This window comes from Paraburkholderia sp. Clong3 (genome assembly GCF_050436485.1).
GTDB classification, from domain to species: Bacteria; Pseudomonadota; Gammaproteobacteria; order Burkholderiales; family Burkholderiaceae; genus Paraburkholderia; species Paraburkholderia tuberum.
The window spans coordinates 2298261-2355931 of the sequence record NZ_JBNDMH010000002.1 but is presented as its reverse complement, the minus strand read 5'-3'; the positions used below and the strand labels follow the sequence as shown (position 1 = coordinate 2355931).

General features: G+C 63.4%; 49 protein-coding genes (2 of these 49 cut by a window edge). 36 read left to right on the top strand and 13 right to left on the bottom strand.

The window, feature by feature from the left end; translation table 11 throughout:
* A protein-coding gene (locus OKW30_RS15050) for a dihydroorotase (protein ID WP_184065096.1) crosses the window boundary here: on the top strand, positions 1–872 show its 3' portion. Its footprint begins 409 nt before the window's first position; only the last 872 of its 1281 coding nucleotides appear in the window; its start codon lies beyond the left edge, outside the window; it ends in the stop codon at positions 870–872.
* Between the two features lie 38 nt (positions 873–910).
* Complete coding sequence (locus tag OKW30_RS15045; protein WP_429347013.1) at positions 911–1768, top strand: lysophospholipid acyltransferase family protein; 858 nt, start codon at positions 911–913, stop codon at positions 1766–1768.
* A gap of 35 nt (positions 1769–1803) precedes the next feature.
* Here the strand turns inward: OKW30_RS15045 and OKW30_RS15040 are convergent, their stop codons facing one another.
* Complete coding sequence (locus tag OKW30_RS15040) at positions 1804–2676, bottom strand: symmetrical bis(5'-nucleosyl)-tetraphosphatase (protein ID WP_429347012.1); 873 nt, start codon at positions 2674–2676, stop codon at positions 1804–1806.
* Positions 2677–2905: 229 nt separating this feature from the next.
* On the opposite strand from OKW30_RS15040, the gene OKW30_RS15035 reads away from it, so the two are divergent.
* The 19 genes from OKW30_RS15035 to OKW30_RS14945 all read left to right on the top strand — a co-directional run bounded on the left by OKW30_RS15035 (position 2906) and on the right by OKW30_RS14945 (position 24804).
* Complete coding sequence (locus OKW30_RS15035) at positions 2906–3817, top strand: GDP-mannose 4,6-dehydratase (protein WP_187628505.1); 912 nt, start codon at positions 2906–2908, stop codon at positions 3815–3817.
* Positions 3818–4220: 403 nt separating this feature from the next.
* Positions 4221–5282 carry a dTDP-glucose 4,6-dehydratase gene (gene rfbB / locus OKW30_RS15030; RefSeq protein WP_184065108.1) on the top strand — a complete coding sequence of 354 codons (1062 nt, stop codon included), beginning with the start codon at positions 4221–4223 and terminating at the stop codon, positions 5280–5282.
* Between the two features lie 10 nt (positions 5283–5292).
* Complete coding sequence (gene rfbA / locus OKW30_RS15025; protein WP_184065112.1) at positions 5293–6186, top strand: glucose-1-phosphate thymidylyltransferase RfbA; 894 nt, start codon at positions 5293–5295, stop codon at positions 6184–6186.
* Entirely contained in the window at positions 6171–6722 is a 552-nt protein-coding gene (rfbC, locus tag OKW30_RS15020) for a dTDP-4-dehydrorhamnose 3,5-epimerase (RefSeq protein ID WP_184065114.1), read from the top strand. The genes rfbA and rfbC overlap by 16 nt, the downstream gene beginning before the upstream one ends.
* Positions 6723–6731: 9 nt before the next feature.
* Positions 6732–7658, top strand: a complete 927-nt coding sequence (rfbD, locus tag OKW30_RS15015) for a dTDP-4-dehydrorhamnose reductase (protein WP_429347011.1) — start codon at positions 6732–6734, stop codon at positions 7656–7658.
* 287 nt (positions 7659–7945) lie between these two features.
* Positions 7946–9361, top strand: coding sequence for a mannose-1-phosphate guanylyltransferase/mannose-6-phosphate isomerase (locus tag OKW30_RS15010; RefSeq protein WP_429347010.1), 1416 nt, complete (start codon positions 7946–7948; stop codon positions 9359–9361).
* A 1-nt stretch (position 9362) separates the two neighbouring features.
* Positions 9363–10181, top strand: a complete 819-nt coding sequence (locus OKW30_RS15005; RefSeq protein ID WP_184065123.1) for an ABC transporter permease — start codon at positions 9363–9365, stop codon at positions 10179–10181.
* A 4-nt stretch (positions 10182–10185) separates the two neighbouring features.
* The gene (locus tag OKW30_RS15000) at positions 10186–10962 is read left to right on the top strand and encodes an ABC transporter ATP-binding protein (RefSeq protein WP_184065126.1); all 777 of its coding nucleotides are present in this window, start codon (positions 10186–10188) and stop codon (positions 10960–10962) included.
* Positions 10963–11106: 144 nt separating this feature from the next.
* On the top strand, positions 11107–12489 hold the full coding sequence (locus OKW30_RS14995) for a phenylacetate--CoA ligase family protein (protein WP_429347009.1): 1383 nt from the start codon (positions 11107–11109) through the stop codon (positions 12487–12489).
* Positions 12486–14063 (top strand): polysaccharide deacetylase, encoded by a 1578-nt coding sequence (locus tag OKW30_RS14990; RefSeq protein WP_429347008.1) that lies wholly within the window; start codon positions 12486–12488, stop codon positions 14061–14063. Before OKW30_RS14995 ends, OKW30_RS14990 begins: the two co-directional genes overlap by 4 nt.
* Positions 14060–15181, top strand: coding sequence for a non-hydrolyzing UDP-N-acetylglucosamine 2-epimerase (gene wecB / locus OKW30_RS14985; RefSeq protein ID WP_429347007.1), 1122 nt, complete (start codon positions 14060–14062; stop codon positions 15179–15181). The genes OKW30_RS14990 and wecB overlap by 4 nt, the downstream gene beginning before the upstream one ends.
* Positions 15174–16427: a glycosyltransferase gene (locus OKW30_RS14980; RefSeq protein WP_429347006.1), complete on the top strand. Its 1254-nt coding sequence runs from the start codon at positions 15174–15176 to the stop codon at positions 16425–16427. Before wecB ends, OKW30_RS14980 begins: the two co-directional genes overlap by 8 nt.
* Complete coding sequence (locus OKW30_RS14975) at positions 16424–17557, top strand: glycosyltransferase (protein WP_429347005.1); 1134 nt, start codon at positions 16424–16426, stop codon at positions 17555–17557. Before OKW30_RS14980 ends, OKW30_RS14975 begins: the two co-directional genes overlap by 4 nt.
* 381 nt (positions 17558–17938) lie before the next feature.
* Positions 17939–19363, top strand: a complete 1425-nt coding sequence (locus tag OKW30_RS14970) for a UbiA family prenyltransferase (protein WP_184065141.1) — start codon at positions 17939–17941, stop codon at positions 19361–19363.
* 2 nt (positions 19364–19365) lie between these two features.
* On the top strand, positions 19366–20682 hold the full coding sequence (locus tag OKW30_RS14965) for an FAD-binding oxidoreductase (RefSeq protein WP_429347004.1): 1317 nt from the start codon (positions 19366–19368) through the stop codon (positions 20680–20682).
* The gene (locus tag OKW30_RS14960) at positions 20679–21419 is read left to right on the top strand and encodes an SDR family oxidoreductase (protein ID WP_429347003.1); all 741 of its coding nucleotides are present in this window, start codon (positions 20679–20681) and stop codon (positions 21417–21419) included. The genes OKW30_RS14965 and OKW30_RS14960 overlap by 4 nt, the downstream gene beginning before the upstream one ends.
* A 133-nt stretch (positions 21420–21552) precedes the next feature.
* The gene (locus tag OKW30_RS14955) at positions 21553–21951 is read left to right on the top strand and encodes a GtrA family protein (protein WP_184065146.1); all 399 of its coding nucleotides are present in this window, start codon (positions 21553–21555) and stop codon (positions 21949–21951) included.
* A 71-nt stretch (positions 21952–22022) separates the two neighbouring features.
* Complete coding sequence (locus OKW30_RS14950; RefSeq protein ID WP_429347002.1) at positions 22023–23489, top strand: hypothetical protein; 1467 nt, start codon at positions 22023–22025, stop codon at positions 23487–23489.
* A 127-nt stretch (positions 23490–23616) separates the two neighbouring features.
* Entirely contained in the window at positions 23617–24804 is a 1188-nt protein-coding gene (locus OKW30_RS14945) for a hypothetical protein (RefSeq protein WP_429347001.1), read from the top strand.
* Positions 24805–24832: 28 nt separating this feature from the next.
* Here the strand turns inward: OKW30_RS14945 and OKW30_RS14940 are convergent, their stop codons facing one another.
* The 3 genes from OKW30_RS14940 to OKW30_RS14930 form a co-directional block, all read right to left on the bottom strand.
* Positions 24833–25993: a methyltransferase domain-containing protein gene (locus OKW30_RS14940; protein WP_429347000.1), complete on the bottom strand. Its 1161-nt coding sequence runs from the start codon at positions 25991–25993 to the stop codon at positions 24833–24835.
* Positions 25994–26070: 77 nt separating this feature from the next.
* Positions 26071–27144, bottom strand: coding sequence for a zinc-dependent alcohol dehydrogenase (locus OKW30_RS14935; RefSeq protein WP_429346999.1), 1074 nt, complete (start codon positions 27142–27144; stop codon positions 26071–26073).
* Between the two features lie 42 nt (positions 27145–27186).
* Positions 27187–28143: a class I SAM-dependent methyltransferase gene (locus OKW30_RS14930; protein WP_184065161.1), complete on the bottom strand. Its 957-nt coding sequence runs from the start codon at positions 28141–28143 to the stop codon at positions 27187–27189.
* A 514-nt stretch (positions 28144–28657) separates the two neighbouring features.
* On the opposite strand from OKW30_RS14930, the gene OKW30_RS14925 reads away from it, so the two are divergent.
* The 4 genes from OKW30_RS14925 to OKW30_RS14910 are packed head-to-tail and all read left to right on the top strand — an operon-like array spanning position 28658 to position 32205.
* The gene (locus OKW30_RS14925; RefSeq protein WP_184065725.1) at positions 28658–29647 is read left to right on the top strand and encodes a glycosyltransferase family 4 protein; all 990 of its coding nucleotides are present in this window, start codon (positions 28658–28660) and stop codon (positions 29645–29647) included.
* Between the two features lie 49 nt (positions 29648–29696).
* The gene (locus OKW30_RS14920; RefSeq protein ID WP_260336292.1) at positions 29697–30698 is read left to right on the top strand and encodes a glycosyltransferase; all 1002 of its coding nucleotides are present in this window, start codon (positions 29697–29699) and stop codon (positions 30696–30698) included.
* 14 nt (positions 30699–30712) lie between these two features.
* Positions 30713–31303 carry a histidine phosphatase family protein gene (locus tag OKW30_RS14915; protein WP_184065167.1) on the top strand — a complete coding sequence of 197 codons (591 nt, stop codon included), beginning with the start codon at positions 30713–30715 and terminating at the stop codon, positions 31301–31303.
* Entirely contained in the window at positions 31300–32205 is a 906-nt protein-coding gene (locus OKW30_RS14910) for a hypothetical protein (RefSeq protein ID WP_184065170.1), read from the top strand. Before OKW30_RS14915 ends, OKW30_RS14910 begins: the two co-directional genes overlap by 4 nt.
* A 65-nt stretch (positions 32206–32270) precedes the next feature.
* Here the strand turns inward: OKW30_RS14910 and OKW30_RS14905 are convergent, their stop codons facing one another.
* Genes OKW30_RS14905 through OKW30_RS14890 form a run of 4 tightly spaced genes read right to left on the bottom strand, consistent with a single transcriptional unit; the run spans position 32271 to position 39778 of the window.
* On the bottom strand, positions 32271–33389 hold the full coding sequence (locus tag OKW30_RS14905; RefSeq protein WP_184065173.1) for a glycosyltransferase: 1119 nt from the start codon (positions 33387–33389) through the stop codon (positions 32271–32273).
* Positions 33386–36622, bottom strand: coding sequence for a glycosyltransferase family 4 protein (locus OKW30_RS14900; RefSeq protein WP_429346998.1), 3237 nt, complete (start codon positions 36620–36622; stop codon positions 33386–33388). The genes OKW30_RS14905 and OKW30_RS14900 overlap by 4 nt, the downstream gene beginning before the upstream one ends.
* Positions 36615–38810: a glycosyltransferase gene (locus OKW30_RS14895; protein WP_429346997.1), complete on the bottom strand. Its 2196-nt coding sequence runs from the start codon at positions 38808–38810 to the stop codon at positions 36615–36617. The genes OKW30_RS14900 and OKW30_RS14895 overlap by 8 nt, the downstream gene beginning before the upstream one ends.
* Positions 38807–39778 carry a glycosyltransferase gene (locus tag OKW30_RS14890; protein ID WP_184065182.1) on the bottom strand — a complete coding sequence of 324 codons (972 nt, stop codon included), beginning with the start codon at positions 39776–39778 and terminating at the stop codon, positions 38807–38809. Before OKW30_RS14890 ends, OKW30_RS14895 begins: the two co-directional genes overlap by 4 nt.
* A 520-nt stretch (positions 39779–40298) precedes the next feature.
* Between OKW30_RS14890 and OKW30_RS14885 the strand changes: the two genes are divergently transcribed.
* The 7 genes from OKW30_RS14885 to OKW30_RS14855 all read left to right on the top strand — a co-directional run bounded on the left by OKW30_RS14885 (position 40299) and on the right by OKW30_RS14855 (position 46567).
* Positions 40299–41258 carry an NAD-dependent epimerase/dehydratase family protein gene (locus OKW30_RS14885; protein ID WP_429346996.1) on the top strand — a complete coding sequence of 320 codons (960 nt, stop codon included), beginning with the start codon at positions 40299–40301 and terminating at the stop codon, positions 41256–41258.
* A gap of 49 nt (positions 41259–41307) precedes the next feature.
* The gene (locus OKW30_RS14880) at positions 41308–42330 is read left to right on the top strand and encodes an MraY family glycosyltransferase (RefSeq protein WP_429346995.1); all 1023 of its coding nucleotides are present in this window, start codon (positions 41308–41310) and stop codon (positions 42328–42330) included.
* Between the two features lie 11 nt (positions 42331–42341).
* On the top strand, positions 42342–44222 hold the full coding sequence (locus OKW30_RS14875) for a polysaccharide biosynthesis protein (RefSeq protein ID WP_090803332.1): 1881 nt from the start codon (positions 42342–42344) through the stop codon (positions 44220–44222).
* Between the two features lie 469 nt (positions 44223–44691).
* Positions 44692–45219 (top strand): DUF2778 domain-containing protein, encoded by a 528-nt coding sequence (locus tag OKW30_RS14870; protein WP_429346994.1) that lies wholly within the window; start codon positions 44692–44694, stop codon positions 45217–45219.
* A 79-nt stretch (positions 45220–45298) separates the two neighbouring features.
* The gene (locus tag OKW30_RS14865; protein WP_429346993.1) at positions 45299–45448 is read left to right on the top strand and encodes a hypothetical protein; all 150 of its coding nucleotides are present in this window, start codon (positions 45299–45301) and stop codon (positions 45446–45448) included.
* A 362-nt stretch (positions 45449–45810) separates the two neighbouring features.
* The gene (locus tag OKW30_RS14860; protein ID WP_184065197.1) at positions 45811–46329 is read left to right on the top strand and encodes a DUF2778 domain-containing protein; all 519 of its coding nucleotides are present in this window, start codon (positions 45811–45813) and stop codon (positions 46327–46329) included.
* Positions 46310–46567 carry a hypothetical protein gene (locus OKW30_RS14855; RefSeq protein ID WP_090803343.1) on the top strand — a complete coding sequence of 86 codons (258 nt, stop codon included), beginning with the start codon at positions 46310–46312 and terminating at the stop codon, positions 46565–46567. Before OKW30_RS14860 ends, OKW30_RS14855 begins: the two co-directional genes overlap by 20 nt.
* Positions 46568–46696: 129 nt before the next feature.
* On the opposite strand, the gene OKW30_RS14850 is transcribed toward OKW30_RS14855, so the two are convergent.
* Entirely contained in the window at positions 46697–47797 is a 1101-nt protein-coding gene (locus OKW30_RS14850) for an MraY family glycosyltransferase (protein WP_090803345.1), read from the bottom strand.
* Between the two features lie 248 nt (positions 47798–48045).
* Here OKW30_RS14850 and OKW30_RS14845 point away from each other — a divergent pair, with 248 nt between their 5' ends.
* Complete coding sequence (locus OKW30_RS14845; protein WP_429346992.1) at positions 48046–49605, top strand: methyl-accepting chemotaxis protein; 1560 nt, start codon at positions 48046–48048, stop codon at positions 49603–49605.
* A 125-nt stretch (positions 49606–49730) separates the two neighbouring features.
* Here OKW30_RS14845 and galE read toward each other — a convergent pair whose 3' ends face one another.
* The 4 genes from galE to OKW30_RS14825 all read right to left on the bottom strand — a co-directional run bounded on the left by galE (position 49731) and on the right by OKW30_RS14825 (position 54136).
* Positions 49731–50753 (bottom strand): UDP-glucose 4-epimerase GalE, encoded by a 1023-nt coding sequence (galE, locus tag OKW30_RS14840; RefSeq protein WP_429346991.1) that lies wholly within the window; start codon positions 50751–50753, stop codon positions 49731–49733.
* Between the two features lie 13 nt (positions 50754–50766).
* Positions 50767–51915: a glycosyltransferase family 4 protein gene (locus tag OKW30_RS14835; protein WP_429346990.1), complete on the bottom strand. Its 1149-nt coding sequence runs from the start codon at positions 51913–51915 to the stop codon at positions 50767–50769.
* Positions 51916–52046: 131 nt separating this feature from the next.
* Positions 52047–52877, bottom strand: a complete 831-nt coding sequence (locus OKW30_RS14830; RefSeq protein WP_429346989.1) for a glycosyltransferase — start codon at positions 52875–52877, stop codon at positions 52047–52049.
* On the bottom strand, positions 52874–54136 hold the full coding sequence (locus tag OKW30_RS14825; RefSeq protein ID WP_429346988.1) for an oligosaccharide flippase family protein: 1263 nt from the start codon (positions 54134–54136) through the stop codon (positions 52874–52876). Before OKW30_RS14825 ends, OKW30_RS14830 begins: the two co-directional genes overlap by 4 nt.
* A gap of 342 nt (positions 54137–54478) precedes the next feature.
* Here OKW30_RS14825 and OKW30_RS14820 point away from each other — a divergent pair, with 342 nt between their 5' ends.
* The 3 genes from OKW30_RS14820 to OKW30_RS14810 all read left to right on the top strand — a co-directional run.
* Positions 54479–55873 (top strand): phosphomannomutase/phosphoglucomutase, encoded by a 1395-nt coding sequence (locus OKW30_RS14820; RefSeq protein WP_184045478.1) that lies wholly within the window; start codon positions 54479–54481, stop codon positions 55871–55873.
* A gap of 175 nt (positions 55874–56048) precedes the next feature.
* Positions 56049–57050 carry a lipopolysaccharide heptosyltransferase I gene (waaC, locus tag OKW30_RS14815; protein WP_187628535.1) on the top strand — a complete coding sequence of 334 codons (1002 nt, stop codon included), beginning with the start codon at positions 56049–56051 and terminating at the stop codon, positions 57048–57050.
* An 80-nt stretch (positions 57051–57130) separates the two neighbouring features.
* Positions 57131–57671 carry the 5' portion of a Kdo hydroxylase family protein gene (locus OKW30_RS14810; protein WP_184020906.1) on the top strand. The gene runs 344 nt beyond the window's last position, so the window shows 541 of its 885 coding nt (coding positions 1–541); its start codon is at positions 57131–57133; the stop codon falls past the right edge of the window.

Sequence of the window (57671 nt, the reverse complement as noted above, 5' to 3'; positions counted from 1 at the left end):
CCGAGATGGTCCAGCTGACCGAGGCGGGCTGCGTCGGCTTCTCGCAGGCCGACACGCCGATCGTCGATACCCAGGTGCTGATGCGCGCGCTGCAATACGCGAAGACCTATGATTTCACCGTGTGGCTGCGTCCCGTCGATGCGTATCTGGGCAAGGGCGGCGTCGCCGCGAGCGGCGCGCTGGCGTCGCGCCTCGGGCTCTCGGGTGTCCCGGTGGCGGCCGAAACGATCGCGCTGCATACAATCTTTGAACTCGTGCGCGTAACCGGCGCGCGCGTGCATGTGTCGCATGTGTCGTCGGCGGCGGGCGTGGCGCTCGTGCGCGCGGCGAAGGGCGAGGGCCTGCCGGTGTCGTGCGACGTCACCGTGAACCACGTGCATCTGATCGACCTCGACATCGGTTACTTCGACGCGCAGTTCCGGCTCGATCCGCCGCTGCGCCAGCAGCGCGATCGCGAAGCGATCCGCGCGGGCCTCGTCGACGGTACGATCGATGCGATCTGCTCCGCGCACACGCCGGTCGACGACGACGAAAAGCTGCTGCCGTTCGCCGAAGCGACGCCGGGCGCAACCGGCCTCGAACTGTTCCTGTCGCTGACGGTGAAGTGGGCCGACGAAGCGGGCGTGCCGCTCGCGACCGCGCTCAATCGCATCACCGCGGCGCCGGCGCAGGTGCTCGGCCTCGAAGCGGCTGGCCGCATCGCGCTCGGCGCGGTGGCCGACCTCTGCGTGTTCGACCGTCACGCTCACTGGCGCGTCGAGCCGCGTGCGCTGAAGAGCCAGGGGCACAACACGCCGTTCCTCGGCTACGAGCTGCCGGCACAGGTGCGCGCGACCGTCGTGTCCGGTCAGCTCGCCTACGAACAGCGCTGAGCGGTATCGTTTCGGTCCAGTCAAGGAAAGCTCCGGCCATGAAGCTCGCGTTACGCAAGGTCCGTCTCATCACGCATCTGCTGCACGGCATGTGGACCGTCGCGACGCGCTTTCCGAACGCGAGCGCCGAGCGGCGTCACGCGCTCAATCGCGCGTGGTCGCTGAAGATGCTGCGGCTGTGCGGCATGCGCCTCGTCGTGCATAACGACGCGGTGCGGCTCGATCGTGGCGTGCTCGTCGTCGCCAATCACATCTCGTGGATCGACATCTACGTAATCAACGCGTGGCGGCCGACGCCGTTCGTCTCGAAGGCGGAGATCCGGCAATGGCCGGTGGTCGGATGGCTCGCACAGCAGCTCGATACGGTGTTCATCCAGCGCGAGAAGCGCAGCGACGCGAAGCGCATCATGCACGAACTCGCCGCACGGCTCAGCGCGGGCGAACTGATGTGCGTGTTCCCCGAAGGCACGACGTCGAACGGGCTCGAGTTGCTGCCGTTTCACGCGAACCTGTTCCAGGCCGCGGTGTCGGCCGGTGTGCCGGTGCAGCCGCTGTGCATCATGTACGAGGACGCGCAGGGCCGGCAGTCGACGGCACCCGCATATATCGACGACGTGTCGTTGTCCGACTCGCTCGACATGCTGTTGCGTGGCGGTCCGCTGACCGCCCACGTATATGTTGGCGCACCGCTCGCGCCGGACGCGGACCGGCGGGTGCTCGCGGCGCAGGCTCAGCAGGTGGTGGCGAACGCGTTGCGGGACATGCAGGCCGGCAACGCAGTGGCGGGGACGGTCGCGCAAGAGGGCGACGTCGTAGATGCTGCGTCGTCGAGCGACGCCCCTGAGACGGCGGAAACGCTGATCGAGCCCGTCGATCAGCCGCGCCGCTCGGTCTAGCGGCGGCGCTGCCGGGCAGCGTCGCCGTCTTCTGTTTAGTTGCCCCCGCGCGGCACGCCGCGCGAATCGCAATCGACTTGCGTCAACGTCCGCTCAGCCGGGTTTTTCGCGAGCCGCACCGCCGACAGCTTCTGCCCCCACACGCAACCCGAGTCGAGGCCGATCAGGTTGTCGCGCAACATCAGGCCGAGCGCGGCCCAATGACCGAACACGACGGTCACGTCGGCGGTCTTGCGCGACGGCACGTCGAACCACGGCATGCAGCCGCTCGGCGTGGATGCGAGCGTGCCGCTGCTGCTGAAATCCATCACGCCATCGGCGCTGCAAAAGCGCATGCGCGTCAACGCGCTGCACGTGACGCGCAGACGCTCGATACCCTTCAGGCCCGGCTTCCAGCGGTTCGGTTCATTGCCGTACAAGCCGGCAAGCGTCTCTTTCCAGTTCGGCGCACGCAGCGCGCGTTGCAACTCGTCGGCGAGTTCGAGCGTCAGCGTCGCATCCCATTGCGGCAGCACGCCCGCATGCACCATCAGCATGCCGTTGTCGAAATGCGCGAGCGGGCGGTGGCGTATCCACTCGAGCAGATCGGCGGCATCGGGCGCGGCGAGGATGTCTTCGATCGTGTCGCCTTTCTTCGACTTGCGAATCCCCGCCGACACCGACAGCAGATGCAGATCGTGATTGCCGAGCACCGGCACCGCGCGCTCGCCGAACGCGATCACGTCACGCAAGGTGTCGAGCGAGTCGGGGCCGCGGTTGATCAGATCGCCGGCGAACCACAGCGGTGTGCCGTCCGGCGGCGCGGCTTTGGCCAGCAGTTGCCGAAACGGTGCGCGGCAGCCTTGCAGATCGCCGAAAGCAAGAGGGACGAGGGGAGCGGAGGTACTGGAAGCGTTAAGGGGTGTCATCGAGGAAATCAAGGCGATTCGATACGCGCGGTGCCGCACGACGCGTGCCACGCTGGGCAGAGCAGCAAGATAGCGTGACATAATAGCCCGTTTGGGGTTCGGGTATCGCGCGATCACGTTGCGGGACGCGGGTGGAAAACCGCCGTAACACGGCACCGCGGCAACCACGCATGGACCGCGCGCGATTCCAATACAACAACAGGATGACTCTCTCGTGAACGAAGCCAGCATGTCGTCTTCCGCGGCGAAGCAATCATTTCGCACGCTCGTCACCGGTGCGAACGGTTTTACCGGCCGCTATCTGGTCGAGAAGCTGACCGGGCGCGGCCATACCGTGATCGAAGCGGTGTCCGGCCGCGACGAGCCCGACACGCCGACACGCGTCAAACTCGACATCACCTCACCGGAAGACTGCCGGCGCGTGCTCGAAACCGTGCGGCCCGATTTCATCGTGCATCTGGCCGCGATTAGCTTCGTGGGGCACAACGATCCGCTCGACTTTTATCGCGTCAACGTGATCGGCACGCAGAACCTGCTCGAAGCCTGTGTCGCGATTGGCCATGTGCCGCGCAAGCTGCTGATCGCAAGCAGCGCGAACGTGTACGGCAACGTCAGCAGCGCCGCGATCGACGAGAGCTTCCCGCTTATGCCGGTCAATCATTACGCGGCCAGCAAAGCGGCCATGGAAGCGCTGGTGCGCACATGGTTCGACCGCCTGCCGATCTTGATCGTGCGGCCGTTCAACTACACCGGCCGCGGCCAGGCGGTGAACTTCCTCGTACCGAAGATCGTCAGCCACTTCGCGCGGCGTGCGGCATCGATCGAACTCGGCAATATCGACATCGCGCGCGACTTCTCTGACGTGCGTTATGTGGCGAGCGCGTACGAGGCGTTGCTCGGCTCCAATGTCGCCGCCGAAATCGTCAACGTCTGTACCGGCACGCCGTATTCGTTGCGTGAAATCCTCACGACCGCGAGCGAACTCACCGGTCACGACATCGAAGTCCAGGTCAATCCCGCCTTTGTCCGCCAAACGGACGTCAAGATGCTTGCCGGTTCGCCCGCCAAATTGCACTCGCTGGTGCCGGCGGTCGAGTCGATCCCTTTCATCGATACGCTGCGCTGGATGCTCGCGGCCTGAGCGCGCTCGCGCGAGCAACCGCCTGACGGTCTGCACCGAAGGGCCGCGTTTGCGGCCTTTCATGACGCTTTCGCCGTTCTTCTTCTTCTTCTTCGTTTCCCACTCTTTCCGCGCCGCGCCGCACAGTATGTGGCGCACATCATTACAGGCGCCAAAATGCGCGTAACCGCACCGAAAAGCCCCTTTCCACAGACCAACGGCAACGAATTCTGTCAAGCTGTTTCAAGTTGTTAGGGTTCTGGTTTTTGCACTGGGCGGCTTTATAATTGGGGATTCATAAAATTGGCGTCTGAGTGTCCACTCTCCGGGGAACGCGACGGACGACCAGAGAAACGGACACCACGCGGGGTGAACAGGTCGCAAGCTCTTCGCCGCCTGTCACTAACATCGACAAGGGAATTACATGATCCTGGTAACGGGCGGTGCCGGCTTTATCGGCGCTAATTTCGTGCTCGACTGGCTGAATGCGTCGGACGAAGCGGTGCTCAACGTAGACAAACTGACCTACGCCGGCAACCTGGGCACGCTGAAGTCGCTACAGGGCAATCCCAAACACATTTTCGCGCGCGTCGACATTTGCGATCGCGCCGCGCTCGATACGCTATTGGCCGAGCACAAGCCGCGCGCCGTGCTGCATTTCGCGGCCGAGAGCCATGTGGATCGCTCGATCCACGGTCCGGCCGATTTCGTGCAAACCAACGTCGTCGGCACCTTCACGCTGCTCGAAGCGACGCGCAGCTACTGGAACACGCTGGGCGTTGCGGAGCGCGCCGCGTTCCGCTTCCTGCACGTGTCGACCGACGAAGTGTTCGGCTCGCTGTCGGCAACCGATCCGCAGTTCTCCGAAACTACGCCTTATGCGCCGAATAGCCCCTATTCGGCGACCAAGGCCGGTTCGGATCACCTCGTGCGCGCCTACCACCACACGTACGGCCTGCCGGTGCTGACCACCAACTGCTCGAACAACTACGGCCCGTACCAGTTCCCCGAAAAGCTGATTCCGCTGATGATCGCCAACGCGCTCGGCGGCAAGCCGCTGCCCGTGTATGGCGACGGGCAGAACGTGCGCGACTGGCTGTACGTCGGCGACCACTGCAGCGCGATCCGTGAAGTGCTCGCGCGCGGCACGCCGGGCGAGACGTACAACGTCGGCGGCTGGAACGAGAAGAAGAATCTCGAGGTCGTGCACACGCTGTGCGACCTGCTCGACCAGCAGCGCCCGAAGGCGGCCGGCTCGTATCGCGACCAGATCACCTATGTGAAAGATCGTCCGGGTCACGACCGCCGTTACGCGATCGACGCCCGCAAGCTCGAGCGCGAACTCGGCTGGAAGCCGGCGGAAACGTTCGAGACGGGGCTCGCCAAAACGGTCCAGTGGTATCTCGACAACCAGCAATGGGTCGACGAAGTCGCTTCGGGCGAATACCGGAAGTGGGTCGAGACCAACTACGCGCAGCGCGCGTAAAGGCACGGCAATGGCGCGCAAAGGCATTATTCTCGCGGGCGGCTCGGGCACCCGCCTGTATCCGATCACGCACGTCGTCTCCAAGCAGCTGCTGCCGGTGTACGACAAGCCGATGATCTACTACCCGCTGTCCACGCTGATGGTGGCGGGTATTCGCGACGTGCTGATCATCTCCACGCCGCAGGACACGCCGCGCTTCGAGGCGATGCTCGGTGACGGCAGCCAGTGGGGCATGAACATCCAGTACGCGGTGCAGCCGTCGCCGGATGGACTCGCGCAGGCCTTCATCATCGGCCGCGAGTTCGTGAACAATGATCCGTCGGCGTTGATTCTCGGCGACAACATCTTCTACGGCCACGATCTCGCGAAGCAACTCGAACGCGCCGACGATCAGACCGACGGCGCCACCGTGTTCGCGTATCACGTGCAGGACCCGGAACGCTACGGCGTGGTCGAATTCGACAAGCAGTTCCGCGCGTTGTCGATCGAGGAAAAGCCCGCCAGGCCGCGTTCGAACTACGCGGTCACGGGTCTGTACTTCTACGACAAGCAGGTCTGCGACATCGCCGCGGACATCAAGCCGTCGCCGCGCGGCGAGCTCGAGATCACCGACGTGAACTCGCGCTACCTCGCGAACGCGGCGCTCAACGTCGAGATCATGGGCCGCGGTTATGCGTGGCTCGACACCGGCACGCACGATTCGTTGATCGAAGCCGCGACCTTCATCGCAACGCTGCAAAAGCGCCAGGGTCTGGTGGTCGCGTGTCCGGAAGAGATCGCGTACCGGCGTCAGTGGATCGACGGCGAGCAGTTGCTCGCGCTCGCCAAACCGCTCGCGAAGAATGCCTACGGGCAATATCTGCAAAACATTCTCACGGATCACGTCGCATGGCCATCCAGGTAACCGCAACCGCGCTGCCCGAAGTCAAGATCATCGAGCCGAAGGTGTTCGGCGATGCGCGCGGCTTCTTTTTCGAAAGCTTCAATGCGCTCGAATTCGCCGAGAAGGTCGAGCCGGGCGTCGAGTTCGTGCAGGACAATCATTCGCGTTCGGCGAGAGGCGTGCTGCGCGGTCTGCACTATCAGATCCAGCATGCGCAGGGCAAGCTCGTGCGCGTGGTCGAGGGCGAGGTGTTCGACGTCGCCGTCGATATCCGCAAGAGCTCGCCGAACTTCGGCAAGTGGGTCGGCGTGACGCTGTCGGTCGAGAACCATCGGCAGCTGTGGGTGCCGCCCGGTTTCGCGCACGGCTTCGTCGTGCTGTCGGAGTCCGCGCAGTTCCTCTACAAGACCACGGACTATTGGTTCCCCGAGCACGAGCGCAGCATCGTGTGGAACGATCCGGCGATCGGGATCGAATGGCCGGTCGACTTCGAGCCGCTGCTCGCGGCCAAGGATGCGGCGGGCAAGCGTCTCGCCGACGCCGAAGTCTACGCATAAGGGGATCGCATGAGCGCACACGACGCGAAACGGACGATTCTCGTCACCGGCGTAAATGGCCAGGTCGGCTATGAGCTCGCGCGCACGCTGCAAGGGCTCGGCAACGTGGTCGCGGTCGACCGCTCGCGGCTCGATCTGTCGAACCTCGATCAGATTCGCGCGGTGGTGCGCGACCTGCGTCCCGCGCTGATCGTCAATCCGGCCGCTTATACGGCGGTGGACAAGGCCGAAGAAGAGCGCGACCTGGCAATGCGCATCAACGGCGAAGCACCGGGCGTGCTCGCCGAGGAAGCGAAAAAGCTCAGCGCCGCGCTGATCCACTATTCGACCGACTACGTGTTCAACGGCACGAAAGAAGGCGCGTACGTCGAAGACGATCCAACCGATCCGCAGAACGTCTACGGCCGCAGCAAGCTCGCGGGCGAGCAGGCAATCGCGGCGAGCGGCGTGAATCACCTCGTCTTGCGCACGAGCTGGGTGTACGGCACGCGCGGCAAGAACTTTCTGCTGACCATGTTGCGGCTCGGCGCCGATCGTCCGGAGCTGAAGGTGGTGGCCGACCAGTTCGGCGCGCCCACCTGGTGCAACACGATCGCGACGCTGACCGCGCATCTGTGCGCGCAGTCCTTCGCCGCCGAAGACGGCGCGAAGTGGTGGGACGAGCGTTCGGGAATCTATCACCTGTGCGCGGGCGACTCGACGTCGTGGCACGGTTTCGCGTCGGCGATCTTTGAACTCGCGGATTTGCCGAACAGGCCGAACACGCTGCCGATTCCGGCCGCGGATTACCCGACGCCCGCGAAGCGCCCAGCCAATTCCAGAATGTCGAACGACAAGCTGGCGCGCGTGTTCGGGCTCGCCGCGCCGCATTGGCGCGACGCGTTGAAGCTGTGTCTGACGGACGGTTTTCCAAAGTCGCCGGCGGCGCGCACCTGAGTCGCGGTTTCGACGCAGGGCTCGCGAGCGCCGGTGCGGCGAAGGAAACACTCGCATCGGACGTCCTGCCGCGCACGCCGCTCGCCATGATGCCGTCGTGGTCCGGGATCGATCGAAACGATTGTTGCCTGACAATGGTGCAAGGGGTGCGGCGGTAGAATGTCGCTCGACGCGAGGGCGTTCCAGGCGCGGATTTAACGTTCTATGCGCAGTAGATTGCAAACGTGTGCGTCAACCGCGCGCAAGCCAGTATGGCCACGTAAAAAATACGGTATCGAGAGGGAGCTGTGAGTTTGTTACCGATCATTCTGTGCGGCGGAGCGGGATCGCGGCTCTGGCCGGTCTCGCGGGAATCGCACCCGAAGCCGTTCATCCGTCTCGCGGACGGCGAAAGCCTGCTGCAGAAAGCGTTCCTGCGCGCGGTCGCGTTGCCCGGCGTGAAGGAAGTGCTCACGGTAACCAACCGTGAGCTGTTCTTCAAGACCGAAGACGATTTCCGCGAGGTGAACGGCAAGAACGTCGCGACCTCGTTCATTCTCGAACCGTTCGGCCGCAACACGGCCGCGGCGGTTGCCGCGGCGGCCTTGCACACGGCGAAGGCGCATGGCGCAGACACCGTGATGCTGGTGCTTGCCGCGGATCACCTGATCGCGGATCAAACCGCGTTCGCCGCGGCGGTCGCGCGTGCGCAGACGCTTGCGCAGGCCGGCAACGTGGTCACCTTCGGCATGCATCCGGATACGCCCGAAACCGGCTACGGCTATATCGAAGCCGATGGCGAGCGGGTCGTGCGCTTCGTCGAGAAGCCGTCACTGGAGAAGGCCCGCGAGTATCTGGCGTCGGGCAAGTTCGTGTGGAACTCGGGCATGTTCTGCTTCACCGCGGGCACGATCCTGAAGGAAATGCGCGAGCATTGTCCCGACATTCTCGATGCCGCGGCCGAATGCATGGACAAGTCGCCGTTCGCCGAAGGCAAGAGCGGCGCGCAGGTGCGTCTCGAGCCGGGCTGCTTCGGCGCGGTGCCGGAGCTGTCGTTCGACTACGCGGTAATGGAGAAGTGCGAGCACGCGGCGGTCGTGTGCTGCAACCTCGGCTGGACCGACGTCGGCTCGTGGACCGCGCTGTCCGACCTGTCGCCGGCCGATGCGAGCGGCAACCGCGTCGAAGGCGAGGCGCTGCTCGTCGACGTGAAGAACTCGTATCTGCGCAGCGACGGGCGCCTGATCGGCGCGGTCGGCATCGACAACCTGATCGTGATCGACACGCCCGATGCGCTGCTCGTCGCGCACCGGGATCGCGCGCAGGACGTGAAGCAGATTTTCGCGGAGCTGAAGTCGCGCGGCCATGAGACGTACAAGGTGCATCGCACCGTGCATCGGCCGTGGGGCACGTACTCGGTGCTCGAAGAGGGGCCGCGCTTCAAGATCAAGCGCATCGAGGTGAAGCCGGGCGCGAGCCTGAGCCTGCAGATGCATCATCACCGCAACGAGCATTGGGTCGTGGTGAGCGGCATGGCGAAGGTCGTCAACGGCGAAAAAGAGTTCTTCGTGTCGACCAACGAGTCGACCTATATCCCGGCGGGTCACAAACATCGCCTCGAAAATCCGGGCGTCGTCGAGCTCGTGATGATCGAAGTGCAAAGCGGCGAATATCTGGGCGAAGACGATATCGTTCGCTTCGAAGACATTTACGGACGTACTTGAGATGGATATCAGTTTTACCAACGACTCGGAAGACCTGACACGTCACAACGAGCGCGACGACCTGCTGGTCGGCATGAAAGCGGTGCGGGTCTGGGGCACGCTCGGCTGGCACGACATCCGGCAGCGTTATCGCCGCTCGGTGCTCGGGCCGTTCTGGTTCACGCTCAGCACGGTCATCATGGTGGTCGTGCTCGGCGCGTTGTACTCGACGCTGCTGCACCAGGAACTCTCCGACTATCTGCCGTATCTGGCGGTGGGTCTCGTCGTGTGGGCGTATCTGGCGTCGGTCGCCAACGAGGGCTGCATGGCCTTCATCGGCTCGGCCTATCTGATCAAGCAGATAAGGTTGCCGCTCACCGTGCACGTATGCCGCATCGCGTGGCGCAACTTCGTGATCCTGCTGCATAGCCTGCCGGTCGTCGTCGTGCTGCTGCTCGTGTTCGGTCACTGGCCGGGCTGGGAAATCGTGCTGGTGCCGTTCGCGCTCGTGATCCTGCTGCTGCACGGCGTGTGGCTCGGCGTCACGCTCGGCGTGCTGTGCGCACGCTTTCGCGACATTCCGCCGATCGTCACGAACCTGATCCAGGTCGTGTTCTTCTTCACGCCGGTCATGTGGTCGCCGGAAATCCTGAAGGACCGCGCGTGGGTCGCCGAATACAACCCGCTCTATCACCTGATCGAAACGGTGCGCGCGCCGCTCACCGGCCGCCCGACCCACTGGGAGTCGTGGGCGTGGTCGATTGGCCTCCTGATCGTCGGTTTTGCGTTCGCGCAGATCCTGATGAAGCGTTTCCGTAATCGCGTTCCTTACTGGCTTTGATATTGTGAGTTCTACATCGATTGTCGCTCGTAACATCTCCGTCGAATTTCCGATTTACGAGAACTCGCATCGCTCGCTGAAAAAGGCGGTGCTCAATTTGACGACGGGCGGCCGGATCGGCCAGGACGCGGGTCGCCATGCGATCGTCCGCGCGATCGACGACCTGAGCTTCACCTTCAGCGAAGGCGAGCGCATCGGCCTGATCGGCCACAACGGCTCGGGCAAGACGACGCTGTTGCGCACGCTGTCGGGCGTCTATGCGCCGGTGCGCGGCGAGCTGAAGGTGCGGGGCAAGATCGCGTCGCTGCTCGACGTGTCGATGGGCCTCGACCCCGACGCGACCGGCTTCGAAAACATCTATCTGCGCGGCATTCTCGACGGGCTGAAGCCCGCGCGCATCCGCAGCAAGATCGACGAGATCGCCGACTTCAGCGAACTGGGCGATTACCTGAATCTGCCGGTGCGCACCTATTCGAGCGGGATGATGCTGCGCCTCGCGTTCGCGATCTCGACGAGCGTCGAAGCCGACATCCTGATCATGGACGAATGGCTGAGCGTCGGCGACGCCGAGTTCAGCGTGAAGGCGGCCGAGCGTCTGGAAGGCCTCGTCGGCAAGGCGGCGCTGCTGGTGGTGGCGTCGCACGACCCGTCGCTGGTCGCGCGCGTGTGCAGCCGCAAGATCTCGATGGAACACGGCAAGATGGTCGCCGACGAACCCGTGCTGCCGTCGGAAAAATCCGACGAGCCGCTCATCAGCCACACCGCGCAGTTGCCGCACTGAGCGCGCCGACGCGCGAGCTGCGAGCGCGACGGCGACAGGCAAATCCATCGGCTCATCGGCTAAACCGCGCCCCGGCGCAAGCCAGTCCCGCAGTTCAGCAACACCCTCGCGACCAATCCCGAGGCGTAACAAGGTTCGAATTTGATGCGAGCTAATCACCCGTTTCTGCGCTACTCCGAATCCCTGCTCGTGCGTCAGCCGTTTCGCACGCTGAAGGGTTTCGCGGGCGGCTATATCGCGTATCCGATTGCGGAGAACGCCGAAAAGCGCAACGTGCGCCCGAAAATCCGCGAGCTGCGCGGGCACTATTCGCTGCCGATGCCGCATCGCCGCCGCATCGCGCTCGAACGGCTCGTCGCCACGCTCGAATTCGCCGGCGCGAAGGTGCCTTACTATCGCGACCTGTTCCAGGCGAAGCAGTTGGATCCCGCCAAGGTCAGGAACGACCCGCGCTACCTCGAAGAACTGCCGTATCTGACCAAGGACATCATCCGCGAGCAGGGTCCGCGTCTCCTGTCGGGACCGCTCGAGGCTGGCAAGCACCACGCGTGCAAGACCGGTGGCTCGACCGGCCTCTCCACGACGATTTACTACGACCGGGAAGGCGCCGATTATTCGTCGGCGGTCACCAACTATTGCCGCGAGCGGATCGGCAAGCTGCGCCATCGCTCGGAGTTGCACTTCGCGTGCCGTTTCCCGGATCAGGTCGTGCCCGAGTGGCCGTCGCGCGAAGACTTCAAATGCTTCGCGATGAATCGCAGCAATGTCTTCTTCGACCGCATCGACGATCACGGCCTCGAGGAGATGTGGCGCACGCTGAAGCGCCGCCGCCCGTATCTCGCGCACTCGCATCCGTCGACGATGTACGCGCTCGCCTGCTATGTCGAGCGCAAGTACGGCGGCGGCAACGCGTTCCAGGTGTTCGAGTCGAGCGGCGAGCTGCTCGAGCCGCATGCGCGCGAGATGATCGCGAAGGCGTTGCGCTGCCGCGTGATCGACCGCTACGGCCTCGCCGAGCTCGGTGTGATGGCCTATGAGCTCGACGGTCACGAAGGCGGCTTCCAGATCCTCGAATCGGAAGGCTGGCCGGAAAGCCGCGTCGCGCCGGACAACCCCGACGGCGCGCACGAGCTGGTGTTCACCGGGTTCCGCAACCGGCTGATGCCGTTGATCCGCTACACGACCGGCGACCTCGCGCGCGTGCAGGAGACGGAGAAGGGCTTCTTCCTGACCGACGTGGTCGGCCGGATTCACGACGTCGTGCCGATCAACGGCGTCGCGCATCCGACGCACCACATCCAGGACATGCTCGATCACCGCGTCGGCGGCATCCAGGAATTCCAGATCGATCTGCGCACGACGCCGCCCACTTTGCGCATCGTGCTCGAACCGCACGCGAACGCGGAGGACACCACCGCGAAGCTGCGCCACTTCTGGCAGGACGCGTTCACGATCGCCTACGTCGGTCACGACGATTTCGTGCGCGTGGGCAGTCGCGCCAAATTCCGTCACGTGGTGAGCGCATGATCGGCGTCGCGTTTCCCGATGCGCGCGCCGACGCCGGCCAATACGTGCTGGCGGCGCTGCGGCGCTCGGTCAGCGCGACCCAGGCCCAGGCGATCGCGCGCAACATGCTGCGCGAGAGCGCGCCCGACGTCGTGGTCGCGGTCGACGCGCCCGATGCGTGGAGCGCCGACCTGATCGCGTTCGTGCAGGCGCGGCCGCGCAAGCTGATCGTGTTCGGCCATATGCCGATCGCGCTCGCGGACTATCTGCGTTATCGGCCCGCGGCGTTGCCCGCCGACCTCTCGCAAGCGAGCCGCAGTGCAACGGCGCCTTCGGGCGAGTCGCGCGAAAGCGCGGCGGCGGTGCGCTACGGCGCGCTCGCGCAGACACTCGGCGGCGCGCCATGGCATCGCCCGTTCGAGCGCTTCGATTTCACCGACGAATGGAACAACCTCGGCTACGGCGCGATTCGCGCCGACGGCTCGATCTGGGCGCTCGCGCAGGCGCCCGAAGTTCCGGCCGAAGCGGAGCTGGCCGCGGTCGTCGTGAACGGCGAGCGACAGTTCGCGTACGCGGCGCTGTGGGATGCGGGCGCATCGGCCGTGCTGTGGTTCAACCGGCCGGTCGGCCCGTGCGATTCGTTCGAATGGCGCCTCGTCGAGCAGTTTCTGTCGGGCTACCGGGCCGATGCGCTGCCGTGTCAGCCGGTGCTGAGCGAACTCCCGTGGGGTTACGACGCGGCGATCACGTCGCGGCTCGATTGCGACGAGGACGTCGAATCGGCGCGCCCGTTGTGGCACGCGTACCGGCGTCTCGGCGTGCCGTTCACGCTCGCCGTGCATACGCAGAACCTGCAACGCGGCGGCCAGCACGACATCCTGCGCGAACTGCTTGCCGACCGGCAGCAGGGCGCGGTGCTGTCGCACACGGCGACGCACTCGCCGAACTGGGGCGGCAGCTACGACACCGCGATCGCGGAAGGCGTGCAATCGGCCGAACTGCTCGAACGCGCGACCGGCGTGCCGGTGCGCTACGCGGTGTCGCCGTTTCACCAGTCGCCGCCGTACGCGATGCGCGGCCTGATCGACGCGGGCTACGCGGGCTGCATCGGCGGCATCATCCGCAACGATCCGGAGTTTCTGAGCGCACGCGGCGGCGCGTTGGCCGGTTTGCCGGTGGGCTTCGTCGGTCACAGCCAACAGTGCATGCTGCACGGCGACTGCATGCTGAAAGAGGGCGATCCGCTCGCGATCTTCAAGCAGGCCTTCGACACCGCGTACGCGACCAACACGCTGTTCGGCTATCTCGACCATCCGTTCTCCGAGCGCTACGCGTACGGCTGGACCGACGAGGCGGCGCGCATCGACGCGCACGAGCAGTTGATCGCCTACATGCGCGGCAAGGCCCAACGGCCGCTGTTCTTGCACGAGGAAGCCGCGCTCGATTTCCTGCGCTTGCGCTCGCTCGCGCAGATCGTCGAACACGACGGCGTCTTTCGCGTCGTCACGCCCTTCGCCGACACGACGCCGCTCGCGCTGGGCGTCGAGTTCCGGGGCGCTCATACCAAAGTCGAGGCGGGGAAAGCACTGCAATGAAAGTCATGGTGGTGATGGGCACGCGGCCCGAGGTCATCAAGCTCGCACCGCTCGTGCGAGCGCTGCGCAGCGAGTTCGACACGATCGTCTGCGCGAGCGGGCAGCACAGGGACATGGCCGCGCAGGCGCTCGAATTCTTCGGCATCGAACCGGACATCGCGCTCGAAACGATGCACCCGGGTCAATCGCTGAACGCGCTCGCGTCGCGCCTGATCGCCGCGCTCGATCGCGCGCTCGACGAAACACGTCCCGATTGGGTGATCGTGCAGGGCGACACGACGACCGCCTTCTGCGCGGGCTTCGCGGCGTTCCAGCGCGGCATCCGCGTCGGTCACGTCGAGGCGGGGCTGCGCACCGGCGATCTGGCGAGTCCGTTTCCCGAGGAAGCGAACCGCAGCCTGCTCGGCCGCATCGCGACGCTGCATTTCGCGCCGACCTCGCGCGCGCGCGACAGCCTGCTCAGCGAAGGCGTCGCGCCAGAGAAGATCGTCGTGACCGGCAACACGGTCGTCGATGCGATCGGCGAAGTGCGCGCGAGCTGGAGCGTCACGCCGCCGGCGAGTCCGCTGCCCGCATGGCATGGCGCGCAGCAGCAGCACGTGCTCGTCACGTGCCATCGGCGCGAGAATTTCGGCGACGTGCTGCAGGACATCTGCCGCGTGCTGCGCGACCTGTGTCAGCGCTATAGCGATTACCGCTGGGTGTTCCCCGTGCATCTGAACCCGGCCGTGCGCGGGCCCGTGCATCGCGAGCTCGATGGCATCCCGAACCTCGCGCTGATCGAGCCGGTCGACTATCCGACGAGCCTTTATCTGATCAGCGGCAGCGCCGTCGTGGTCAGCGATTCGGGCGGCATCCAGGAAGAAGCGCCAACCTTCGGCGTGCCGGTCGTCGTGATGCGCAATCACACCGAGCGCCGCGAAGGCGTCGACGCCGGTTTCGCGACGCTCGCGGGCCAAAGCGCGGCGAGCATCGAAAGCGCGGTGATCGGCTGGCTCGACGATCCCGCGCGGCGCGCGGCGCTGCGCGATCGCGCGAATCCGTACGGCGACGGACTGGCCTCACGACGCATCGTCGACAGCCTGCGCGGCCGACCGGTCGAGGTGTTCGTTGGCTGACGGCAAGAACCCCGTGCTTGCCCCGCAAGACTGCGTGCTGTTTTCGAGCGCCGACTGGGACGAGCCGTACTGGACCAACAAGCAGCACACGGCGAGCATCCTCGCCGCGCGCGGCTGGCGGATTCTGTATGTGGAAAGCGTTGGCTTCCGCTCGCCGAAAGTGGCCAGCGGCCGCGACTGGTCGCGCCTGTGGCGACGTCTGTGGCGCGGCGTGCAGTCGCTCGTGCTCGGCCCGCCGCGCCGCGCCGACAACATCTGGGTGCTGTCGCCGCTGATGGTGCCGGCCGGGCATCATTTGCCGTTCGTGCGCTCGCTGAATCAGGCGATGCTGCGTTTTTCGGTGAACCGCTTCGCGAGGTCGCATCGCTACGTCAAGCCGGTCGTGTGGACGTACCACCCGTACATGCTCGATGCGATCGCGACGCTGCCGCGCGGGACCCTGGTCTACCACTGCGTCGACGATATCGCGGCGATTCCGGGCGTCGACGTCGACGCGTTCCGCAATGCCCAGCAGGACCTGCTCGGGCGCTGCGAGGCGGTATTCACGACTGCGCAGTCGCTGAAGGACGTGTGCCAGCCGTTTAACCCCAATACGCATTTCTTCGGCAACGTCGTCGATGAAGCGCACTTCGGCGCGGCGCGCGCGGACGGCCCGCTGCCCGCCGAGCTCGCCGCGATCGACGAGCCGCGGCTCGTGTATCACGGCGTGCTGTCGGACTTCAAGGTCGATCTGCCGTTGCTGCTGCAAACCGCGCAGGCGCGGCCGCAGTGGCAATGGGTGATCATCGGCGAGGAGCGCGAAGGGCAGCGCAGCGACCTGCTCGCGCAGCTCAAGCGTCTGCCGAACGTGCATCTGCTCGGCTACCGGCCGTATCGCGTGCTGCCGCAGTATTTGCGCGGCATGCGGGTCGGTGTGTTGCCGACGCTGATCAACGAATACACGCACTCGATGTTTCCGATGAAGTTCTACGAATATCTCGCGGCCGGTCTGCCGGTCGTATCGACGCCGCTCGATTTCGCGAAGGAACCGCGCGCGGGGCTCGAAGTGGGCAGCGATGCCGACGCGTTCATCGCGGCGATCGACAAGCAGCTTGCACGCGGCAAGCTGAGCGTGGAGGAAGCCCGCGCGGCGGTTGGCGAGAACACGTGGGAAGCGCGGCTGGACAAGATGCTGGCGATCACCTTCCACTTCCCGCAGGCGGGCGGCGGCAGCGCGCGGCCACACGGCGCTGAGGTGCGCGCGTGAGGGTCGTTCATGTGTACCGCACGTACTTCCCGGACCCGCCCGGCGGCCTGCAGGAAGCGATCCGCCAGATTGCGCTAGCGACGCGCGAGCGCGGCGTCGAACCGCGCATTCTGACGCTGTCGCCGAGCCCGACGCCGACCGTCGTCGAACGCCCGGAAGGGCAGGTGATCCGCGAGAAATCGTGGGCGGCGCCGGCATCGTGCGATCTCGGCGGGCCCTGCTCGGTGATCAGGTATCGCGAGCTGGCCGACTGGGCCGACGTCGTGCATTTCCACTTTCCGTGGCCGTTCGCCGACGTATTGCATCTGCTCGGACGCACCAGCAAACCGACGGTGATGACTTACCACTCCGACATCGTGCGGCAGAAGCTGCTCGGCGCCGTCTATGGGCCGCTGATGCGGCGCACGCTGCGCAGCATGTCCGCGGTGGTCGCGACGTCGGCGGCCTATGCGCGGACCAGTGAGACGCTTGCCGCGTGCGTGTCGAAGGAGCGTCTGAAGACGATTCCGCTCGGCATCATCGACTATCGCGACGAGCCGCAGCCGCTCGATGCGCAGCGCAAGCTCGAGAGCCGGCTCGGCCTGGCGCCGGGCGAGCCGTATTTTCTGGCGCTCGGCGTGTTGCGCTACTACAAGGGACTGCATACGCTCGTCGAGGCCGCCCGGCATGTGCAGGCGAAAATCGTCATCGCTGGCTCGGGGCCGGAGCGCGAGCGGCTCGCCGCCTTGGCGCGGCAGCATGGCGCGACCAACGTCGTGTTTGCCGGGCAGGTCACGCATGAGGAAAAGGTTGCGCTGCTCGAGGGCTGTCGCGCGATGGTGCTGCCCTCGCATTTGCGCTCCGAAGCGTTCGGGATGGTGCTGGTCGAAGCCGCGATGTTCGGCAAACCGATGGTGTGCTGTGAGGTGGGGTCCGGGACGTCGTTCGTCAACGAGGATGGGGTGACGGGGTTTGTCGTGCCGCCCGAGGCGCCCGAACCGCTGATCGCCGCGATTAACCGGCTGGCGCTGGATGAAGCACTGGCGCGCGGCATGGGAGGGGCGGCGCGGGAACGATATGAGCGGCTATTTTCTGGGCCAGCGTTGGGAAACGCATATAAATCGCTGTATGAACACGTATTGTCTTCCTGAGTCGTTATTTTCTTTCTCTCTATATCGCCGAAAAGCTTGCGAAAGGGTTTAATTCACCTTGGTTTGCGCAAATTCGGCCTATATGCGAGATGTTGGTATTATCTGCGCGGTCGAGCCCGGTACACTGATTATTCTGCTTCGTTACAGATATTGCGGGCTCAGGGTTGTTAACTCAGGGTTGTTAAATCAGTCGGCGATAAGTTGACAAATAAATTGGCAGCGGGTTGTAGGGGAGGGCGCGAGATGGTAGCGTGATGCCGCTTTACGCCGTCCGGATATTGATCCTCGTGGTTCGACTTGACCCGCTGCCGCGCCAGAACGAATTTCTACGGCATCGCATGTGCCTTCTACACTCTTTTCTGCCCTGCGGCGGTTCACTGAATGAGCAGCAAACCACTCGTCGTCGATCTTGATGGAACTCTCATTCGCTCGGACGTCCTGATTGAATGCGGATTTGCTTTCACCCGATCCGCTCCCCATCGGTTCTACGAGCCGCTTCTGTGGCTCCTGCGCGGGGGCAAAGCCGGCCTCAAAGCCCGCTTGGCCGAAGCGACCGATATCGACGTCACCGTCCTGCCCTACGACGCCACGGTCATCGAGTGGCTGAAGGAAGAACGGGCCGCCGGGCGGTCGCTCGTGCTGGCGACCGCTAGCCATGAACGCTACGCGAAGGCGATTGCCGATCATCTTGGGCTATTCGACAAAACCTTCGCCACGCATAGCGACATCAATCTGTCCGCGCATCGCAAGCGCGACAGGCTCGTGGCCGAGTTCGGCGAGAAAGGCTTCGACTACGCGGGCAATTCGCACGACGATGTCGCAGTCTGGGCCGCGGCCGAGCGTGCTTATGTGATCAATCCGTCGAGTGGCGTAGAGCGCGCGGCCCGCAAGCAGGGCAACGTCGAGCGCGTCATCGACCAACGCTCCGCGTGGCCGGGAACGTGGGCGAAGTCGTTGCGACTGCATCAGTGGCTGAAGAATCTGCTGATTTTCGTTCCGCTGCTCGCGGCGCATCAACTGTCGGACGCCGCGCTGGTCATTGCCGCGCTCCTCGCTTTTTTTGCCTTCGGTGTCTGTGCGTCGAGCGTCTACCTGCTGAACGATCTGCTCGATCTCGAGGACGACCGGCATCATCCGACCAAGCGCAAACGCCCGCTTGCTTCGGGCGCGTTGCCGCTGGTTTGGGGCGCGGCGCTCTGTCCCGTTCTGCTGGTCGTGGGCGGCGCGATCGCGTGGTTCTGCCTGCCTCATAAGTTCGCGCTGGTTTTGCTTGGATATTACGTACTCACGCTGGCCTATTCGTTCTATCTGAAGCGGCGAGTCATGATGGACGTGGTTGTGCTGGCCTTGCTCTATACGACACGGATCATCGCCGGAAGCGCCGCGATCGATGCGCGGCTCACGTTCTGGCTGCTCGCGTTTTCGATGTTCATTTTTCTCAGCCTCGCGCTCGTCAAGCGGTATGCGGAACTGCACGCGTTGAAGGAGCGCGGCCTCGTGAAGTCACGCGGCCGCGGCTATGTCGCGAGCGATCTGCCGTTGATTTCGTCACTAGGCGCGGCCTCGGGCTATCTGTCCGTGCTAGTTCTCGCGCTTTATATTCAGGACGGCAATACGGCGAGCCTCTATCGGCATCCACAGTACATCTGGGTGGCCTGTCCTCTGCTGCTTTACTGGGTGAGCCGCACGTGGATCATCGCGCATCGCGGCTCCATGCATGACGACCCGATCATATTCGCGGCAAAAGACCGGAGCAGCTGGCTGATCATGGCCCTATGCGGTGCCGTGTTCTGGATGGCGATCTAGCCATGTCCAAAGTCCAGTCCTGGGGGCGCTATCCGTACGCGCTGCAAGAGGCTCATCCGATCGCCTGGCGTGATACGGCCGCGGCGGTATGGCGAAGTGTCGGTGGCACGCAGCGCACGACCCTTGCCTTCGGCAATGGGCGCAGTTACGGCGACAGTTGCCTCGCGTCGTCGGGGCACGTGGTCCAGACGCTGCCGCTGGACCGGATGATTCTGGCCGACTGGCAAAACGGCGTATTGCGCGCTGAACCGGGCATGACGCTCGAGCAGATTCTCGACGTGGCGATTCCGCGTGGATGGATGTTGCCCGTGACGCCGGGGACGAAGTACGCGACGTTGGGCGGCGCGATCGCCAACGACGTGCACGGCAAGAATCACCATGTACGCGGCACGTTTGGCCGGCATGTGCGGCGTTTCTCCTTGCTGCGAAGCGACGGCACGCAGTTCGAATGTACGCCGGACCTCCGCCCCGAGTACTTCACCGCAACGATCGGCGGCCTTGGTATGACGGGGCTGATCGCGTGGGCTGAAATCCAGCTGATGCCGATCAGGTCGAGCATGCTCGACGTGACCAGTATCCGCTTTGCCAACCTCGACGAGTTCTTCGCGTTGTCCGAACGGCTCGACGAACTGCATGAGTACAGCGTGGCGTGGGTGGACTGTCAGAGCCGTGATGCCGCGTTGGGCAGAGGCATTTTCATGGTCGGCGATCACGCCTCAGAGGGGGGGCTCGACGTCGAACGCCGCAAGACGCGTACGGTGCCGTTCACGTCGCCGATCCCCGTTTTCAACCGCCTGACCCTGCGCGCCTTCAACGAGTTGTACTACAGGCGGCAACGCGCGGACGCGCTTCGCTCGACGGTGAGTTACGACTCGTACTTCTATCCGCTCGACAGCCTGCTTGAATGGAATCGCATCTATGGCCGCTCGGGCTTCCAGCAGTATCAATGCGTGATCCCGGCAGCCGTTGCGCGCGAGGCAACGCGGGCCATTCTCGACGCGATTGCCCGCAGCGGCACGGGGTCGATACTTGCCGTGCTGAAGCGCTGCGGCGCCATCAAATCGCCGGGCTTGCTGTCTTTTCCGCTCGAAGGCACCTCGCTCGCGCTCGACTTCCCGCAGCGCGAGGAATCGAATCGCAAGCTTTTCGACCGGCTGGATGCGATCGTGCGCGAGAGCGGCGGCCGTTTGTATCCCGCCAAGGACGCGCATATGTCGGGCGAAGATTTTCGCGCTGCCTATCCGCAGTGGGAACGGGTCGAAGCGCTGCGTGATCCGGCTTTGCTGTCACGCTTTTGGGAACGAACCACTCGAGTATGAAAAACATCGTTATCGTAGGCGCCACTTCGGCGATCGCCATTGCCTGTGCACGGCAATGGGCTAAACAGGGCGCGCGGTTCTTTCTCGTCGCGCGCAACATGGAGCGCCTCCAGCAGGTTGCCGACGACCTCAAGGCACGTGGTGCGCAAGACGTGCTGTGTCAGCAGTTGGACATCGATCAGCTCGGTGAACATGCCGCCATGATGCAGCGTTGTTCGGCCGAGTTCGGCGCGCTCGACATCGTGCTGGTGGCGCCGGGTACGCTGCCTGACCAGCAGGACTGTCAGAACGATGCCGACGTCGCGGTCCGCGAGTTCAATACCAATGCCGTATCGATCATCGCGTTGCTGACGCGTTTTGCCACTGTGATCGAGCAGCAGCGGCGCGGCACGATCGCGGTCATTTCGTCGGTGGCCGGCGATCGCGGTCGCCAGTCGAACTATCTGTACGGCAGTGCAAAAGCAGCGCTCTCCGCGTTTTGCGAGGGCCTGAGGGCGCGCCTGTTCAAGGCGGGCGCGCATGTGCTGACGATCAAGCCCGGCTTTGTCGCGACGCCAATGACAGCGGGTCTTCCCTTGCCGGGACCGCTTGTTGCTACCGCGGACAAGGTCGCGGGCGACATCGTGCGCGCGGTGGAAAAGGGTAGGGATGTCATTTATACCCCGTGGTTCTGGTGGAGCATCATGCTGATCATTCGCTCTATTCCTGGCCGCGTGTTCAAGCGGCTCTCGTTGTGATCCATTGCATGCATCGCGACGGGTCTGCCGTGCTCGACGGCAACCGTCGCCGCCCAGCGAGCGCATGGCGCGGCGAATGTTCGTTCGACCTTCCTGACCTGGTGTGCCTTTCGTGAACTCCTCGGCAACTCCCATGAGCGCGTCGCGCCTCGTGATTTTTTACGCGATATTCGCGGCAGTTTCGATCGCCGCGAATATCGGTCTGCAGAAGCTCTCGCTGATCACCTATTCGGGAGCGTTCAGCGTGCCGCTGTCGGTGGTCATCGGAACGGGTGGCGGGCTGGTGGTGAAGTTCTTACTCGACAAGCTCTGGATCTTTCGATACCAGCATCGCGATCTGTCGCACGGCATACAGAGTTTTCTGCTGTACACGGTGATGGGGCTCGCAACTACGGCGATTTTCTGGGGCTTCGAATTCGGCGCGGACGCGATCTATCATTCCGAGCCTGCCCGCTTTACGGGCGGCGTGATTGGCCTCGTGATTGGTTATATAGTCAAATATCGGCTCGACAAGAAGTTCGTTTTTGCCTGATTCGGGCAATGCATTGATTTTTGTAGTTGCGCTGCCGCACGCGCGTAATCAGAAAATATTGACCAATGAACATGCAACGATTTAGACAGTACCTTTCGGAGAACGCGCTTCTACTGGTGGTCACCATTGCCGTGGGTGGTTATCTCGCGTGGCAGACGCGCAACTTTCAGCTCGATGATTCGCTGATCTATCTGCGATATTTGCGCAATCTGTTTGACGGGCAAGGGCTCACCTACAACGCGGGCGATCGCTTCAACGGGCTGACGTCGCCGTTGTATTCCTACTTGCTGATCGTGGCGAACGTCGTGGCCGGTAATTTGCAATATACGACGATCTTTTTGTCGTTCGTGTTCCTGTGCGCGGCCGCGATCACCGGAGCGCATCTGCTGGCGAGCGGAAAATACGAACAGACGCTGTGCGCGCTGATCGTCGTTTCCTTCAATTATTTTTACTACACCTTTGGGATGGAGACTTCGCTGTTTCTGTTCCTCTCCGCGCTCGCGTTGATACTCTATCGCAGGGAGCAATTTTTCGGTCTGGGTGTGGTGCTGGGTCTGCTGTTCATCACGCGCAGTGAAGGTGTGTTCCTTGGCCTTGTCGTGGTCGTCGATTACTTCATCAGGAACAGAAAGCTGCCTCATGTTAAGTATTTCGTCGCGCCGGTCATTCTGCTCGCGGCCAATTTCATATTTAACTACTACTACTACGGCGCGTTTCTTCCGGCCACCGGCAATGCGAAGCTCGGGCAGGGCAAGTCGGGGTACTGGGGCGAGGGACTGATTTTTCTCCACGTGCAGTACATGAAGGACGCTTTCTTCGGGGGTGACTTCCGGCTGCTCGCGTTCATGCTGCCGATCGGTCTCGTCGGCGTGCTGTCGAGTCTCGGCAACAGGATCGCGTGGCTCGTCATTCTCTATCTCGTGCTGCTGGGTTCGTTTTATGTGTTTCTGCATATTCCGAATTACCACTGGTACTACGCACCATTCTTCCTCTTCGGCTTGTTGTTCGTTGGTGTGGGCGCGTGGAGGGTGCTCAGCTTCACGTACGAGCGGTCCCGGGAGAGCTCTGTTTTCCTCTCGCTGTTCCTTGCGTTTTTTCTCGTCACGAGCGGATTCGTTTATCACAGCTTTGGTATCTCGAACGTGCAGCGCGGCCCGATGGACGCATACAAGAATATTGGTGAATGGATAAAAACTAACACGCCAGCCAAGGCGGTCGTTGCAAGCGTCGAGATCGGAACCGTGGGCTGGTACTCCGACCGGTACATCATCGACATTCTCGGTCTGACCAATCGCTATAACGCGGACTACATTGCTCGCAAGGATCTTTACTCGTGGCTCACGAAGTACAGCCCGGATTACATTCTCGTGCATGAGCCGCTCGGGACTTTCGAGGCAAGCGCGAATTGCCTGCTCGCGAGCCAGGCCTATGCTCCTGTGGACACATTCAATTTCGCTGGTTACCGCCTGCTACGGCGCAGTGACGCCGCGGGGACGCAGCAGCAGATTCAAACATGCGCAAAAGGGCCGCGGACCTGATGAGTCCTGCAACACTCGTTGCGAAGTCATGCCTGCCGGCTTGAGGCAATAACGGCCGACTCGATGTTCGAGTCGGCTGTGGACTTCTGCTCATCTTTTTGTCCAAAAAAATACTGAATTACAGGATATGCAGCGAGAAAAACCCCGCCTCTTCCCATTGCTCGTGTTTTTATGGGCGTTGCTGCTCATGTGGTATCGGGCGCCTCAGCGCATCGAGCACGGCTTTCTGTGGGCCGAAGACGCCACGATCTTTATCGCGCAAGCGCACGAACTGGGTATCCGGTCATTCGTCCAGGGCTATTCCGGCTATTGGCATGTCGTTCCGCGTCTGGTCGCGTGGCTGCAGATGAAAACGACGCCAATCGACGAGGCGCCGTACTTTTTCATGTGGGCGTGTGCGTTGATCACGGCCGGGTCGAGCGCCTACATGGCTCACGCGTTTCGAATCTTCTCGCGTCCCATCGCCGCACTTCTCGCACTCGGACCTCTGCTGGTCCCGCAGACGGGCGAGACGCTGCTGAACGTTACGAATATTCAATGGATACTGCTTCCGGCGCTCATCGTTCTGCTGTGGGAAAACCTGTTCAATCCGCCGACATCCTGGTATAGCGTTCGGGCCTTGGCGGCTGCGGTCATTGCGTTGACAGGCCCCTTTGGCATCATCACGTTCGGCCCGACCGTGCTGGCTTGTATCTACGCGCGGCGTCGTGGGAAGTTTTCATATCGTCAGACTGGATTTCTGGCCGTCTATACCGCGGGCGTAGCGGGGCAGGTTTATGCGGTCGCAACGAACGCCTCGCCGCCGCTCGACTTCGGTCCGGCGCCGTATGTGTGGCGTTATGGCTCCCGGATGATCCGCGAGCTGTTTTGCAGTCTGCTGCCGTCCCCGGATAGCGTTCCGCTAATCGCCGGCTTGATCCTGGCGATCGTCTTGGTGTTCGTCGTGGCGAGATCGCGAGCGGTTTTTGCCTGTCTGCTGCTCGCGCCGATGGCGGGCATCATCTGGTTGCTCGGCGCCGCGAGATCGAATCCGTACTCGGTACACATGGAGTGGTACGGCTTCGGTGCCCGGTACATCTATCCTGCCTTGCTGTTCTTTTTCTGGGCCGCGCTGCTGTCGATCGCAACGTCGAGTTCGAAGCTGTCGCGGGTATTAGCGGGGGGATTCGCCGTCGTTATCCTGCTGGCCAGCGCTACGAGATTTCCCGCGTCGGAATGGCCAATGTGGAACATTACGGCGAACGACAAGGGGCATACGCTAAAGGTCGCGCCGAACTGGGCGGTACAGATTCCTGCTAGCCCGCCCGGCCATTAGGTCATCGAGCGTTTCCCCGTCTCGATCGTTACCTCGCTTCAATGGCGACCGGAGCAGGGGCAGCCTGAGCCTCGGGGGCCGGCCGCAAGGCCCGCCCCTCCCGCCATCCATATTGAAGGTAATGCTGACCCGCGTTCACGCCCGCCGCCGCCACGTCCGTATTGACGGCGAGATATTCCTGCTCGTTGAAACCCGGCGGCAATTCGACCGCTACGTCCGGGTCCAGTTCGCTGGGCTGTCCGCTCAAGCGCGGCGTGCTCTTACGGGCGTTCGGTCCGGCGCATAGCTCCTTGAGTTTGCGATGCGTGCGCCAGAACGGCACGGCCGGCGTCGAGTCGCTGGCCTCGCGCTCCATTCGCCGCCAGCTGTCGGCAATATATTCGCGATCGCGCGAGCGCCTCATCACGACAGAAAACTCGATATCGTTGTGCAGCGTGTCGTTGAAATCTTCACAAGCGAAGTCGATCAGCTCCATTTCGCAAAGATCGGCGATCAGTTTTGCAAACGAGCGCGGCGTGAAAACCCAGCAGTGAACGTCGTGATAGGTGCCGTTTTCGAAGGCGTCGCGTGCGAGATGTAGCGCGCCTTGCCATGTGTGATGCCGCTTGACCGAGTGCGGGTCGATCCGCTTTTGCCACGCTTCGTGGGCCGAGACATCCGCGGCGGACAGGCAATGATCGAGCAGCGAGTAGGGCTGCGGTACCCGCGCACGGGCGATATAGCTGGCCAGTACTTCGGGCAGGCGGCTTTCGCGGCGGAAATAGTCGAAGGTGAAGCGCCGGTCGGGAACCACGAGACGCACTTCGCCGGTCGGTTTGAGGACCGCGGCCAGCTCTCTGAGCCACGTCACCGGATCTGGAACATGCTCGACGACATGAGAGGCCACCACGTAGTCGACATAGCGGCCCCTGATCGCTTCATGCAGCGTGTTGCGCCCCCACACCGCGTCCACATCGACAATCTCTTCGATGTCGAGATTAGGATCGTCCTTGTACTTCTCTCGCAGGTGCGGCGTGTCCGTATGGTCGACGTAGATGATTTCGCCGCCGTCGCTGCGTCGCACGAGAGGCCAGCAAAGCGGGCCTATTTCCACGCCGACGCTTTCCTTGACGTTCAGGCCTTTCAGCAAACGGTAACGCCGCTTATCTCGAAATTCATCGATGCTTGGAGCATTGTCTTCCTTCGCCATGTTGCCTCCTCGTATTGGACGGCACAGCTTCCAGTTATGACCGATGTTCACTGCATTGCGCGAGACCGCTTACACCATCAGGTATGCATCTGCACCTTGATGGAGTCCGAACTTTTGTCGCTGGCCAGACGAAAGGCCTCGTCGACGTCATCGAGGCTCAGGTCGTGCGTGATCATGGCGCGCAACGTATCGCCCTTGCGCGCCAGCAGATCGATCGCGAGTGCGAAGTCGTGCTGACCGTCGATATAGCCGTAGCAGTTCGGCAGATGAATCGTCAGTTCCTTGATGTGCGGTTTGATGATTTCGATGTTCCTGAAGCCGTGATCGAAGGCACCGAGCACGCACACGTGGCCGAGCGGGCGCACGAACTGACAGGCGAAGTCGAACGTGTCGGCCGTTCCGCCGACCGCTTCGATCGCGTAGTGCGCGCCCAATCCGCCGGTTGCCTGTTCGACCATGGCGAGCGCTTCGGCGCGATCGGCCGGCAGGATCGCGGTGGCGCCCATCGCCAGCGCCGCGCGCGCCTGAGCCGCGTGTCTTGCGACCACGTAGACATTTTCACTGCCAGCGTCCAGCGCCGCGGCGAGTGCCGCGAGGCCGATCGTGCCCGCGCCGATCACGACGCCGACCGAGCCGCGCGCAATCGGCATCTTGCGGCACCCGTGGATGCCGACCGCCACCGGCTCGACGATGGCGCCGAGCTGATCGTCGACGGCACCGGGCAGCGGGAACACGCCCGATTCCTTGGTGCGCACGTATTCGGCAAAGCCGCCGCCGAACGGAAATTCGCGCGCGCGGCAGTGAATCGGCGTGCCGAGATTGCAATACTCGCATTTGCCGCACGCGGTGCCCATCACCATGTCGATCGTCACCCGCTGGCCGACGCGCACGCTCGTCACGCCCTCGCCGATCTCGACCACGGTCCCGCTCAGTTCGTGGCCGTTCGGAAAGCTTTGATGAACGTCGACGTTCCGGTAAGCGTGCAGATCGCTGCCGCAGATACCGACGCTCGCCACCTTGACGATCACGGTGCCGGGTAGCAACTCAGGTACCGGGATGCGGCCGACCTTCATCGCGCGCCCCCCGTCTTGCAAGCCGGCTCGCATGGACGCGCCTTCGGTGCGATGCTCGAGCGCGTTCGTCGAAGTCATCTATCAATCTCCGCAAAATGTGAGACGTTTGCGCCGCGGCGCCTAACGTGTCTTTCGAATCCAGAAGCTCGCGCCGGGATTGCGCATGAAGAGCGGCATCCGCGCGTTCATCAGGTCCGCATGGAAGTGTCCCATGAACGTATTCATCAGGACAACTTCGAACGCGCTGTTGTACTGGAGAAAGGCGCGCAGCAGATAGGCTTCGTTCCACGCGCGGCCTTCGTAGATCCACTGCGGCGGGTATTCGAGCGGCAGGAACACGTCGTGAAAGTGTATGTGCACGCCGGGCGCGAGGATCGGCAGTATCTCGAAGACGATGCGGTTCACGTCGCTGCCGATCTTGCTCACGTGCGACGAATCGACGAACAGTATGTCGTTCGCTTCGAGCTCCGCGAATACGGACAGGTCGACGTCCTGCGCGAGCGACTTGACGATCTTCGAGGTGACCTTGTCTTTCTCGGTCAGCAACGACAGCAAGCGTTCATTGTTCGGTTCGACGAAGGTGCACTGGATCTGGCCGTCGAAGAACAGGTCGTTGGTATCGAGCGAAACGGCGGACGAGAAACCCGAGCCGATCTCGACGATGCGGCGCGGCCGCAGGTGGCGAATCATGCAGTACAGCGACGTCGCGTCGCCATACGAGAACATCACGTTCTCGAAGTAGAAGCGCAGGCCGTCTTTCTTGTGCGGCTCGAACGGCATTTCGCCGTAGTACTTGTCGGCGAACTCGCCGACGAGCCGCACCTGCGCCTCTTCGTTGAACTCGATGCCGGGCAGCGTGCGCGAGACGTGACCGAACAGCCGTGCTTCGTCCTGTTTGATGTCGGGGATCGACGGGATCGGCGAATAGTAGTGGCCTGGAGGCACGTCGCCGAGATTCGAAAAGTGCGGAATATTGACCTGAAGCGCGTCGCGATACTTGTCCCGTTCAGCGATCAGTTCTGCAATCTCGGGATGCTGCGCGGCAAGTGAATCGAGAAGCTCGGGCGATGCCGACATCTTGTTTCTCCGCTTGAAAGAATTTGCGAAAAGCCATGACAGAACAGCGAATTCATACCGATATGCCGACCGGCTGGCGAGCCGGCCCTCCCGGCCGGCCAGTCTATCGTACCCCCAGTATTCTGTACGTCCAACATTTCCTGATGTTCCGACATGAGTCCGCATTTACCGTTACTTACAAATTATTCGTCATAGTAATCGGCACAGCCGCGACGCCACGGGTCATGTGCCGTCCGTTTTCCGTGGATACCGCGCGTGAGTCGCGAGTGCGCGGCAGAAGAGGGCGGCGCGGTCATCGTTTCGTAAGCCACGTAAGCCGACGAAAGCATGCAGCAGGGTGCTCGGCGCGTCGCTCGTGGGCGATCGTCTGCGTTACGATTTGGCGTAAAATCGAGCCCCTGCCGATAATAGTCCGCGCCTGTTTCACAGGTCGCGCGAACGCGTGAATTCCGCACCGTCCGGCGGACGGCAGCAGCGCCCACGATACGGGACGATTCGGGACGGAGCCCGCAATATGCATTTTAAAATTCTCCTGACCACTCACAGTACCGCGTTCATGACGAGCGGTGGTGGTGAGTCGGAACTCGTGCAGGTCGCCGAACTTCTCAACGATTCGGACGTACAGGCCGACATTTACGGCATTCGCAGCCGGCCGCTACGCTTTTACGACGCGGTGATGCACTTCTCCGTCCATGCGGACGGCGAAGCGATCGTTCGCGAAACGGTGAATCAGGGCAAGAAGCTGTTCCTGTGGCCGAACGTCTGGTGGTTGAGCGCGCCCGACCCGGCGGAAATCAGCCGCATCGAGGCTTTCGTGCAGCGCGCCGAGCGGCTACTGTTCAAGTCCTCCGCCGAACTCGCGCACTTCAACAGGTACATCACGGTCGATCCAGGTAAAGGCGTGGTGGTGGGCTCCGGCATATCCGACCGGTTCCTGCTGCCGGCCGACAAGGATTTGCTCCCCACGGTCTGCGACGTCTCGGACTACGTGCTGTGCCTCGGCTTGATCGAGCCGATCAAGAATCAGCTCGAACTGATCCGCGCACTGAACCAGCTCGGCATGAACGGCCTGATGGTCGGCGGTTTCAGGGATGAGGAGTATTACCGGCAGTGCGTTCGCGAAGCGCGTCGGGGCATTCATTTCCTGCCGTTCATCCAGCCCTGCAGCGCGCTGTTGCGCTCCGCGCTCGCCAGCGCGATGGTAGTGGCGGAGCCGAGCCTCGATCCGCCCGGGCGCTCGTGCCTCGAAGGCGCGTTCGTGAAGCAGCCGCTCGTCATGGTTGATGGGGATTGGCAGCGCGAGCACTTCGACGACAATGTCTGGTACGCGGCTTCCACCCGCGCGCCCGACATCGTTCCCGCCATTCAGGCTGCCCTGACCGACCCGGACAGGGACGAAAAGATTGAAAGTAACTACGAACGCGTCTATGCACGGCACTCGTCGAGCACGGTAGCAGCAGACCTAATCAGACACCTGATCGATGCCGGCCTCACAAATTACTAAGATTCCCCGACTGCTCGTCGTTCAGCGGCGCTCCATGACCGATGGGCGAATGAATTCGCGCACCATCGGCGCGCGCTTCGCGCCTTTGCTTTCGTACATGCAGCGCCATCGGTTGATCGAGTGGGAGCAGATCTCGGAGGCGGACGTTGGCGTCAGCCATCTGCATCGCTTCGACGTCGTGCTGTTCAACAAGCACGTGTCGAATCTGTCGCTGAAGATCATGCGGATGGCCAACGAACTCGGTCTTCATACGATTTACGATCTCGACGACTGGCTGCTCGATCTGCCGTCGTGGAGCGTGCTCGAAATGAACGAGGACGTGCTCTACAACGTGCTCGCGATGATTCGCGAAGCGAGCGCGGCCACGGCGTCGAACTCGCTGTTGCAGGAGCGCATGCGCAAAGTGCGGCGCTCGGACGACGTGCTGATCATCCCGAACGGTTTCGACGATCAGGCGTTCGACCTGTCGCCGGAACTGTGGACCGAAACCCAGCCGCCGAAGATCGTCTTCTCCAATCTCGACGGCATCAAGCTCGTGAGCTTTCGCAAGGAGTTTTTCGGCACCTTGCGCAGTTTTCTCGCGCGCCACGAAAACGTGTCGATCGACTTCTGGGGCGATCCGTTTCCGGAGCTCAACACGATTGCCCGCATGACGCATCGCGGCAGCCGCGGCAACCTCGAATACAAGAAGGCCATTCGCGACGAAGGCTACACGTTCGCGATCGTGCCGCTCGGCGCCGAAGAGGATCCGGAGACGCTGTTTTTCAACTCGTGCAAGTCGCCGATCAAATACGCGGACTACGGCAGCCTCGGCATCCCGAGCATCTATTCGGATTGCCCGACCTACCGCGAGAACGTCAAACATCGTGAGACGGGATACATTGCGTCGAACACGGCCGAGAGCTGGGCACGAGCGCTGGAGGACATGCTGGGTGACCCGCAGCTTCGCCAGTCGATCCGCCGCAATGCCTACGCCGACGTGTTCGACCGTTTCAGCGTGCGACGCATTTCGTCGATGTTCGTGAAAGCCTTGCCCGACCCCAAGCCTTAAAGCAGCTAACACCTATGGATCTTCTTCTGATTCGCCACGGCCAATCGCACGCCAACGTGGCTGGCCTGTTGAACTCGACCGAGCAGGACGAGTTGACCGAGCATGGCCTGCAGCAGGCCGCGAAGCTACGCACGCTGATGGAAAGTCACGGTTTCGCGCCCGACCGCGTTTTTTCGAGCCCGTGGCGGCGCGCGTTGCAGACCACTGAAGTGCTGTTCAAGGACAACTGCGACTGGACCGTCGACGCCCGTCTCGGCGAAACCAATGCGGGGCGGTTCGCGACCTGGAAGGCCGAAGATTTTCGTGTGGCGTTTCCCGACTGGGGCAAACATCTGTCGGACCGTTACGAGGGCGGCGAGTCGCATCTCGAACTGGCCGCGCGTTCGGTGAACTGGCTCGAGGAGGAGGTGCTGCGGCACGCTGAGCAGCCTGGCCTGATCGCCGCCGTGTGTCACGCGGGACCGATCTCGGTGATCTCGCAATACCTGCTGAACGTGCCGTTGTCCCGCTTTCCCAACGTGCTGGTGCCGAATGCATCGCTCACGCTGTTCCGGCGCAACGTGCACACCGGAAACTATTATCTGCAGATCGCAGGGCTGTCATGAGTGCATCGATCAAGATCTTCGAGCCGCTTTACGCGCCGGGACAGGTCCTGTCCGAACAGGCTTTTCATCCGCTCGAACTGCGCGATAACGCGCACGCCGCGTGGCGCGAGTTTTATATTCTCGTCGACATGTACCGCAAGGGCATGCATCGGCAGCAGCAGATCACCGGTCTTTTTTCGCCGAAGTTCGCGCTGAAGGCGCGCATGGACGGCAGCCGGTTTCTGGAGTTCGTGCAGGCCAATGCCGACGCCGACGTCTGGATGATCAATCCGTTTCCGCAACTCGCGTATTTCTCGTACACCGCGTGGATGCAGGGCGAGCATGCGCATCCGGGACTCGTCGAGCGCAGCCAGCAACTGCTCGACGCCTGCGGCATCGCGTGGAATCTGCGTGAGGCGCCCCGTCAGTCGCCGCACACGCTGTGCTATTGCAATTTCTGGGTCGGTTCGCAGTCGTTCTGGGAAAGCTACGTCGGCAAGGTGCTTGAGCCGATTGCCACGTTCCTCGAAACGCAGAGCGGCACCGAGGCCGCGCGCGGGGTGCTGGAGCCCACGATCCACTCGGACGACGCACCGTTCCTGCCATTCGTTGCCGAGCGTCTGTTCAGCACGTATCTGTCGCTGCATCCCGAACTGAAGGTGGCGGCCTATCCGATCGAAGGCGATCGGGTGCTGGACTATTGCGTCAGCGATTTCGAAAAAGATATCGTGCGCTACATGCAAAAACCGATCGACGCGGCGGATCGCGCGCCGGTCTTTCCGGCCGAGCAGATTGCATTGATGGACTTGCTGTGCACGCTATCGCAGAAGTACGTGCGCGCGCATTTCTCGTTCACGCCGCATCCGCATACGGGGCAACCGATCGACTTCGACAGGACCGGCAAGCCGCCAGCGAACGAGTGAGGCGGCGCGATCGGGTTGGATCGCGCCGATGTGCGCCGGGATGGGTTGGTGAGCGGCGGCGCTGACTATCTATCTCTTTTCAGCGAAACGGCCGCCGTACCCGCGCGCGCATGCGTCGACGCGGCCGCCATGCCGACCCCGGCGCCGACGAAGATCTTGCGCCATACCTCGTCGCTGGCACGTTGCAGCACACCGTCGGCGTGTTTGACGAAGGCCGTGTCGATCGGACAGCGGCCGTGGGTATGGCCGAGGCGCTGCGTGATCACGGGTATCCAGGCGGCGAGTTCGGCATGGGCGTCGAACACGCAGTCGGGCGGACAAATCTCCTGAGCGGCCGTGCCGCCACGCACGAATACGGGCTTGCCGTAATGCATCGCTTCGAGCACCGGCACGCAGAAGCCCTCGTGGCGGCTCATCGCGAGCAACGCGTGGGTGGATTCGTAGCACTCGAACAGATCGGCGTCGTCGAGCATGCCCTTGAAGTCGACCTGCTCGAGCACGCCGAGACGCCGCGCGTGATTGATCAGAAATTTCAGGTAATCGTAGTTCGGCGTGCTGCCGACGATGCTCAGCGTCGCGCCGAAATCACGCTGCTTCAGCAGCGACAGAATCTCGATGCCGTCCTCGATGCGTTTATGCGGCACCACCCGGCCCACCATCAGCAGGTTCGGCTCAGGGCGCTTGCGGCCCTTGCGCGGTCCTTCGCGCCGGAACACGTACATGTCGGGAAAGATCGGCGGCACGACCTTGATGGCGTCCGCCGCGACGATGCCGGCGAGGCTCGCCGCCGTGCTGCGCGAATTCGCGACGACGGTGTCGAAGTGCGCGAGCAGCGGCAGTTGCGCGAGTGCCTTCTCGCACAACTGTGCGGTGCGCGGTTCGAGCGCGCGCAGCAACTGCGGGTCCGTCACGCCGTGGATGTAGCAGATCTTCCTGCAATCGAGCGCGAGTATCCGCTCGAGGTACGGATCGTAGATCGAGTAACTCAGCAGAACCACATCGTCGCGAGTGACCTCTTCGAACAATGCGTCAAGCGGGCGCACTCCATTCGTTCCCTCCTCGAAACCGCTTGCATACAGCTCGGCCCTCATGCCGAGACGTTCAGCCATGCGTACGAAACCGATGCAGTGGTTACCCACCGCATCGCCCGAGAAAATGTCCGGAGCACATACCCGCAGCGTCATATCGTCTTCGCCTCCGCAATGTCGTTCAACCGTCGCGCATACGCGCGTGCGACTGCCTCAACTGAGTAGTCGCGCTCCATGCGCGCCTTCCCCGCCAGTGCGATGCGCTCACGGAATGGCGCATCGTCGATCATGCGTTTGAGCTGTTCCGCCGCGATCGATACCTCCGGATCGCACCAGTACTGACCTTCGGCGAACAGGTAGTCGCCGGGGCGCAGCGGCACGAGTTCGCCATCCACGAGGAACGCGGTGTCGGGTTCGCAAAAGTCGACGTTGCCCGAGAAGTTCGTGACCACGACCGGCTGCCCCAACGCCATCGCCTCCGCGATCACGCGGCCGAAGCCTTCGCTACGGTGCAGCGAAATGTAGGCGTCGCAGCAGGCCATGAAGTCGGTCGAGTCCTGGCGGCTCAGGCGCTCGGACACGATGTGAATGCGGCTATCGCCCGCGACAAGGTCGAGCACGGCGCGCCACACCGGGTCGTCGTCGCGCACGTTCATCGCCTTGATGACGAGCCCGACGCCCGGGGAGCTGTCACCGAACGCCTGCTTGAACGCCTGCACGCCGGCGACCGGATTCTTGCGGCTCAGCCACGAGTTGCCGTCGAACATCAGGTAGAACAGGAACTCGTTGGCCGGCAGGCCAAAGCGCTCGCGCTTCGGCTCGAGCGGCGCGGGGACCTCGACCGCCATCGGCATCTGGTAGACCGGCGTGTTGCCGAGCCGGCTGTAGACGCTCTGCACGAAGCGGCTCTGCGCCCAGATTTCGTCGACCATCTGATGCACGTTGCCGAACGCGTTCGGCCAGTGGGGCAGTTCCCATGGCCATGCGCCGATCTTGTGCGTGGGCGCGTCGATCAGGCTGCGGCCGCCTTCCAGCGCGAGCCGCACCATTTCGGGCGCCGGCAGGCAGATCAGGCTGATGTTGTACTTGAGCTCGTCGCTGATCAGATGATCGACCGAGTGTTCGAGGCGCGCGGGTCCCGCCATCGGCGCATTGAGCAGCGTGACCGGCGTCGACGACAGTTGCAGTACGCGGGCGGCCATGCGCGCGTCTTCGCCGAGGCCGAGCACGCCTTGCGGGAAGCCGATGATGTTGACGCCGAAGTCGTAGCCGATGCCTTCGACGCGCGCGTGATAGCGCGCGGGCTCGTGCGCGTCGTCATCGGCTTCGTCGTCGGCGCTGTCGGTCCAGCGCACCTTCAGCGAGCCGACCAGCGGATATTCGGTCGACGCCCATTCGTTCCACCAGCGCACGAGCTGGTCGCGGCCATCCGCGGTGTTCAGGTCGTACACTTCGCGCAGATCCGGGCGGTCATTCGCGATCATCGTGAGGAAGCGCGGCAGCAAGGTGTCGTCCGCCGGCTGCTCGTCGTCGATTCTCGCGAGCTCTTCGGCCAGATGAGTCGGCGTCCATTTGACCGCGTAGTACTCGTCGTGCCCGTGCTTGTCCCACCAGGAGATGAAGCCGAGCCGTTCGCTGAAGCTGTTCAGGTTGAACGATGCCTGCAGGTCGGGCCGCTCGTTCCAGATCAGCAGCAGAAAGCGCGGCAGCAGCGGCAGCGCGCCTTGCTCGCCGGCTTGCGCGCCGAACAGGCTGTCGGGCAACGGCGGGATGGCCCAGTGAAGCGCCGGATACTGGTGCTGCCCGTGTTCGATCCACCACGACAGGCACTTCAGACGCCCGGTGAAGGTGTCGAGCGAGCAGAGCTCCTGCAGATCCTGGCGCTCGTCATGCAACAGCCGCAGGAAGCGCGGCACCGGCAGCCAGTCGGCGTGCGTGCCCCATTCGGGCTCGAACATCAATGCGGGTGTGGTGGGCGGCACCCATTCGCCCTCGCGTTCTTCGGCGAGATGCGTCGGCGACCATTCGATCGCGTAGTACTCGCTGTGCCCGTGCTTTTCCCACCACGAAATGAACGCGAGCCGCTCGCGGAAGCTGCTCAGGTTGAACGACGCCTGCAGGTCGGGCCGCTCGTTCCAGATCAGCGGCAGAAAGCGCGGCAGCAGCGGCAGCGCGCCTTGCTCGCCGGATTCCATCCTGAACAGGGTGTCGGGCAACGGCGGGATGCCCCAGTGAATCGCCGGATACTGGTGCTGCCCGTGCTCGATCCACCACGACAGGCACTTCAGGCGCCCGGTGAAGCTGTCGAGCGAGCAGAGCTCCTGCAGGTCCCGGCGCTCACCGTGCAGCAGCCGCAGGAAGCGCGGCACCGGTAGCCAGTCGGCGTGCGAGCCAAATTCGGGCTCGAACATCACGGCGGAGGGCGTGGGCGGCACCCATTTGATCGCGTGGTACTGATGCTGGCCGTGTTCGATCCACCACGACAGACAGTTGAGCCGCCCGCGGAAGGACTGCAGCGTGAAGGTCGCCTGCAGGTCCGGCCGGTCCTTGTAGATCTCGCACAGGAAGCGCGGCACGTAAGGGCCACCGTCCGCGGGAAGCGCTTCGGGCTCGAGCATGAAGCCGCCGATCGGCGGCTGCGACCACTTGATGCGCGGATACTCGCGCTGGCCGTGGTCTTCCCACCAGCTGAGCGCGTTGAGCCGCGAGGTGAAGCTGTTCAGATTGAACGCGCTGCGCAGATCGGGCCGCTCGGTCGTGATCAGCGCGAGGAAGCGCGGAAACGGCATCGCGCTGGAGTCGGGCGCGTCGATCGGTTCCAGCAGCCCGGGCCACGCGATCGGCGGACGCCACGTCACGCGCGGGCAGGTGACCTGACCGTACTGCTCCCACCAGTCGAGGCAGTTCAGATAGCCGGTCAGCGTGTTCAGGTTGAATGCCTGGGACAGATCGCCGCGATTGCGCACGACCGTCGTCATCAGCTTCGGCAATTGCAGGCCGGCTTCTTCGAGCACGGTGACGGGCTCGTGCAGCGTCTCGCTCAGATGCTTCGCATCGAGCACGCTCGGTTTGGTCGAGCAGAGCCAGTACGTGACGGCGTCCGGATGCCGCTCGATCAGCGTGTCGTTGTCGAGCTGACGCAAATATTCGAGGTCTTCCTGCCGCAGCACCCAGTTGAAGTCCGGATACGTTTCGCGCGCCGACATTTCCCACCAGAAATACAGCGTGACGCGGTCATCCAGCACTTTGGAATTGAAGCGCGCGAGATCGGCTCTGAACTTCATCAGAAAGTAGATCGCGCTCGGCAGGCAGAACAGTTCCCCCGGCGATGGATGGCGGTACTCCGCCAGCCATCCGGTCTTGTTTTTTTTGGGTCCCAGATTAATCAAGATTTGCAATCCTTGAAGGCCAAGCAAAGGAAAAATCGTCGGCAGTCAGTGTCAGATTGGGTGAATAGCAGGGATCGTTCATCAACAGATGCTCCCAGCGCTGTCTGACCAACTCAGATTCCTGGTTGAAGCGGCTGATTTTTTCCGGTGTGTCTTCGGCGCCGCGGGTTGCCGATTCGTGATGATAAAGCTCCGCGTAGGGCGTCCACACATTGCGGTAGCCCGCTTGCCGCACACGCAGGCAAAAATCGATGTCGTTGTAAGCGACGTGTAACTGTTCGTCGAGGCCGCCGACTTCCTTGTAGATCGACTGGCGGATCAGCAGGCACGCGGCGGTCACCGCGCACATCACGTTGCGCAGGCGTGCGCGCGCGAAGTAGCCGGGGTGCGAATTGGGGAAGTGCTTGTGCGCATGGCTCCCAATCCCGCCGACGCCGAGCACCACGCCGCCATGCTGGATCGTGTCGTCCGGATACAGCAGTTTCGCGCCGACCGCGCCGACCTTAGCCTGCAGCGCGACCGACACCATTTCCTCGAGCCAGTCGGCGTTGATCACTTCGATGTCGTTGTTCATCAGACAGACGAAGTCCGCCGTGCTCGCGAGCGCGACGCGGTTGTTCAGCGCCGAGTAGTTGAACGGCGAATCGTCGCGCACGACCTTGATGCGCTCGTCCTCTTGCAGGCGCGCGAACAGGTCGTGCGTTTCCTGCTTGAGCGAGCCGTTGTCGATGATCGTGATGCGGAAGTTCGGGTAGCTCGATTTCTGCCGCACCGATTCCACACATTGCTCGACGAGTCCGGCGGAATCGCGCGTCGGAATGATGATCTCCACCGACGGCAGCACCTCGGGCAAGTCGTACACGACCTTGTTGAAGGCGTCCGTGCCCGGCGCGTGCTCGGTGTGGGCGTTGATGCCGTTGCGCGCGAGGTGTTCGTCGAGCGCGCGCATCGCCGCGATATGCGCGTACGGCTTGGCTTCATGGCCGGCCGCCGTGCTCTCGGGGATCATGCGCCAGTGGTACAGCGCGCGCGGCACGTGATACACCGTGTGATGACCCGCGCGATCGATCACGCGCAGCGCGAGGTCGTAGTCCTGCGAGCCTTCGAAGCCGGTTCTGAAGCCGCCGACCTCCTTCATGACCGAAGTCTTGTAGACGCCGAAATGCGAGATCATGTTCTGGCTCAGGAACAGATCGTAGTTGAAGTCGCATTTGAAGTACGGGTCCGAGCGGACCCCGTCGATCGAGATCTTGTCTTCGTCGCTGTAGATCACCGTCGCGTCCGGATGCGCGTTGATCAGCTCGGCGACGCAGTAGAGCGCGAGCGGATGCAATTCGTCGTCGTGGTCGAGCAGGCCGACGAATTCGCCGACGGCAAGCTCGAGCGCCGTGTTGCTGGAGCTGCTGATGTGGCCGTTCGTCGTGCGGTACGCGACCTTGATGCGCGGATCTTTGGCGGCGTAGCTGTCGAGCACCTGCTTGACCTCGGGGTTCGTCGAGCAGTCGTCGGCGATGCAGAATTCCCAATTCTCGTAGACCTGGTCGACGACCGAATCGATCGCCATGCGCAGCCACCTGGCCGGCGTGTTGTAGGTCGGCATCACGATGCTGATCAGCGGTTGCAGCGCCCACGCCTTCGAGCGCGCGCGCAGTTCCGGGTAATGCGACGCGGGCGGCTCGTGCCGCTCGATCCATTCCTGATACGTGTGACCCACGGTTGGCGCCGGCGCAGGCTGAGCGCCGCCGCCCCACGACGCCATCCGGCGCGCGCGTTCGAGCAGTTCCGTCGGGCAGTCGGCGTCGGCCACCAGTTCGACGTTGAAGCCGGTGATCGAAAACAGTCCCGCGCGCGCGATCGGATCGAGGCGCAACGGACCGACGAGCGGCGGAAACGCGACGACCTGATCCACCTTGCCGTCAGCGTCGACCACGAGGCCGATCGTCGCGTGCTCCGACATGCCCGCGCCCGCGTCGAAATAGATCATGCATGGCGAGGCCGGCATGTCTTCTTTCGCGAGCTCGAACGAAATACGCGCGGCGCGACCCGACAGCTCTGCCCATCCCGTCAGCTCGAACTGCGGATCGCCGTTCGTCGCGTTCCAGGCGAACCCGGAATTCGAGGACGACTCGACGTTATTCAAGGGACGAAGTTCGAAGTTCTTCATGAGGTTCGTCACGGGTTTTGTCATTTCGTCAGCAGGGAATTGTAGAGGTCTTTCAAGGGCGACAGGACGGCCTGCCAGGTCAGATCGCGCGTCGGAGCAGCGGCAGCGCCGCGCGGTTGCGCGAGCGCCGCGCGAATCGATCCGGTGATGCTGTCGACGTCGAACGGATCCAGGTAGGCAACGTGCTGCGCGAAATATTCTTGGGTAGAGCCAACTTTCGTTACCGCGATACGCGCGCCCGCGGCATGCGCTTCGAGCGCGGCGAGCCCCGGCGTTTCGAGCGTGCTCGGCAGCACGAACGCTTCGCAGGCCGCGTAGGCGGAGCGCAGCAGCGGCGAATCGTGGGGCAGCGTGCCGGCGTAGACGACCTGGCCGCCACCCTCGTCGAAGCATGCCTTCGCATACTCGGGATCGCGCTGATGGCCGATCAGGACAAGCTTCAGGTCGGGGAACGACTTCATCGCCCGGATCAGCGCGAGCTGGTTCTTGCGCGGCTCGATGTTGCCGACGTTCAGGATGAAGCGGCCCTCGATGCCGGATTCACGGCGGAACGGCTCCGCCGCGACCGGCTCGTAAAAGCTCTGTTCGACGCCGTTCAACACGCTCGCGAACTTCTCGCGCGGCAGATCGAAGATGCGAGCGAGCGTGTCGCATTCGATCTCGGAGTTTGCGACCACGCGGTCCGCGAGAGAAAACTGATGGCGGATCTCGCCGATCGGATAGAGATGCCTGGTTTCCTCCGTCACCCACAAACTCGACGACACGACGAGCGGCAAGCCGAGTTGCTTGACGAAGTTGCAGAAGTGCACCGAGCCACCGACGCACGAGAAGAAATGCACCACGTCGTGTTCTAGAAAACGCGGCTTCCACGGATCGAACAGCGTAACGTCGACGCCATGCGCGGGCAGATGCTTGTGATACGCAAGCAATTGGATTTCTCCGCCGCCGGGGGTATGGAAAGCCATCGGGTAGGTGGCGAACAGCACTTTCATAGGTGGGACTCTAGTCGCTCAAACAGTTCTTTTCTTCAGACCAGCACGTCGCGGCACGCCGCTGCGCGTAACGCGCGAACATGGCGGCAAGACCGGCAGGTTTCGGGGCATTCATGTGGATGCTCGCCGCGCGCTTGCGCGGCCTTCAGGCGCGGACTTGCCGGTGCGCGGGCCGGGGCCTGATCGCACGGCCAGCGAGCAGGCCGGCGTGTGCGGTTGTCGAGCAAGTCGGATCGATACCACGAATTCCACATGCGCGAATATGTTTGAGTTGTTACGAAGTGTACGAACGACGCGCCAGCAGGCGCAGGTCCGTTTTATTATCACGGCCCGAATACAATACGTTCCCAGCCAGACTTCCTGAGAAAGCACCGCCGATGCCAGATTGTATCGTGTCTGATCCGCCTTTCCCGCCGTTTGCGGCCGCGTCGAGTCCTGACGGCGATCGTCTGTTTGCGTGGGTCGCGCGGCATGGCGTGGGCGTAATCGTGCGCCGCGAAGTGCATGACGGAGCATTGCGATGAGTCTGCAGATCCTCGTCACCGGCGCCAACGGTTTCGTCGGCCAGGCGGTGTCCCGCGCGTTGCTGCGGCGGGGCGATCGCGTGACTGGCGTGGTGCGCCGGCCGCAGACGGCCGCCGAGGGCGTGCGCGAATGGCTGCTCGATACCGAAGATTTTGCGGGCATCGACCAGCGCTGGCCGGTCGCGCTCACTTGCGATGCGGTGATCCATCTGGCGTCGCGCGTGCACGTGATGCGGGAGACCCTGACCGAGCCGCTCGCCGCCTATCGCGCGACCAACGTCGAGGGCAGCTTGCGGGTCGCGGCGGCGGCGCGGCGCGCGGGCGCGAGGCGCTTCGTGTTCGTCAGCAGCATCAAGGCGATGGGCGAGGCGAGCAGCGGCCGGCCGATCGCTGAAACGGATCAGCCCACGCCGTCCGATGCGTATGGCATCTCGAAACTGGAAGCCGAGCGCGCGCTGTTCGACTACGGCCGCTCGACGGGTCTCGAAGTCGTCGTGGTGCGGCCGCCGCTGGTCTACGGACCGCGCGTGCGCGCGAACTTCCTGCAGCTGATGAACGCGGTCGCGAGAGGCATTCCGTTGCCGCTCGGCGCGCTCAGCGCGCTGCGCAGCCTCGTGTTCGTCGATAACCTCGCGGACGCGCTCGTGCATTGCGCGACCGATCCGCGCGCGGCCGGCGAAACCTTCCATGTGACCGACGGCCGCGACCTCAGCGTGCCGGAACTCGCGCGTCTGCTGGCCACGCAGCTTCACGTGCCCGCGCGGCTCGTGCCGGTGCCGGCCAGCCTGCTCAGTCTCGCGGGTCGCCTGACCGGCCGCTCGGCGCAGATCGATCGATTGATCGGCGAGCTGCGCGTCGACAGTTCGCATATCCGCGAATGTCTGAACTGGTCTGCGCCGCATACGGTCGAGCATGGGCTGCTCGAAACCGCGGCGTGGTATCGCTCAACGCATTGACCACGGGTTGAACCCGCCTTGACTCCGACCTGACCCGCTAACGCTATCGATGCCGCTCGCTGCACACTCTGCCTCTTCCGTCGTCTCTCTGCTGCCGTGGGGCGTCGCCGCGCTCGCCGCCTGCGCGGCGATCCTGTGGACGCTGCTGCGCACCGGCCTCGCGTGGCGGCTCGCCACCGACATCCCCAACGACCGCTCGCTGCACACGCGCCCGACGCCGCGCGTCGGCGGCTGGGGCATCGTGCCGGTCGCGGTGTTGCTGATCGCGCTGGCGGCGCCGTCGCTGTGGCTGCCCGCGCTTGCCGCGGCGCTGCTCGCGGCGCTATCGCAGCTCGACGATCGACGTGGCCTGCCCGCACGCGTGCGCTTCGGCGGTCATGCGGCGGCGGTGGCGGCACTGATCGCCGTCTATCCGGCCGACGTGCCGTGGTGGGCGCTCGCGTGCATGGCGGTTCTACTCGTGTGGCTCGTCAATCTCTACAACTTCATGGACGGCTCGGACGGCCTCGCGGGCGGCATGGCGCTGTTCGGCTTCGGCGGCTATGCGGTGGCCGCCTCGCTGTCGTCGCACGCGGACCCGGCGCTCGCGACGGCGAGCCTGATCGTCACAGGCGCGGCCGCGGGCTTTCTGCTGTTCAACTTTCACCCGGCGCGCATCTTTCTCGGTGACGCCGGCTCGATCCCGCTCGGCTTTCTGGCCGGCGCGCTCGGCTATTGGGGGTGGCGCGAGGGTGTATGGCCGGTGTGGTTTCCGGCGCTGTGCTTCGCGCCGTTCATCGGCGATGCGTCGGTCACGCTGCTCAAGCGCCTGCTGCGCGGTGAAAAATTTTGGCAGGCGCATCGTGAACACTACTATCAAAGACTGGTGCAGTCGGGTTTCGGGCACGCATCGACCGCGTGGATTTGGTATTTGTTCATGGCGGCGGGCATAATACTTGCTGTTTGGGCGCTACAATTGGCTCTTCTGTATCAATGGCTGGTTGTCGTCGCATGGGCTGCCCTGCTGGTCGTCGCGGGGCTGTGTATTGATCGCCGCTGGCGGCGCCATGTGTCCCGTTCCGGGCCAATCTGAGGTTCTGCGCAATGAAAAGCTTCAAAGCCAGATGGCTTTCGTTCAGTGCGTTTGCGTTCGACCTGTGCGCGGTGGCAATGGCCTGGCTGCTGGCCTATGTGATCCGGTTCAACGGACCGGTGCCCGCGCCGTTCTGGTCGAGCGGGCTGCATGCGCTCGTGTGGGTGCTGCTGATCTACGCGGTGATGTTCCGCGGCTACGGCCTCTATCGCGGCATGTGGGTGTTCGCGAGCCTGCCCGATCTCGTGCGGATCGCGAAAGCGATCGGCGTCGGCGCGCTCGTCGTCGTGATCGGTTCGGCGCTGTTGCAGCCGGCGCCGGTCGTGCCGCGCTCGGTGCTGATCGTGTCGCCGATGCTGCTGTTCCTGACGATGGGCGGCTCACGCGCGCTGTATCGCGCGGCCAAGGAGTTCTATCGCTACGGCGGACTGGTCGGCCAGGGCAAGCCGGTGCTCGTGCTCGGCGCGGGCAATGCCGGCGCGAATCTCGTGCGCGAGCTGAAGCGCTCGGGCCAATGGCGCCTCGTCGGTCTGCTCGACGACGATCCGATCAAGCAGGGCCGTGAAATCTACGGCTATCGCGTGGTTGGTGCGATCAGCGATCTGCAGAAAATCTGCACGGAGCTGAAGGTCGAGCATGTGATCATCGCGGTGCCGTCGGCGTCGGTGGAGGCGCATCGGCGCATCGCCACGCTGTGCGTGCGCGCCGGCGTACGCGCGATGACGCTGCCCGCGCTCACGCCGCTCACGCAAGGTCAGGCGTTCCTGTCGCGCGTGCGGCAGATCGATCTCGAAGACCTGCTCGGCCGTGACCCGGTGACGATCGACACCGAGCACGTCGCCGCGCTGCTGAAAAACCGCGTCGTGATGGTGACGGGCGCGGGCGGCTCGATCGGCTCGGAGCTATGCCGGCAGATCCTGCGCTTCGGTCCGGTGCAACTGGTCGCGTTCGACATCTCCGAGTTCTCGATCTATCGGCTGAACGAAGAGCTGCGCGACAAATATCCGGAAGTGTCGGTGGTGCCGATCGTCGGCGACGTGAAGGACTCGCTGCTGCTCGATCAGGTGATGGCGCGCTACTGTCCGCACATCGTGTTTCATGCGGCGGCCTACAAGCATGTGCCGTTGATGGAAGAGGTCAACACGTGGCAGGCGGTGCGCAACAACGTGCTTGGCACGTACCGCGTCGCGCGCGCGGCGATCCGCCACGACGTCGCGCATTTCGTGCTGATCTCGACCGACAAGGCGGTCAATCCGACCAACGTGATGGGCGCGAGCAAGCGGCTCGCGGAGATGGCGTGCTCGGCGCTGCAGCAGCAGGGCGCGCGGCGCACGCAGTTCGAGACGGTGCGCTTCGGCAACGTGCTCGGCAGCGCGGGCAGCGTGATTCCGAAGTTCCAGGAGCAGATCGCGCGGGGCGGGCCGGTGACCGTCACGCATCCGGAAATCACGCGTTTCTTCATGACGATTCCGGAGGCGTCGCAACTCGTGTTGCAGGCGTCGAGCATGGGGCGCGGCGGCGAGATTTTCATTCTCGACATGGGCAAGCCGGTGCGAATCGCCGATCTCGCGCACGATCTGATCCGCCTGTACGGTTTCACCGAAGAGCAGATTCGCGTCGTGTTCACGGGTTTGCGTCCGGGCGAGAAGCTTTACGAAGAACTGCTCGCGGACGACGAAACCACCACGCGCACGCCGCATCCGAAGCTGCGCATCGCACAGGCGCGCGAGGTGCCGGACAGCCTGATCGACAATCTGCTGCCGTGGCTGATGCAGCATCGCGTGCCGGCCGACGACGAAGTGCGGCGCGATCTGCGGCGCTGGGTGCCGGAGTATTTGCCGGCGACCGCGACGACGCTGCGTAGTGTGGCGCCGGCGACGCGGGTGTCGTAGGCGTTCCGCCGCCGCGAGTCATCGGAGTAGTCGAAGCATTGAATCAGTACCCGCGAAGGCAGGTCATTTGACCCGTTGAAATTGGCCGTCGGATGTTTATCGATAAGAGCCCCTACAGACATGCTGGGGCTTTTTTATTTTTGCCCAGGAGAGTTGACGACCATCGCGCACGCCCCGGCTTTTCGGAGTCGTCTGAAGCCTGCGCCCGGCACATACACCTAGCATTGAACCGTCACCGCCCGGTATGTCATTCCCGCTGAGGTGGCGGCTCTATTGGCTCTTTTTCTGTGATGCAAAGGTTTTGCGCGCCCCTGTGGCGCTTTTTTTTGTCCAGGGGAAAGAGGCGGCAATTCCGGAATCGACCTGTAGCGCGCCAGCGGCCCGCGCGGTTACGGTCAAGGTTCACCAACGGGAGGAGCCTATGCAGGACGCAATGACCTACAGCCAGCGCAATCAGGAGGCGTGAAACATGGCTTACTTCGGCAAATTTCTCGTGGACAGCGCGCCGCTGTCACCGCTCACCATTAATGGCATCGGCACATTCGACGCCTATTCCGGCAACGGCCAATACCGCAATCGGGGCGGCTGCACAATGGTTCCCAATAACGGGCCGATCCCCGCTGGCAAGTACTGGATCGTCCCGCGCCCTACTGGCGGCGTGCGCTCTGCGGTAGAAACGTGGTTAAAAGATGAGTTCAATTACTACTCGTCGCATCCGACCGATCACAGTGAATGGTTTGCACTGTATCGTGATGATGGGCTAATCGACGATTACACATGGATCAACGGCGTGCGGCGTGGAAACTTCAGGTTGCATCCGGCAGGTGGTCGGGGTGTTTCGCTTGGCTGCATTACCCTGCCGAGCCGTACGGATTTCCTGAGAATCCGCAACTCACTCCTGCACACCATGACGATCCCTGCCGGCAATTCGGGGCTTCGCGCCTACGGAACGATTGAGGTCATCACATATGGCAACACCTGTCCGAAGGGTGCTTAAAGTCCTGCTGTTTATAGCTCTGTACCTTCTGTCATTCCGATTTGTCCGACCGTACGACGATGGGTGGACCGAGTCCGAGATGCGTGCATGGATACACGCTTCGGAGGTGCTAGGTATCGGCGATCCCGAAAACCTGTATATCGGCCTGTGGATGACTATCGAACTGCTCGTGGCGGCGCTGGCGTATGTGGCGATCATGAAGCTATGGCGGTGGTACCGCACGAAGTAGACGAAAGCCCCGGGGAGGGGGCTTTTCTATTTTTGCTCAGGAGAGTTGACGACCATCGTGCACGCCCCGGCGTTTCGGAGTTGTCTGAAGCCTGCGCCCGGCACATACACCTAGCATTGAATCGTCGCAACCCGGTATCGCTTTCTCGCTGAGGTGGCGGTTCGATTAGCTCTTTTATCTGTGATGCAAATTTTTGCGCGCCCTTGTGGCGCGCTTTTTTTGCCCAGGCAAAGGAGGCGGCAAATCGGGAATCGACCTGTAGCGCGCCAGGGGCACGCGCGCTTACGGTCAAGGTTCCCCGACGGGAGGAACCTGTGCAGGACGCAATGACCTACAGCCAGCGTAATCACGAGGTGTGACATATGGCCTACACCGGCAAATTCCTCGTGAATAACGAGCCACTATCACCGCTCACCATTTCTGGCATCGGCACCTTTGACGCTTATTCTGGCGACCGGCAATACCGCAATCGGGGCGGCTGCACGGCTGTGCCTAGCAAGGGGCCGATTCCCGCCGGCAAATACTGGATCGTCGACCGTCCGACTGGTGGCATCCGTTCACAGGCTTACGCATTGGGAAAAGACGCGTTGAATGCCGTTTTCGGCCATCCGTCGAATCACGGTGACTGGTTCGCCCTGTATCGGGATGATGGACTAGTCGATGATTTCACTTGGGTCAATGGTGTCAAGCGTGGGCAGTTCCGGTTGCATCCAGCAGGCGGGCACGGCGCATCACTTGGTTGCATTACCTTGCCGAGCCATAGCGATTTCATGAGAATCCGCAATGCGCTGCTGCGCACCATGACGATCCCTGCCGGCATTTCGGGGCTTCGGGCCTACGGAACAATTGAGGTCATCACATATGGCAACACTTGCCCGTAGACTGTTCAAGGTCACGTTGTTTCTGGCGCTGTTTGTTCTCTCTGTTCTTTATGTCCGGCCGTATCCGTACGAGTGGACAGAAAGCGAGTCGAATGCATATTGGGCGGCTTCCGATTGGCTCGGTGTGCGTGACCCTGATGACCTGTATTACATGGTGTGGGTGACTATCGAACTGATCGTGGCGGCGCTGGCGTATGTGGCGATCCTGAAGCTATGGCGGTGGTATCGCACGAGGTAGACGAAAGCCCCGGCGACGGGGCTTTTGTTTATCCCGTGCATTGATGAATTTGGAGGAATCTCGTGAAGAGAGGATTTATTGCTACATTTCGAGCCGAGTGAGCCGATTTTCAGCCTTTGTCGTTTCTGCTTACCGCTTCCCCTTCCTCACCACCATCCACCGCGGCGACTTGAACCTCACGATGCTCACGTAAAGCCACACATAAGTCGCCGCGAACACCACGACGAAGCAGAACAGATGCAGCGTGTGCCGCCAGAACAGCGTCGCCGGCACGACCGCGATCAGGCACAGCAGCCACAGATACGGCGACGTCAGCGAGTTGCGGCGCGTCAGTTCGCGCGCGGTGCGCGCGCCGACCGCCCAGCGCATCAGCCGCTTGTAGACCAGCATATGCAGATGCACGCCATCCGGAATGCCCGGCGACATGCCGCGAATGAACTTCTTGCGGTAGATCGAGAAGCAGGTCTCGAAGATCGGGTACATGAAGAGCAGCACCGGATACCACGCGGATACGTCGCGATTGCGCATCACGAGCAGGATCGACAGCTCGGCGAGCATGAAGCCGATGAAGTAAGCACCGCCGTCGCCGAGAAAAATCAGCCCGGCCGGGAAGTTCCAGATGAAGAAGCCGAGCACCGCGCCCATCATCATGAACGACGCGGACAGCACGACCGGGTCGTGCACCTGGAACGCCACATACGCGAGCGACGCGAACATCATGAACGCGACCATCGACGCGAGGCCGTTGAAGCCGTCGATGATATTGATCGCGTTGGCGAGCGCCGCGACCGCGAGCACCGTGACCACGAACGAGATCGCCGCATATGACAGCAGAAAGTCGAGCGGCGGCACGCTGATGCGCGTGACCGCGATGTCGAGAAAGAACCAGGCGAGCGCGGCGGCCGCCATCGTGCAGATGAGGCGTGCGAGCGGCGACACGCGCTTGGTCAGATCCTCGACGAGCCCCGAGCCGAACGCCGGCATGCCGCACGCGATCAACCCGAGAATGCTGCCCGATACGGCCGGATACGCGCGATGCAATTGCACCGCGGAGACGATCAGCCCGACCAGAATCCCAGTCCCGCCGATGCGCGGCACCGGCCGCACGTGGAATTTCTGGACGCCGGCCAGATCGGTGTCGGTCGAGAACTTTTCATGCAGATGCGCATAGCGCACGATCAACAGCGTGATCAGCAGAGAGACGAGAAAGCCGAGCGCAAAACTAAGCATGAAAGTGGGCCTGAGCGAAGACGCGGAATTATACAAACGAAACGTGCGGCGGCCGGCGCGCGGCACGGGCGCGAAGCTTTCATCCAGGCCGGCAAAAAATCCCAGATAGCGAGACCGAAGCGGCCCGCACAGGCCCGTGAGCGCTCGCTCCTCATGGATTCCCCCTATGCGGCGCGCGCGCGCCGCAACCGTAAACCTGGATGCGACGAGGTGTAAGTCGCGCGCAACAAAGGCGTTCCGGAGACCCAATGCTTAATAACATCACAATTCGTGGCGGACTGACGCTCGTGATCAGCGTATTCGTCGCCTTCCTTCTGACGGTGATCGCTGTCGGCTACGGCGCGCTGAAGCTCGCCAACGACAGCCTCGACGACACCCAGCGCAGTGCGGTCGCGCTGTCGCATCTGAAGGCGAGTTCCGAGAAGCTTCTGCAGGTGCAGCTCGCATTGGGCACCTATCAGACGTTGTTCAGCGTCGGCAAGCAGACCGACGATCTGCTGCCGGCCGCGCACAAGGTGCTGCTTGAATCGAACAACGACTTCCGCAACTACATGGCCGGCCCGTTCGCGAGCGACGCAGGGCGCAAGCTCGCGCAGAGCGTCGGCGACGCGCGCGCGGCGCTCGTCGACAAGGCGATCGAACCGGAATTCAAGGCATTGACCGACTTCGACTTCAACACCTTCCGCAACATCCAGGGCGACACGGCGAACAGCCTGTACGCGTCCTACTCGAAAGCGATCGACGCGCTCGAAAAAGCGCAGATGGACAATCAGCATCAGCAGGCCGCGACCGGCGCGCGACGCTTCCAGCTCGCGACAGTGCTGTTCGGCGCGATCGCGGTGATCGCGCTCGTGATCGCGGTGGGCGCTCGGGTCGCGTTGTCGTCGGCGCTGATCAAGCCGGTCAACGCGACGGTCAAGCACTTCGAGCGCATCGCGGCCGGCGACCTGAGCGTCGCGATCAAGGTGAAATCGCGCAACGAGATGGGCCAGCTGCTCGGCGCGCTGACGCGGATGCGCGACGGCCTCGTCGAAACGGTCGGCAAGGTGCGCGGCAGCACGAGCGCGATCACGCAGGGCGCGAACGAAATCGCGTCGGGCAATGCCGATCTGTCGGCGCGCACCGAGCAGCAGGCGGCCGCGCTGCAGCAGACCGCGGCGAGCATGGAGCAGCTGTCGGCGACCGTGAAACAGAACGCCGACAACGCCAGGCAGGCGAACCGCCTCGCGCACGGCGCGCTCGATACGGTCACGCGCGGCGGCAAGGTGGTGTCGCGCGTGACCGAGACAATGGACGGCATCAGCGAGTCGTCGCGCAAGGTCACGGAGATCATCGGCATGATCGAGGGGATCGCGTTTCAGACCAACATTCTCGCGTTGAACGCGGCCGTCGAAGCGGCGCGCGCGGGCGAGCAGGGACGCGGCTTCGCGGTGGTCGCCTCGGAAGTGCGCAGTCTCGCGCAGCGCTCGGGCGCGGCGGCCAAGGAGATCAAGGAGCTGATCGGCGAGTCGGCGGCGAAGGTCGAGGAGGGTGCCTCGCTGGTGTCGGATGCGCAGAAGACGATTCAGGAAGCGCTGAAGGCCGTCGAGCGCGTGACCGGCGTGATGAGCGAGATCGAGGCGTCGGCGCTCGAACAGAGCGACGGCATCGAGCAGGTCAACAAGGCGGTGTCGCAGATCGACGAGGTCACGCAGCACAACGCGGCGCTCGTCGAGCAGGCGGCGGCCGCGGCGAAGTCGCTGGAAGAGCATGCGATGGCGTTGCGTGATGCGGTCGCGGTGTTCCAGCTGGAAGGGGCAACGGCGTAACGCGTTCGGCAGCCGTGGCGCTCACCGTTCCGACGAGGTGAGCGCCAAAGCAAACGGCGGCGGCATCCGCGCTACGCGAATGCCGCCGCCATTTTTTTAACGGGATGCGCTGGTGCCGAAGCGCTTTATGCAAACCCCTGCGGATTCGTCGACTGCCAGCGCCAGTGGTCCGCGCACATGCGCTCGATGCCGAACTGCGCGCGCCAGCCGATGATTTTCTCGGCCGCGCTCGGGTCCGCGAAACACTGCGCGACGTCGCCCGGGCGGCGCGCGACGATCTCGTACGGCACCGGCCGCCCCGACGCCTTCTCGAACGAGCGCACCACGTCGAGCACGCTATAGCCCTGGCCCGTGCCGAGATTGACGACGAAGCTCGCATCGCGCTCGACGAGCGCATCGAGCGCGGCGAGATGCCCGCGCGCGAGATCGACCACGTGGATGTAGTCGCGCACGCCGGTGCCGTCGGGCGTCTCGTAGTCGCCGCCGAACACGCGCAGGCGGTCGAGCTTGCCGACCGCGACCTGTGCGACGTACGGCATCAGGTTGTTCGGAATGCCGGCCGGATCTTCGCCGATCAGGCCACTTTCATGCGCGCCGACCGGATTGAAGTAGCGCAGCGTCGCGATGCGCCACGATGGGTCCGACACTTCGAGATCGCGCAGGATCTGCTCGGCGATCAGCTTCGATTGACCATACGGATTGGTCGCCGAGAGCGGGAACGATTCGTCGATAGGCGAGCTCTTCGGCACGCCGTACACCGTTGCCGACGAACTGAACACGAACTGCTTGACGTTGCGATCGCGCATCACGCCGAGCAGCGTCAGCAGGCTGCCGACGTTGTTCGCGTAGTACTCGATCGGCTTCGCGACCGACTCGCCGACCGCTTTCAGCGCCGCGAAATGGATCGCGCCGGTGATCGGATGCGCATCGAAAATCCGCTGCAGCGCGGGCGCGTCGCGCGCGTCGTCGTCATAGAAGCTCACCGCACGGCCGGTTATTTTCTCGATGCGCCGCAACGATTCGCGCTTGCTGTTCACGAGGTTGTCGATCACCACGACGTCGTAGCCGCCGTTCAGCAGTTCGACGCAGGTGTGCGAGCCGATGAAACCCGCGCCGCCCGTTACCAGAATCGTGCCCTTCGTGGTCATGCTGTTGCTCCCATTAAAGTAAAACACCCGTGATTTTTTGCACCAGGTCTTTGTACGTTTCGACGACCATGCGTTCGTCGAATTCGGTTGCGACTTTCTGCCGGCCGCGTTCCGCCATCGTGCGCCGCTCCGCGCCGCTCATGTCGAGCATGCGCGCGAGACTCGCGGCGAGGCTCTGCGCATTGCGCGCTTCGCACAACAAGCCGTTGACGCCGTCGGCCACCACCTCGCGGCAGCCGGGCACGTCGGTCGCGACGATCGGCCGGCCCATCGCCGACGCTTCCATCAGCGTGCGCGGCACGCCTTCGCGATACGACGGCAGCACCACGCAATCGGCATCGGCGATGAACGGCCGCACGTCGTGCGCCTCGCCCAGATATTCGATCACGCCTTCCTGTTCCCACGCGGCGACTTCGTCGCGCGTGATCGCGCTCGGATTGTCGACGCCGACCGGCCCGAGCAGCTGAAAGCGCGCGTGGCGGTAGCGCGCGCGCAATTGCCGCGCGGCCTCGACGTATTCGCCGACACCTTTGTCCCACAGCAGCCGCCCGATCAGCACGAAGCGAAACTCCGTGCGCTCGCGCAGCGGCGTGAACGTGAACTGCTCGAGATCGACGCCCTCGCCGTGCAACAGCCGCGCGCGCTCCGGATGCACGAGCAGCTTGCCGTCGATGAACGCGGCCTGATCGTCGCGATTCAGGAACCACACTTCACGCGGAAAGCGGAACGCAAAACGATACAGCCTTTTGGCGATCTGCGCGGCGCGGCTGTGCTGGATGAACACGTAGCCGAGCCCGGTGGTGACCGCCACCGACTGCACGCCAGCCAGCTTCGCCGCGATCGAGCCGTAGATGTTCGGCTTGATCGTGTAGTGAAACACGACATGCGGACGGATGGTCCTGTACTGCCGATACAGCGCGACGAGCGTGCGCAGATCTTCGCCCGGACTCGTGCCCTTCGACGCCATCGGCAGCTCGATGCAACGGCAACCCATCGCGGCGAGCAACTCGAACGTGCGGTCGCGCGGCGCGAGCACCGTCACGTCGACGCCGCGCCCGATCAGCGTGCGGATCAGCCCTTGCCGATAGGTATAGATTGCCCAGGCCGTGTTGCAAACGAGTGTAATGCGTAGCGCGGGCGTCGACTTGAAAGAGGGCTTCATGCGAAGAAATGCCGGGCGTTGAATGAAGTGTGGACCATTGATACGAAGACAGCACCCTACGATGCGGCGCGAACCTCAGCGAATGAAGCGACAGCGACAGCGGCAACGACAGCGCTCACACGCGGCGCGACTCAACGGTTCGCGCGCGGCGTGAGCAGCGCGCGCTTGACCCGCTGCAACGTGCGATAAGGCAGCATCAGATGCAACAGATTCTTCGCGAGGCCCAACCAGTCGTACGGGTTGGCCACGTTGAAGTAGCGCAACTGCAAACGCAGCGTCGAACCGATCTGCCGGCGCCGTTTCGTCGCGCTGATGCCGCCTTCGTTCAGCTCATAGAAAAGGCCGGGTTCCGGCAGATTCGCGCAGTCATAGCGTTCCATCAGACGTACGAACAGATCGAGGTCCTCCGCCGAACGATACGCGGCGCGGTAGTTGCCGACTGTGCGGACGGCATCGATACGCAGCATCATCGACGGATGCGCGAGGCACGAGCGGAAAAAGCGCTGGCGCCGGATTACGTTCGGCTCGGCCGGCGGCGTCAGCATGAAAAGCGGCTCGCCCGCGCGCGTGACGACCTGGGTCCACATGCCGAGGCCCGCCACGTTCGGATGCGCTTCCATGAACGCGCGCTGCTTCGCGAGCCGCCGCGGCACCGCGCGATCGCCCGCGTCGATGCGCGCCGCATAGCGAAAGCCGCGCTGCGCGAGCGCGTCGATGCCGGTTCGCAGCGCACGCTCGATGCCGCCGTTCTGCGCCATGCGCAGCACTTCGATCTTCAGGTTCGGCAGCGTGGGCGCGACGATCGGCGGCGTGCTGCCGTCATCTACGATCAGTACGTGCACCAGCGCACTTTCTTCGAACGACGCGAGCGTAGAATCGACGTCCGCCTGGCCGTTATAGGCGGGTATCAGCACCGCGACGTCGTCGAGCGTGGTTTGCGCGGAGGCGGATGAATTCGTCATGGGCGCAATTTGAAACGGATGTAATAAAGATTGACCGAGGCGGCCGCCAGATAGCCGGCCGCAAGGCCGACGAGCGCGCCATACGCGCCGAGCCGCGGGATCGCCAGCAGGTTGACCGCGAACGCGATGGCGAGCGCGAGCAGCCACTTGGCGAGCAACACGAACCTGGCCTGATATTTGAGCACGACCAGATTGCCGATCGCCTCGACGCCGGCCGGCACCGACAGCCACACGGCCCAGCGGAAGATTTCGATCGCGCCTTCGAAGTCCGGCCCGAACACACGGCGGATGATGAAGCCCGCGAGCAGATCGAGCACGAACGCGCCGCACACCATCAGCACGGCGCTCAGCGCGGTGAGCCGCCACATGTTGCGGCGCAGTTGCGCGATGCCTTGCACGCGGTAGACGAATGCGGGCGCAATGGTTTGCGCGAGCATCAGCGCGAGCGTGATCCAGTTTTCATTCAACTGCTGGGCGGCCGAGTAGCGACCGAGGTCGGCGAACGAAATCGCGCGCTCGAGCATCAGCCGGTCCAGTTTCAGAAATAGATACATACAGATGAGCCCGAGCCAGAACACGGTGCCCGCGCTCGCGAAGTGCCTGAAGAGCGAACGTTCGACATGCCAGCCCAGCTTGCCGCCATGCCGGCGCATGAAGTAGAGCAACAGCACCGCGCCGATCGCCGCCGATTCGAGCGCCCACAGCCAGCCGAAACGCGCGGGCGCGGCCGTCGCGCGCACCAGCAGATAGACGAGAGCCGCCTTGATCACCGCGGTGCTCATGCTGGTCAGCAATTGCGGCTTGCTGTAGGTCATGCTTTGCAGCCACGCGTTGATCACGCCGACGAACGGCTCGCGAAACAGCATCGTCACCGCGAGGCCGGCGAGCATCGCACCGACGAGCGGTTCGAAGAAGTGCAGCGCAATGCCGAGCCACGTGAGCAGCAGCGCAACGGCCGAGACGGAGAAGCGCAACGCGAACGCGCTGCCGAGGACGGTGCCGAGTTGTTCGGGCGGCCGGTTGACGATGGTCGGTACGAGGATTTCCGCGCCGCAGACCCAGGTGATCGGCGACAGCACCAGCAGCAGCGTATTCGCGTACTGCCATTTGCCGAAAGTTTCGGGCCCGAAGTAACGCGCGAGCATGCCGCTGATCACGATTGCGACGCAAATCTGCGTGAGCCGCTCGAGACCCAGCCAGACGATGTTCGTCAACGCTCGGGTGACGTCGGGATTGGCGAAACGCTTGACCGTCAGCATCCGTTGGCCGCTCGCCGCTGCGCGTTGGTCAAGCAGCCTCGCACGGCCATGCATGCGGCGCTATGCGCATTCGCCCGCCCGGCCGGCAGCCACGGCAACTTTACAAATGGAGGGCGTCTAAGCATTAGAATGGCGGTATTCAGGCTGGTCAGAAAAACGCAATTATAAGTTGGAACCGGACCGCTTCCGGCAAGGGTGCATCGAGGCGCGGTAACGGGTGTTTTTAACGTGAGTATTACGGTGGTTTTTAACGCGAATTTTTACCGCGTTTTAATCGGCGATTGTTACCGGTCGAGGTCGGTGCGCAGGTCAAAATTTTCCATTGCACGCAAGTGAGCCAACATGATCTCCAAATCCATTTTCAAGGCGTATGACATTCGTGGCGTTATTGGCAAGACGCTCGACGCCGACGCCGCGCGTTCCATCGGTCGCGCATTCGGCAGCGAAGTGCGCGCGCAGGGCGGCGACGCGGTCGTGGTCGCGCGCGACGGACGCCTGTCGGGCCCCGAGCTGATCGGGGCGCTGTCCGACGGCCTGCGTGCGGCCGGCGTCGATGTCGTGAACGTGGGCATGGTGCCCACGCCGGTCGGCTACTTCGCGGCGAGCGTACCGTTGAAACTGGCGGGCGGCGAGCGCCGCGTCGACTCGTGCATCGTCGTGACGGGTAGCCATAATCCGCCGGACTACAACGGCTTCAAGATGGTGCTGCGCGGCGCGGCCATTTACGGCGAGCAGATTCTCGCGCTGCATCAGCGCATCGTCGACGAGAACTTCGCCGACGGCAGCGGCAGCTACGCCGAGTACGACATCGCCGACGCGTATCTCGAGCGCATCGCGAGCGACGTGAAGCTCGCGCGTCCGATCAAGATCGTCGTCGATACCGGCAACGGCGTGGCCGGTGGGCTCGCGCCGAAGCTGTTCAGGAAGCTCGGCTGCGAACTCGTCGAACTGTTCACCGAAGTCGACGGCAACTTCCCGAATCACCACCCGGACCCGGCGCACCCGGAGAACCTCGAAGACGTGATTCGCGCGCTGAAGGAAACGGATGCGGAAATCGGCTTCGCGTTCGACGGCGACGGCGACCGCCTCGGCGTCGTCACCAAAGACGGCCAGATCATCTACCCGGACCGTCAGCTGATGCTGTTCGCCGAAGAAGTGCTGTCGCGCAACAAGGGCGCGCAGATCATTTACGACGTGAAGTGCACGCGCAATCTCGCGAAGTGGGTCAAGGACAAGGGCGGCGAGCCGCTGATGTGGAAGACCGGCCACTCGCTCGTGAAGGCGAAGCTGCGCGAAACCGGCGCGCCGCTGGCTGGCGAAATGAGCGGCCACGTGTTCTTCAAGGACCGCTGGTATGGTTTCGACGACGGCCTGTACACGGGAGCGCGTCTGCTCGAGATCCTCACGCGTGTCGCCGACCCGAGCAAGCTGCTGAACTCGCTGCCGAACTCGCACTCCACGCCCGAGCTGCAGCTGAAACTCGAGGAAGGCGAGAACTTCGAGCTGATCGCGCGTATGCAGCAGAACGCGAAGTTCACCGGCGCGGACAACGTCGTGAAGATCGACGGTCTGCGCGTCGAGTATCCGGACGGCTTCGGCCTCGCGCGTTCGTCGAACACGACGCCGGTCGTGGTGATGCGTTTCGAGGCCGACAACGACGCGGCGCTCAAACGCATCCAGGACGACTTCCGCCGCGTGATTCTCGCGGAGAAGGCTGATGCGAAACTGCCGTTCTGACGGCTGATGCGGCGCTGCGCTTCGAAGTTCGTTAAGACGGCTCGAAGCGTCGCCCCTACCGAACGCGGCGCGGGTTGCCTTACCGCGCCGCGTTTTTCATGTCTTTCATGGACGGCGCGCTAGAATTGCGGTCCTTTCAACGCATCTTCGAGCCGGATAGCCGGTTTTCCCACTCTTGAGCGCGCAAAAGATACTGATCGTGAGGGTGTCGTCGCTGGGCGACGTCGTTCACAACATGCCCGTGATCGCCGACATCCGGCGCCGCCATCCCGACGCGCAGATCGACTGGCTCGTCGAGGAAAGCTTCGTCGGGCTCGTGGAACTCGTGAGCGGCGTGCGGCGCGCGATTCCGGTGTCGCTGCGGCGCTGGCGCAAGCGCATCCTGTCCGTCGACAACTGGCGCGAGATCGGCGCGTTTCGCCGCGCCCTCGCCGCCGAGCACTACGATCTGGTGATCGACTGCCAGGGCCTCATCAAGACCGCGTGGGTCGCGAACATGGCGCGCGGACCGCTCGTCGGCCTCGGCAACCGTACCGAAGGCGCCGGCTACGAATGGCCGGTGCGCTTTTTCTACGGGCGGCGCGTGCCGATCGCGCCGCGCACGCACGTGGTCGAACGCACGCGTCAACTGGTGGCCGCGGCGCTGAACGATCCGCCGCCGCAACCCACCGACGACATCGACTTCGGTCTCGACACGGGCCGTGCCGCGCTCGCGCTGTCGCAGGCGAATCTGAATCTGCCGGTGCCGTACGTGGTGTTCGTGCACGCGACTTCGCGCGCCGACAAGCAGTGGCCCGATGCCGCGTGGATCGAACTCGGGCAGGCGCTGGTGCGGCGCGGCGCGTCGATCGTGCTGCCGTGGGGCAGCGACGCCGAGCGCGCGACCAGCGAGCGGCTCGCGAAGGAGTTCGGCGCGGCCGCGATCGTGCCGCCGAAGCTGTCGCTGCCGGCGGTGGTGGGGCTGATCGATGGCGCGGCCGCGACGGTCGGGGTTGACACAGGTCTGGTCCATATCGCGGCGGCGCTGAAGCGGCCCACGGTCGAGTTGTACAATTTCTCGACCGCGTGGCGCACCGGCGGCTACTGGTCGCCGAACGTCGTCAATCTCGGCGCGGCGGGGCAGCCGCCTACGCTGCAGCAGGTGAAGTCGGTGCTTGCCGGCTTCGGGCTGTTGTAACCCGGGCCGGCCGGCATCAGCACCTGCTGCATCCTGTCGGTGCGCTTCGCCTTGCGCACCCTCCGTTCCAAAGGGCGACCATGAACGAAACCCAGATCATCGAAGTAGCGAACGCCGACTGGCACGGCTGCAACCTGTCCGTGCCTCGAGAGACGCTGCTCGCCGGCGTCGAGCGCGGCAAGGTGCTGTACTTCCCGAACCTGCGCTTCGCGATCGACGGCGGCGAGCAGGCGCTGCTCGACCCGGCGCTCGCCGATCCGAACCGCAAGAACATCAGCCTCGAACCGAACGGCGGCGCGTTGCATGGCGTGGCCGGCGATGCGGTCACGCAATCGGCGGTGCGCGCGTTGATCGCGCGTTATCAGGCGAATGCGCGAACGCTCGTCGACGGGCTCTTTCCCGAGTACAGCGGCAAGCTGCGGGTCGCGCCGACGAGCCTGCGGCTGCATCAGGTCGAGACACGCGAAACCTCGTGGCGCAAGGACGATAGCCGTCTGCACGTCGACGCGTTTCCGTCGCGGCCGAATTACGGCGAGCGCATCCTGCGCGTGTTCACCAACGTCAATCCGCATGGCGTGCCGCGCGTATGGCGCGTCGGCGAGCCGTTCGAGGATATGGCGC

Bases quoted from the DNA above. Each gene is read 5' to 3' on its own strand.
- OKW30_RS15045 (WP_429347013.1), top strand. From the start codon at position 911: ATGAAGCTCGCGTTACGCAAGGTCCGTCTCATCACGCATCTGCTGCAC.
- OKW30_RS15040 (WP_429347012.1), bottom strand. From the start codon at position 2,676: ATGACACCCCTTAACGCTTCCAGTACCTCCGCTCCCCTCGTCCCTCTT.
- OKW30_RS15035 (WP_187628505.1), top strand. From the start codon at position 2,906: ATGTCGTCTTCCGCGGCGAAGCAATCATTTCGCACGCTCGTCACCGGT.
- rfbB (WP_184065108.1), top strand. From the start codon at position 4,221: ATGATCCTGGTAACGGGCGGTGCCGGCTTTATCGGCGCTAATTTCGTG.
- rfbA (WP_184065112.1), top strand. From the start codon at position 5,293: ATGGCGCGCAAAGGCATTATTCTCGCGGGCGGCTCGGGCACCCGCCTG.
- rfbC (WP_184065114.1), top strand. From the start codon at position 6,171: ATGGCCATCCAGGTAACCGCAACCGCGCTGCCCGAAGTCAAGATCATC.
- rfbD (WP_429347011.1), top strand. From the start codon at position 6,732: ATGAGCGCACACGACGCGAAACGGACGATTCTCGTCACCGGCGTAAAT.
- OKW30_RS15005 (WP_184065123.1), top strand. From the start codon at position 9,363: ATGGATATCAGTTTTACCAACGACTCGGAAGACCTGACACGTCACAAC.
- OKW30_RS14995 (WP_429347009.1), top strand. From the start codon at position 11,107: ATGCGAGCTAATCACCCGTTTCTGCGCTACTCCGAATCCCTGCTCGTG.
- OKW30_RS14990 (WP_429347008.1), top strand. From the start codon at position 12,486: ATGATCGGCGTCGCGTTTCCCGATGCGCGCGCCGACGCCGGCCAATAC.
- wecB (WP_429347007.1), top strand. From the start codon at position 14,060: ATGAAAGTCATGGTGGTGATGGGCACGCGGCCCGAGGTCATCAAGCTC.
- OKW30_RS14970 (WP_184065141.1), top strand. From the start codon at position 17,939: ATGAGCAGCAAACCACTCGTCGTCGATCTTGATGGAACTCTCATTCGC.
- OKW30_RS14965 (WP_429347004.1), top strand. From the start codon at position 19,366: ATGTCCAAAGTCCAGTCCTGGGGGCGCTATCCGTACGCGCTGCAAGAG.
- OKW30_RS14960 (WP_429347003.1), top strand. From the start codon at position 20,679: ATGAAAAACATCGTTATCGTAGGCGCCACTTCGGCGATCGCCATTGCC.
- OKW30_RS14955 (WP_184065146.1), top strand. From the start codon at position 21,553: ATGAGCGCGTCGCGCCTCGTGATTTTTTACGCGATATTCGCGGCAGTT.
- OKW30_RS14950 (WP_429347002.1), top strand. From the start codon at position 22,023: ATGCAACGATTTAGACAGTACCTTTCGGAGAACGCGCTTCTACTGGTG.
- OKW30_RS14945 (WP_429347001.1), top strand. From the start codon at position 23,617: ATGCAGCGAGAAAAACCCCGCCTCTTCCCATTGCTCGTGTTTTTATGG.
- OKW30_RS14940 (WP_429347000.1), bottom strand. From the start codon at position 25,993: ATGGCGAAGGAAGACAATGCTCCAAGCATCGATGAATTTCGAGATAAG.
- OKW30_RS14935 (WP_429346999.1), bottom strand. From the start codon at position 27,144: ATGACTTCGACGAACGCGCTCGAGCATCGCACCGAAGGCGCGTCCATG.
- OKW30_RS14930 (WP_184065161.1), bottom strand. From the start codon at position 28,143: ATGTCGGCATCGCCCGAGCTTCTCGATTCACTTGCCGCGCAGCATCCC.
- OKW30_RS14925 (WP_184065725.1), top strand. From the start codon at position 28,658: ATGCATTTTAAAATTCTCCTGACCACTCACAGTACCGCGTTCATGACG.
- OKW30_RS14920 (WP_260336292.1), top strand. From the start codon at position 29,697: ATGAATTCGCGCACCATCGGCGCGCGCTTCGCGCCTTTGCTTTCGTAC.
- OKW30_RS14915 (WP_184065167.1), top strand. From the start codon at position 30,713: ATGGATCTTCTTCTGATTCGCCACGGCCAATCGCACGCCAACGTGGCT.
- OKW30_RS14910 (WP_184065170.1), top strand. From the start codon at position 31,300: ATGAGTGCATCGATCAAGATCTTCGAGCCGCTTTACGCGCCGGGACAG.
- OKW30_RS14905 (WP_184065173.1), bottom strand. From the start codon at position 33,389: ATGACGCTGCGGGTATGTGCTCCGGACATTTTCTCGGGCGATGCGGTG.
- OKW30_RS14895 (WP_429346997.1), bottom strand. From the start codon at position 38,810: ATGACAAAACCCGTGACGAACCTCATGAAGAACTTCGAACTTCGTCCC.
- OKW30_RS14890 (WP_184065182.1), bottom strand. From the start codon at position 39,778: ATGAAAGTGCTGTTCGCCACCTACCCGATGGCTTTCCATACCCCCGGC.
- OKW30_RS14885 (WP_429346996.1), top strand. From the start codon at position 40,299: ATGAGTCTGCAGATCCTCGTCACCGGCGCCAACGGTTTCGTCGGCCAG.
- OKW30_RS14880 (WP_429346995.1), top strand. From the start codon at position 41,308: ATGCCGCTCGCTGCACACTCTGCCTCTTCCGTCGTCTCTCTGCTGCCG.
- OKW30_RS14875 (WP_090803332.1), top strand. From the start codon at position 42,342: ATGAAAAGCTTCAAAGCCAGATGGCTTTCGTTCAGTGCGTTTGCGTTC.
- OKW30_RS14870 (WP_429346994.1), top strand. From the start codon at position 44,692: ATGGCTTACTTCGGCAAATTTCTCGTGGACAGCGCGCCGCTGTCACCG.
- OKW30_RS14865 (WP_429346993.1), top strand. From the start codon at position 45,299: ATGCGTGCATGGATACACGCTTCGGAGGTGCTAGGTATCGGCGATCCC.
- OKW30_RS14860 (WP_184065197.1), top strand. From the start codon at position 45,811: ATGGCCTACACCGGCAAATTCCTCGTGAATAACGAGCCACTATCACCG.
- OKW30_RS14855 (WP_090803343.1), top strand. From the start codon at position 46,310: ATGGCAACACTTGCCCGTAGACTGTTCAAGGTCACGTTGTTTCTGGCG.
- OKW30_RS14850 (WP_090803345.1), bottom strand. From the start codon at position 47,797: ATGCTTAGTTTTGCGCTCGGCTTTCTCGTCTCTCTGCTGATCACGCTG.
- OKW30_RS14845 (WP_429346992.1), top strand. From the start codon at position 48,046: ATGCTTAATAACATCACAATTCGTGGCGGACTGACGCTCGTGATCAGC.
- galE (WP_429346991.1), bottom strand. From the start codon at position 50,753: ATGACCACGAAGGGCACGATTCTGGTAACGGGCGGCGCGGGTTTCATC.
- OKW30_RS14835 (WP_429346990.1), bottom strand. From the start codon at position 51,915: ATGAAGCCCTCTTTCAAGTCGACGCCCGCGCTACGCATTACACTCGTT.
- OKW30_RS14830 (WP_429346989.1), bottom strand. From the start codon at position 52,877: ATGACGAATTCATCCGCCTCCGCGCAAACCACGCTCGACGACGTCGCG.
- OKW30_RS14825 (WP_429346988.1), bottom strand. From the start codon at position 54,136: ATGCTGACGGTCAAGCGTTTCGCCAATCCCGACGTCACCCGAGCGTTG.
- OKW30_RS14820 (WP_184045478.1), top strand. From the start codon at position 54,479: ATGATCTCCAAATCCATTTTCAAGGCGTATGACATTCGTGGCGTTATT.